We start from the raw sequence: 57,671 nt of genomic DNA on the forward strand, positions 1-57,671 counted from the left end.
AAGCGGCAGAAGTTTTACTGTATCTGTCTCTACCTGCATTGCATTTACCATGCGGGTATAAATCACATAAACTTCGTCCAGCTCTCCGCTCCGGAACTGTCCGATCATCTCACCGGTGATCGTTCTGGAACGGTACAGCGTCGGATTCTGTACGGTATACCGGAAACTCATATCCAGCTCCACATCTGTACGCTTTGCAAAATACTGCCGTCCCAGTTCACCTAATACAAATAACTTATGCTGTCCCGGTCCTTTTATTTTCTCTTCCACCATACGAAGTACATTATGGTTATAAGCTCCGGCAAGCCCTTTATCTGCGGTGACTACAATGTAGCCGATTTTCCTGTCTTCCGGTTTCTTCTCTTCTCTCTGATCAAAAAACTGGCTGTGCATATCCGGAACGTGTCTTAAGATTCGGGCAATCTCTGCCTGCATCCTATAGAAAAATGGTTCCGTATCTGACAGTTTTTTCTTTGCCTGTTTCATCTTGGAAGAAGAGATCAGATACATGGCATTGGTGATCTTTTTTGTCTCCTGAATGCTGCCCATTCGTTCTTTGATTTCTTTTGCATTCGACATATTTTCACCTGCTTATCTATTTTCTTTGAACTTTTTAGCTACCTCAATAATCTGTTCTGTCAGTTCGTCATCCAGTACTTTCTTCTCTTCGATTGCCTGTCCGATCTCCGGATGTTCTTGGTCAAAATATGCCAGCATATCCATCTGGAACTCTTTGACTTTCGCATCTTCCACATCCATCATCAGATGGTGCGTTGCCACACATAACGTAATTACCTGTTCATGCAGTTTTAACGGACGTCCCAGTGGCTGTTTCAGAAGCTCTGTCAGTGTACTTCCGTATTTCAGCTGTGCTTTTGTCGCATCATCCAGATCTGAACTGAACTGTGTAAAGGACTCCATTTCTCTTGCCTGCGCAAGATCGATACGGATACTTCCACTTGCCTTCTTCATCGCTTTTGTCTGCGCCGCACCACCTACACGGGATACGGAAAGTCCAACATTGACCGCCGGACGCATACCTGCATTAAAGAGCGCACTCTCCAGGAAAATCTGTCCGTCTGTAATAGAAATAACGTTGGTCGGAATATATGCAGATACATCTCCTGCCTGCGTCTCGATGATCGGCAGTGCCGTGATCGAGCCGCCACCGGCTTCCTCACTCAGTCTGCTGCTTCGCTCCAGAAGTCTGGAATGTAGATAGAAGACATCTCCCGGATAAGCCTCACGTCCCGGAGATCTTCCAAGAAGCAGTGAGATCGCACGGTACGCTACTGCATGTTTGGACAGATCATCATAAACGATCAATACGTCTTTTCCTTTATACATGAAATACTCTGCAAGTGCGGTTGCGGAATATGGAACGATATACTGCATCGGTGCACACTCACTTGCTGTCGAACAAAATACGGTCGTGTAATCCAGTGCATCGTGTTTCTTTAATGTATTTACAAGCTGTGCTACCGTTGATGCTTTCTGACCGATCGCTACGTAAATACAGATACAGTCTTTTCCTTTCTGGTTCAGGATCGCATCCATTGCAATCGAAGTCTTACCGGTCTGTCTGTCACCGATGATAAGTTCACGCTGTCCACGTCCGATTGGGAACATGGAGTCAATCGATAAGATTCCTGTTTCCAGCGGTACGCTTACCGATTTACGGTCTACGATTCCCGGCGCTTCCTGCTCGATCGGGCGGTACTCGGTTGCCTCGATCTCACCTTTTCCATCTATCGGCGCTCCCAGCGGATCTACAATACGTCCAATGTATGCTTCTCCTACCGGAATACCTGCCTTTTTACCGGTACGGACAACTTTTGTTCCCTGTTTTACTTCAGCATCATCACCGAACAGGATACAGCTGATTTCATTCTGTTTGATGTCCTGCACCATTCCTTTTAATCCATTTTCCAGAGTTACGATCTCGCCATACATTGCATGGTCAATTCCATAAATGGAGGCGATACCGTCGCCGACAGAGATGACTGTGCCGACTTCCTGGTCTTTGCATATTTCATCATAATTCTCAATCTCTTCTTTCAGGATCGAGATAATCTCATCTGAGCTTATTGTACTCACTATTTTCACCTCCGCATTAATGTCTGCTCTAAGCGGTTCAGACGTCCTGCCATGCTGTAATCATATTCCTTTCCATCAACAAGGAGTATGAAGCCGCCAAGCAGTTCCGGATCTTCTTTCATTTCCCAGCTCACGCCATCTGCCGCAAATGTTTTACATATAAATGTTTCCATCTTTTTCTTCTGTTCTTCGGACGGAAGCGTTACATATCGTAATTTTGCTGTCGCGATCTTTGCTCTTTTTTTCTCCAGCTCTTCGTATGCGCCGAAGATCTCCATGACGATATCTACTTTTCCGTTATCTACGACAACCTTCAGAAAATTCTTCATTTCTTCCGGAAATATCCGGTCGATGATATCATGTTTATTTTCTTTAGTAATAACCGGATGTTCCAGGATTTCCTTCAACTCTTTTGTCTGCTCCAGAATTTCTTCTGTCTCTTCAACTGCTGCCCCGGAAATCCCAAGTTCTGAAAGTACATGTGCATAACGGATTGCCGGCATGGAGTAGAATCCGGCATTTTCTTTTTTATTTGTCGTCATGGGCGTCACCTGCTTCTTTCAGAAATTGGTCATATGCCGCCTGATCTGCATCCGCCCCATATTGCTGTTTTACCATTTTTTTTGCAGCACTTACTGCAAGAGCGGCAACTTCTGACTGCATGTCTCTCAGTGTCTTTTCTTTCTCCAGATCAATCGTCTCTCTGGCATCCTTCATGAGTTTGCCTGCTGCCTGATCTGCCTCATCCAGAATACGGTCGTATTCTGCTTTTGCATCTTTCTTTGCCTGACCGATGATCCGGGTTGATTCTTCTTTTGCCCCGCCAAGAGCTGACTCATACTGACTTTTCAATGCGTAAGCTTCTTTCTTTGTATCTTCTGCATGCTGAAGTCCGTCTGCGATCATCGTTCTTCTCTGTTCCATAATGTTCATCAGTGGGCGAAATAAAAACTTACGCAGGATGAGGTAGAGAACCACGAGGTTGATCATGGTAAGAACCAGATTAAAATCTAATCTCAGCACTTCTTATTACCTGCCTTTCTTTCGTTCTTTTACACGCCTTATTTCAAGAAGAAGATAATCAGAAGTCCAATGATGAAACCATAAATAGCGGTTGCCTCTGCAAGTGCACAACCAAGAATCAGGTTCTTACTGATCTTGCCCTCTGCTTCCGGCTGTCTTGCTACTGCATCTACTGCTTTACCTGTTGCAATACCGATACCTACACCGGCTCCAACACCTGTTAATACTGCTACTGCTGCTCCAATTGCAATAATTGTTCCTGTCATAATCTTAAATCTCCTTTTCTTTATTCCATTTCTTCATTCATAAATAATCCTGTTAAAAATACAAACACATATGCCTGTAATAATCCGTCAAAGATATCAAAGTAAAAACTAAGCGGTATCGGAACAAAAAGTGGTACTACCTGTTCAACTAATTCCATAACTACAAATCCGCCAAGCATATTACCAAACAGTCGCATACATAATGACAGTGGACGGATAAATATTTCCAGTATCATGATCGGTGCTACAAGCGGTACCGGTTTGGCGAAATGTCCACACCAGTGCTTTACACCGTTTTTATGGATTCCACTGTATTCAATCAGCAGCATACTCATAATTGCAAGTCCCGCTGTGATGTTCAAATCTTTTGTCGGTGGTTTAAATCCAAAAAGTCCGATCAGATTCGCACATGCAAGATACAGTGCAACTGTCATTAACCAGGGTATGTAACGTTTGTTTTCTTCCCCTATGATGTCTTTGAAAAAGTTCTCGCCCCACTCGATCACAGATTCTAAAGCAAGCTGAACTTTTCCCGGATTCTCCACTTTGAGGTTTCGCACAAAAAGAATCGAAAGTAATGCCAGTACCATCATGATGATCCATGTTACGACAACGCCTTCGTCTACTGCGATCCCACCAAAGACCGGAATTGTAAATACTGTTTTGCAGTTCAATTCCTCTATGAGAGCCTTTGTTAAATCTTCCGTATGATCCCCTTCCTTCCTGAATTTTTTGATTATATTAGTTCTATTTTTCCCATTTGTCAATAAAAGCAGCCTCAATAAGAGACTGCTTTTAAATTCGATTTTTTTATTTATTTTTTTAGTGAACATTCGTCATTTTTCATGATTTTTTTATGATTCTGACAGAAAAATGTTAAGATTTTATTACAATTTAATTTTTGATAGGAATATCGTACAACTTTTTATCATTTATTCCAATTATTTTCGTTAATATGTCTATAAACTTTCCGTTTTGCAGATTTTGAAACTGAAAAGGGAAATCATCTGGAGGGATCATGGCATTGGAAAAAAAACCAGCCCTTTTCAGTTTCTCTGCTATCCAAAACAACGAAGAATACCTCTTAAATACATCCTTATCTCATATCTTTTAAGAATGCTCTATAAGCCTTGTAAGACTCATAAATATCAGCTTTGCTTGTCAGTTCCCAAGGTGCATGCATAGACATTACTGCCACACCGCTGTCAAGCACACGCATACCATAGTTTGCCATAATATATGCGATGGTTCCACCGCCGCCAAGATCGATACGTCCCATCTCTGCAGTCTGGAATCCGACTCCGTTTTCATCAAACACATGACGAACCTGTGCCAGATATTCTGCACCTGCGTCACTGGCATTGTTCTTTCCGCGGCTTCCGGTATACTTGTTCAATACAATTCCCTTTCCGAAATAAGCAGAATTTTTCTTTTCAAATGCATCTGCATACAATGGATCAAATGCTGCACTTACGTCAGATGACAGCATTGCAGAGTTACCAAGTGCACGTCTTACATGGAGTGCATTTCCTCCTGTCAGGGCAACCACCTCGGCAACTGTATCTTCAAAGAATCTGGAATGCATACCGGTAGCCCCCACACTTCCGATTTCTTCCTTATCTACTAAAATACAGCAGGTTGTCTTCTCCGGCTCCTCCGTCTCAAACATTGCAAAAAGAGACGGGAATGCGCAGACTCTGTCGTCCTGTCCGTATCCTAAGATCATGCTACGGTCCAGACCGCACTCTCTGGATTCTCCTGCCGGTACGACTTCCAGTTCGGCAGAGAGGAAATCCTCTTCATCCACACCGTATTCTTTTTTCAGATAATCAAGCACCATATTCTTAACGGACGCTTTGGCTTCTTTCTCTTCCCTGCTGTCCCCAAGTACCGGTTTAGAACCGATCAGCAGATCAAGACCTTCGCCTTCGATTACAACAGATGCTTTTTTCTCTAACTGTTCCTGTGAAATATGAATCAACAGATCAGAAATAACGAATACAGGATCTTCTTTCTTTTCCCCAATTGAAACTTCCTGTACTGTTCCGTCTTTCTTTGCAAATACACCATGCAGAGCCAGCGGAATTGTTACCCACTGGTATTTTTTGATACCGCCATAATAATGCGTATCCAGATATGCTAACTGAGAATCCTCATATAATGGATTCTGTTTTACATCCAGACGCGGAGAATCCACATGTGCACCCAGAATATTCATTCCCTTTTCTATCGGTTCTTTACCGATCTGGAATAAGACAATTGTTTTCCCCATACATTCTGCATACACTTTGTCTCCGGCTTTTAAAGATGTGCCATTTTCGATAAATGTTTTCAGGTTCTGATAGCCCTGTTCTTCTGCCAGTCTGCGAGTAAGTTTTACACATTCTCTCTCTGTCTTGGCAACGTCCAGACATTCTCTGTAACGGGCATTCACCGCTTCTAATTCTTTCAGTTCTGCCTCCGAATATCCTTCCCACATGTTTTTACGCTCCATGTTCGTTTGTCCTCCTTGAAGTATCAATCTTATAAGACTATTCTACTGTTTCGGGAGGATAAATACCAACGTCAAAAACTTATCTCATAATAAGGTAAGGTTATTTTAATTCTTCTCTCAATTTTTTCATAAATTCAAATGCTGTCTTTTTATTACAGTCCGCTTTATAATACATCTTTAACACACATTCTTTTTCATAGTCTTTTAAATCCCTGATCTCACCGTCATTCCGATAAAAATAATCTCTGTCTACAAAAGCAAAGCCATCATTAAATTCGACTTTCAGTTTCATCGTCTCCACATTACCAGTCTCTATGATCGGACAGGATCCCTTCAGATATTCTTCTGCTTCTTCCTGTAAGCTGACGCCGTACTGGTTTGCGCAATAGCAAAGATGATTTTTTAATTCATTCAGAGAAATCTCGCCATAAGGAATGGTCGTCTGCTTCCCAACGTATATACCTACCGACTGACGGCACAATTCTTTTTTCTCGATTGCCGGAATCCGCCTGAGCACTTCTGTCGGATATCCAACAAATACATCCAGATCCCTGCTCTCCAGCATCAAGGCTCCCATCGCGCAATCTACTTTCGTAAAAACAATCGGAAGATTTGGAAAATAAGTCTCATAGACATTCTCTACCATCATCCACATACGCTTATTGATTGCACTGTCCATTCCAACCAGAAGCATTCCTTTATTTTTAATATGCTCCACTTCCCGGAGCATCTGCTGTTCCAGAGACAGAATCTCTTTTGCGCGCTTGTACACAACTTTCCCAATCTCGGTCAGTATGATTTCTCCGTTTCCACGGTTTAAAAGCTTTCCCCCGATGCTCTTCTCCAGTGATGAAATATTCTGACTAATCGCAGTCTGCGATACATAATTAATCGTTCCCGCTTTTGTAAAGCTTTTATTTTCTACCACATCTATAAAATATTTATATTTCCATATACTGCTCATTTTTTGTCCCTCTCTTATATCAAATTTCAGATTATTATAATATTTATTCTTTAACCAGACCGGACAGCCGTTTGTCCAACATAAAAAGTATTAACCCCGCTGCCACTGCCGTCACGGTAATCCCCACGCAGACCTTTGTGAAAGGCAGTCCGCTTTCAAACAAACGTCCGTAAACTTTTCCATAGCATAATGATGCAAGGAAAATTGCCAGTCCCCACACCGCCATCATTGTTGACAGATACCTGCTCGGTGCATATTTACTGATAAATGCATGTCCGAGCGGCGCAAAAAACATTTCCCCCAGTGTCAGCGTAAATGTGAAAAATATCAGCCATACAGCAGATGGTTTTCCATTTCCCCGGACAATATCGAGAACTGCATAATACAGATATGCCAGCCCAAGAAGGAACAATGCGATCCCTGTCTTCCGGAACAGGCTCATATCTCCTTCCGGCCTTCTGGAAAGCCTGAGCCATACTCCTGCCATTACAGGTCCTAATATGACACAGAACAGCGAATTACTGGAATCAAACCAGCTCACCGGTATCTCATATCCTGCTATCGTCCAGTCCATATATTTTGTCCAGTAATAGTATGCCGGCAGATATGCGAGATCCCACAGCATCCAGAAAATAACAGAAAATCCGGACACAAGAAAGATTGCGCCAATCCGTTTCTTTTCGATTGCCGTAACCGGAAGTTTTTCCTTTTCCCAGTTCTTTTCTTCTGCTGTTTTCTCTGTCTTGAACGGTCGTTTCCCAACCTCACCGATCTTTCTCCATCCACTGATAAACCAGATCGTTCCAAGGAACATGGCACATGCTGCCACACGGAAACATGCTGAAAACCCAAAAACGCCGTTCACTGCAAATACATCTTTATATAAGATTCCAAGAGAAAATGTTCCCAGAAAACCGCCTACATTCATTAATGTATAGCGGATTGAATATGCCGCATCCATCCGGTCTTTGTCAACCACGATCCGCCCCAGCATCGCACTGACTTGAAACAGGCTCCGCCCGGCACACACGAAAAAGATCATGACATATACAAGCGTCACAGATCTTGCCATGGAGCCGCACCAGTATCCGATTCCGACCAGCACCATACCAATTGGTGTCGCATATCTCGCACCCAGCCAGCGGTCTGTTATCGCTCCGCCGACCAGAGGCCCGAAAAATGCAAAAGCAATAAACAATGATTGTAATGCCGCCCCCTGCGCCGCAGTCAGTCCCAGTCCACCCTGCGCTACAGATGCAGTTGTAAAAATCAGGATCAGAGATTTGCCCATATAATAAGAAATACATTCAAATATCTCTGTACAACCCGTCTGCCAGAAGCCTCTGCTGAAGCTTCTCTGTCCGTGTTTTTTTCCGTGCTTCATCTTTTATCTCCTTTCAACTGAAAGGCTGAATGGTTCTAAAGCTCACCTCTGCGACACATCTCCAGAAGTTCTTCCAAAGTGCTCTGATAATTCGCTTTGACATCTTTCGCAAGATCCAGTCCCTCTCCATGTTCCAGACAATCTGTTACAAGCCATGTCTTTATCCCCAATTGTCCTGCTGCCAGATCTTCTTTTACATCATTACCAACCATCAGACATTCTTTCGGATTTAAATGATTATCCCTTAATACTTCTTCAAAATACTTCACATTCGGCTTGCAGTAATGACTGTTCTCATAAGTTGTGACAGCTTCAAAATCCGACGCATCCAGCCCTGCCCATTTGATACGGTTCATAGTCGCACATTCCGGAAATACCGGATTCGTTGCCAGATAGATCTTTTTCCCCTGTTCTTTTAATGTATGGATGATCTCTGCTGCCATTCCGGTCGGATCTGTCGAAACAACTGCCTGATTAAATTCATTCTGGTAAAAATCGGTTACATCCGGCTCTACTACTGTTCTCTCCCATCCGGTTACTGCATCAAATGCTTCCCAGAATGCATCTTCATTTGTCTGGTGTCCGTCATTTGCCACCATTGCATAGAACCCTTTCCACACTGCAGAGATCAGGTCATTTGTACTTATGTCATATTTCTTCATCTTTTCTGCAAGAAGCGGCAGATAAAAAGTAACAAACTTCTCCTGATTCATCGGTAATAAAGTTCCATCCAGATCAAATAATATATTTTGCATGTAATTCTCCAGTTCTTTTCTATGTTCAAATTATGGTTTTCATTCTGTCTTATATTGTTATCTCTTCAATTCTTCTACCCGGCAGTTCACATCCGCATACAGCCGTTCCACATCTTCCGGAACATAAAATTCTCCTTTTTCATAGAGAATCTTTCCGGCGATCATCGTCATCACTACATTCTGCTTACTTCCGCTGTATACAATATTCTTTGTAAGATTATTGAGCGGCTGCATATTCGGCTGATGCAGGTCGATCATAATAAGATCTGCCTGCTTACCCGGCGCCAGGCTGTCACAGTCCGCAAGCCCTATCGCCCGTGCGCCCTGCACGGCTGCCATATATAACACTTCCTTTGCATCAACAACTGCCGCATCTTTCTCTTTAAGCTTTGCAAGCCCTGTCACAAGAAACATCTCCCGGAACATGTCCAGACAGTTGTTGCTTGCCGGTCCGTCCGTTCCGATCGCAACCGGGATTCCCATTTGAAGCATCTTCGTAAGTGGAGGTATCCCGCTTGCCAGCTTCATATTAGATGCTGGATTTGTCACAACGTATAATCCGCGTTCTTTAAAAATCTCCAGATCTTCTTCTGTCATGTGGATACAGTGAAAGCCACCGCCGCCATGTGCGAACATTCCAAGACTGTCCAGATACGCTGTCGGTGTCATTCCAGTTCTGTCAATACATTGTTCCGTTTCGGAACAACTTTCTGAATTATGCATATAAACAGGTGCTTTTAAATCCTTTGCAAGCGCTGCTATGTCCTCCAAAATCGGCTTTGATGTCGTATATTCTGCATGGAATCCAAGCTGATACGAGATCAGCGAATCAAACTGATTGTATGTTTTGTACCATTTTTCCATCTCGGGCACGGACTGTACGAAATCATTTACTGCACCACAGATAACCGTGCGGAATCCAAGATCCTTTGATGCCTGTGCCATCGTATCCGGTGTCAGATACATATCAAAATTCGCCGTAATCCCACTTGTCAGATATTCTAAAACTGCCAGTTTTGAAAACAAATATACATCTTCCGGTGTAAGCTTCGCCTCCATTGGGAATACCTGTTTGTTCAGCCAGTCCAGAAGTGGCAGATCATCCGCGTACGAACGCAAGAATGTCATACCCGAATGTGTATGTGCATTCTTAAATCCCGGAAGGATCAGATTGCCTTGGGCATCAATCTCTCGATCCCATTTATCATCAGCACCTGATGCAGACTGTTCTTTTCCGGTACTGCCACAGCCGGATGGTGCAATTTCCGAAGATCCGACATAAGCAATCTTATCTTCTATAATCTGAATTTCCCCTTCCACAATCTGAAAATGTCCTGCCTTTTCTTCTGTCATTGGTATAATCCTGGCATTATATATTCTTATTTTCATAGATTCTCCTGTATTTTCTTACTTTTCTTCTTTCTCCTGAGCTTCTGCCTCCTTCTGCTCCAGAAAATCTGAAATCCGGATAATCGATTCGGATACAAGACTTCTGAATAATGGTGCCACACGGTCTGCTGTCTCCTGAACTTCCGTATGACTGAGCGGTTCATCTGTCATGCCACATGCCATATTAGAGATACAGGAAATTCCGCAGATCTTCATACCCATATGGTTTGCTGCAATCGCTTCACATGCCGTACTCATTCCGATTGCATCTGCACCTAACAGCCGGTACATCCGGATCTCAGCCGGTGATTCATACTGTGGTCCGGTAAGCTGCAGATAAGTACCTTCGCGCAGAGTAAGCTGAAGATCACTTGCTGTATAGCGAATCAATTTGCATAGATCTTCATCATAGATTTCTGACATATCCGGAAATCTCGCTCCCAGTTCATCTATATTCGTTCCAATTAATGGTGACGGAACAAAACTTGCGATTTGATCCTGGATCAGCATAAAATCTCCCGGCTCATAATCGTAGTTTACACCGCCGGAAGCATTCGTAAGAAACAGCACTTCTGCCCCCATCAGACGCATCAGGCGGATTGGGAGTACTACATCTGTCATAGAATAGCCTTCATAGTAGTGAACCCGTCCCTGCATCGCTACGATCGGTACGTTCCCTACATATCCAAATACAAACTGACCTTTGTGTCCCTGAACTGTAGATACCGGGAAACCATCAATATCATGGTAAGAAATAATTTTCTCCACCTTCATCTTCTTCACATAGTCACCGAGTCCTGAACCAAGTACCAGCGCTACTTTTGGTTTGAACGGAAGTTCCCCCTTTACTGATTCATAACAATCCGTCAATTTCTCATAAGCTGAATTCATAATTAAGTCCCCTTCCTTATTTACATTTACCGCAGTTTTGCAAGTTCCAGAATCCTCTGGTTGCTACTGCCGCGAAATTTCAGCGTAATATCTTTTAATTCTTCTACAAATTCACCATCTACAAGCACATCGATATAAGACAGCATCTCATCTGTCACCTCTGTATACACTCTGCCTCCCTCTACAAGATCCACATCAAAGAGATAGCCGCTGTAGCACCAGATATCTTTCTTCGGATAGGTCTCCTTGATCTCTCTTAGAAGATTCACAAGCACAACCTGATTCTCCGGCTCAAAAGGCTCTCCACCCAGCAGGGAAAATCCCTGAATATATACCGGCTCCAGAAGTTTTAAAATCCGGTCTTTTACTTCATCGGTAAAAGGCTCTCCATAATTAAAATTCCAGGTTTCTTCATTAAAGCATCCCTTGCAGTGATGCCGGCAACCGGACACGAACAGGCTGACACGCACACCCGGTCCGTCTGCAATATCATATTCTTTTATCGTTCCATAGTTCATAGTTATACCTCACATTATTTCTATATAACATTGTAGTGTTTTTTTGCAATAGTGTAAAGTTGGTAAAACAAAGTTTTCATTTTGAAAGCGTGCTTTGAATAAAAGCTTTTGATAAACGGAGGCTGACTGATGCAGCCTCCGATTGTTGTAAGAGTAGCATATTTCTATCTGAAATGAAATCTCATTTTCTCTGATATATTTTCTCTACACTTCATCATAAGTGTCTAAGAAATTATGTTTCACACCGTCTTTCTTATATGCCACGATTGTATTTAAATTGACATTTTCAACGCTTTTGAAAATGTTGCCCTCGACGAACCGGTTCGTCTTTTTCAATTCGCTGATGAGATTCTTGATCTCGATCCGCTTGGACTGGTTCTCTTCATTGTTACATGTTGTACAAGTGTCTGTAAATTTACATGCACACTGAATAAAACGCAAATCGTTATAATCTCTCCATGCCTTGATGTCATCTTCACGCACAAGATAGAGTGGACGGATCAGCTCCATTCCCTCAAAATTTGTACTATGCAGTTTTGGCATCATCGTCTGGATCTGTCCGCTGTAAAGCATTCCCATCAGGATTGTCTCGATCACATCATCATAATGATGTCCCAGCGCGATCTTATTACATCCCATATCTTTTGCGAAATGATACAGATGTCCTCTGCGCATTCTCGCACAGAGATAGCACGGTGATTTCTCTACATTAAATACCGATTCAAAAATATCGGATTCAAAGATTGTGATCGGAATATTCAGTTTCTTCGCATTATCTTCAATAACCTTGCGATTCTCCGGGCTGTATCCCGGATCCATTACAAGAAACTTCACTTCAAAATCAAACTTGTTGTGTACTTTCAGTTCCTGAAAACATTTCGCCATCAGCATCGAATCTTTTCCACCGGAAATACAGACTGCAATCTTATCTCCCGGTTTTACCAGTTCATACGTGTTGATCGCTTTTGTAAATTTAGACCAGATTTTTTTCTTGAATTTCTTGCGAAGGCTCTGCTCTACTTCCTTTGCTTTCTCATTATTCTGATCCTTATCCATCTCTTCTTTCATAACGTCCATCAGCCAGGCCACATAACCGCCTTCCAGGCTCTCTGCGTTATATCCTTCTTCTTCCAGCTCTTCTGCGATCTCTACGCTGATTTTTCCTCTGCTACAGCAAATAACCTGCTTTTTCTCCGGATCCAGCTCTTTATTTTTTAATTTTTTTTCAATCTCTTCCGGCTTTACCGCAATTGCTCCAGGAATTGCTCCGTGGGAAATCTCTACCTCACTGCGGATATCCAGAAGCTCATAACTGTCTTTTGCTAATTTTTTTAATTCCGCTATTGAAATACTCATCTTTGTATCACCAATTCTGCTTTCTTATCGAATCTATTTCTGTGTTTCTCCTGCAGCCAGGTCTTTTACCACTTCACCGGCAATAATAAGTCCTGCCACCGAAGGTACAAATGCCACACTTCCCGGAATATCTCTTCTCTCCGTGCACTTATGCTTTGCTCCAGGCGGGCAGATACAGTTGTGTCTGCAGCTGGTCGCCATATCTTCTTTCGGTCTGGTTGGCTGCTCTTCTGAATATACCACTTTCAGCTTCTTTACGCCACGTTTTTTCAGTTCCCGGCGCATAACTTTTGCAAGCGGGCATACTTTCGTCTTATAAATGTCTGCCACGCGGAACATACTGGCATCCAGTTTATTTCCGGCCCCCATACTGCTGATGATCGGCACATTTTTCTCCTTTGCCGCCATCACAAGTGCGATCTTCGCCGTTACCGTATCTACAGCATCGACGATATAATCATACTCTTCAAATGCGAAATCATCTGCATTTTCCGGCAGGAAGAAGCAGTCATGGATCGTCACTTTTGCATTCGGATTGATCTCCAGGATACGGTCACGCATCACTTTTGTCTTATATTTTCCAACAGTCTTTCTTGTCGCAATGATCTGACGGTTCAGGTTCGTCAGACATACTTTATCATCATCGATCAGATCAAATGCACCTACGCCGCTTCGCACCAGTGCCTCGCAGACGTAACCGCCCACGCCACCGATTCCAAATACCGCAACTCTGGCATTCGCAAGCCTGTCCATTGCTTCTTTTCCAAGTAATAATTCGGTTCTCGAAAATTGTGTCAGCATCTTCTTATCTTCTCCTTCTGCCGTACGAAACGTGTCTCACAGATTTTATCGCAATAATAGAACACGCTTTGTAAGTTTGTTACGCAAAACCAGCGGCTGCATTCCATGTCTCTCATGCATGCACCCGCCGGTCACTTCATATTCCCAGTAATTCAATAGGTTATATTATATATGGAGTTGTTCTTTTTGTCAATCTTTCCTTCTTACAGGTGAAGTACGCGGTCTTTGATTTCCTGTGTTCTTCCCTGATTCCAGAACTGTGTTCCGATATATCCACAGGTTCTTCTTGCTACACATAACTTATCCTGATCTCTGTTACCGCAGTTCGGACACTCCCAGATCAGTTTACCGTTTCCGTCTTCCTTGATCTGGATCTCACCGGTATAGCCGCAACATTCACAGTAATCGCTCTTCGTATTTAACTCAGCATACATGATATTCTCGTAAATATACTGCATAACGGAGAGTACTGCCGGAATATTGTCCTGCATATCCGGTACTTCGATGTAGCTGATCGCTCCACCCGGAGACAGCTTCTGGAATTCGGATTCGAATTTCAGTTTCTTAAATGCATCGATCTTCTCTGTTACATGTACGTGATAGCTGTTCGTAATATAATTCTTATCGGTTACGCCTTTGATGATTCCAAAACGTTTCTGTAAACATTTTGCAAATTTGTAAGTTGTAGATTCCATCGGTGTCCCGTATACGGAATAGCTGATGTGCTCTGCTTCTTTCCATTCTTTGCACTTATCATTCAGTTTCTGCATAACTTCCAGTGCAAACGGGCTTGCTTCCGGATCTGTATGGGATTTGCCAAGCATACGCATGCACATCTCATAAAGGCCCGCATATCCGAGAGAGATTGTTGAATATCCATTATAAAGCAGTCTGTCGATCGTCTCACCCTTCTTCAGTCTTGCCAGTGCACCATACTGCCACAGGATCGGCGCTACATCGGAAATCGTTCCGAGAAGACGCTCATGTCTGCAGCGGAGTGCCCGGTGGCACAACTCCAGACGTTCATCCAGAATCTTCCAGAATTTATCCATATCTCCATTAGAAGAACATGCCACATCTACAAGATTGATCGTTACAACTCCCTGATTGAAACGTCCATAGAACTTATGGCTTCCGTCCGGATTTCTCTGCTCGTCCTCAACTGTCAAAAATGAACGGCAGCCCATACACGGGTAAACTTCTCCCTGCTTCAGCTCACGCATCATCTTAGCGGAAATATAATCCGGTACCATACGTTTTGCTGTACATTCTGCTGCCAGCTTGGTCAGTTCCCAGTACTTGGAACCTTCTGTAATATTATCTTCATCCAATACATAGATCAATTTCGGGAATGCCGGAGTGATCCATACACCTTTTTCATTCTTAACGCCCTGCATTCTCTGTCTCATCACTTCTTCAATGATCATAGCAAGGTCATCTCTTAACTGTCCGTCTTCTACTTCATCCAGATACATAAATACGGTTACAAACGGCGCCTGTCCATTACAGGTCATCAGTGTGATAAGCTGATACTGGATCGTCTGGATTCCGCTCTTTACTTCATCGCGGAGTCTGCGTTCTGTAATCTTGTCAATGATTTCCGGATCCATGCTCTCGCCACATTCTTGTCTCTCAGCGATAACATTCTTACGGAGTTTCTGTCTGCTGATATCTACAAACGGTGCCAGATGTGCCAGTGTAAAAGACTGTCCGCCATACTGGTTACTTGCCACCTGTGCCACGATCTGGGTCGTTACATTACATGCTGTAAAAAAGCTATGCGGCTTCTCGATCAGCGTCTCACTGATCACTGTACCATTCTGCAACATATCCTGTAAATTGATCAGATCACAGTTATGTTCTTTCTGTGCAAAATAATCAGAATCATGGAAGTGGATGATTCCTGCTTCGTGCGCCTGCACAATCTCTTCCGGAAGGAGCAGACGTCTGGATAAGTCTTTGCTGACTTCTCCTGCCATGTAATCTCTCTGTGTAGAATTGATCACAGGATTCTTGTTGGAATTCTCTTGATTTACTTCTTCATTCATGTGCTCGATCAGTGCGAGGATTCCATTATCTGTTGTATTTGATTTTCTGGTAAGCTCTCTCTTATAACGATAACGCACATACTTCTGTGCGACTTCATATCCACGCATCTCCATGATGCCGGTCTCTACCATATCCTGAATATCTTCTACATTCACGGCATGGCGATATTCGTTCACTTTCTGACCGATTGTATCTGCCACTGCAAGAATCTGATATTCATTCAACTGATGGATCCGTTCTACCTCTTTGTTTGCAGATTTGATCGCATTTATGATCTTATCAAGCTGGAACGGTACTTCCTCTCCGTTTCGTTTGATCACATGATTTTTCACTTGAATTCCCATAATCCCCTTGATTTCTCCTTTTTTAGCATTCTTTTTTTATAACAAAATATAGATATTTTTAACTTGTCATTACACAATATGTTGTGTCTTTTACTATCATACACCAATTCAGAGCGAAAAGAAAGAGAAAGTTTTACTTTTTTGCAATTCCCTTTCTCTCTTTCTCTCTAATTGAATTTTATCTTAATCCGGCAGATCTCACTCTTCGTACCCACTCTCATATCCGGTCCGAATACGCCAAGCCCGGAAGTCACGATATTATGCATCTTTCCCTTTTTCAGATAGCCATAGGAGTTCTCCCACATCATGTCCGTAACCAAGTTCCCCGGGAACATCTGGCCATCATGTGTATGTCCACACAGATCCAGATCCACTCCCGCATCTGCCAGTTCTTTTAATTCTCTCGGTTCATGATCCACTACAAGAATTGGTTTCTTCTGATCCATTTCCTTCACCAGTTCTTTCGGAAGCTTTCTCTTCCTGATCCCTCTTCCCGGACGTTCATAATCAGCTCTTCCGAACAGATAAAAAGCATTGTCGATCTCGACTGCTTCATCCCGAAGCAGATGAATATTTGATTTCTCCAAAAATGTATCCATCCGCGGATCGCTCATCTTCTTCCCTTTTCTCGGAAATGTAAATCCTGCCAGAATCTTCTCCTGTATATCATGGTTGCCGTAACATGCATAGACACCATACCTGCTCTTGATCGATCTTAATATCTTCTCCAGGCGCTCCGGATTATCCAATGCCTCATATTCATTGTCAAAAATATCTCCCGCGATCACTACAAGATCCGGTTTTGACGCATTGATCTTCTCCACCATCCGCTGCATATGGCTGCTGCCGATGCTGTATCCCAGATGGAAATCAGCCACAAGAACAAGATTCAGTTCCTTCCGATTCCCTGCTTTCTTTGATATCTTTACCTGATAATCTGTCGTTACGATATGACGTGCACCATAGATCCCGGCGGCACTGAATGCCAGAATCACTGCCAGACATATACTGCCCACGATAACATGTCCTTTTCTTGAAAAAAGTCTTTCCTTTTTCGGAAATGACACATGTTTCAGAATGAGTCTTATAAGATCTGCTACAAGAACTGTAAGCAAGATATATAATAACACACCCAGCCAGTAATTGCCAATCCCTTTCAGCACTCTTTGTAACATCGACGGCGGTACAAGGAATCCAAAAAGCAGGCTTAGCGCCAGAAAAACGTACACTGTGACGAGCAGTCCCCTGAGAAAAAAATTTTTTGTCACATCGTGACAGGCTGCAAGCCAGTGCAGCATGCGCCAGAGTATATATCCGCATAATAACAGATACAGCGGAGCCAGATATAATGCGATCATTGTTTTACTACCTTCCCTTCTTTTTCATATGTCCGGACGGCTGTCGTCCTCATTTTGCTGATTCCTTTCCCCTCATTCGGATGACGTACCGACCACATCTGATCTGCGCCAAACAATACTAACAACAGCACACATAACGCAATCAGACGTCGCATCGGAAGCCTGCGGATCAGATTGTCTAAAAATGGCGCCAGTACATATACCATTACAACGCCTCCGATTCCAAATGTCAAAAGCCCTTCTGCACAGATCCTTCCGTTAAGATTCAGAAAATATCCATGATAATCCCACCATCGCTTGCCATGCGTTATAATCTCTAGGAAATAAGATGTATAATATTCTATAAATCCACACAAGGCTACCGCTGCAATAAATTCTGCCACAGGTTTTCTGCGCAGACGGTTCAGCAACAATAAAATCAGTACACTGCCAGCCCCGTAAATCGGCAACCACGGACCGTGAAGAACCCCACGGTTAACAAAACATCCTTTGGTCAGAAAATGTAGACTCACTTCCCACACCCAGCCTGCAAATGACATAATAAAAAACATCATGATCACAGACCAGATAGAGTAATGACGCAAAAAGTTCATATTTTCCAGCAGATTATTTCTCTTCACTTCCGAAATCGGATACAGTCTGGTCGGATAAACAATTCCTTTGTATGCACGTATATCATGCACAACCCGGAATTTTCGGTTTGCCTCTTCCTCCAGCGCATCCATCTCTTTCTGATGCAGCACTGTGATTCCCAGTGTATTTGCAAGAAACTTCTGAACTCCAGTCAGACCTTCTATAACAACCGGCGGTTCTTCCTCCACTTCTCTAACGTCTTCATAAGCCGCATCCAGCACCATCTGTTCCGGATGCTCATACAGATATCTATCATTTAACTGTTCTGCCAGCGGAAGTTTCCTGTCGATTGCCTCCTCTCGCAGACTCACATAATATTCTGCCATTGTCGCAGCCATAAATGGATTGATATAGAAAATGTTGGCAATTCCCATTGTAAAAAATCCAAGAAATCTCCAGCCCCAGAACGACAATTCCATCACAAAACATTCCCACTTATGCCCGTCCATCATCTGCCTTGATAATGTGATCGCATCTGCCGCCTTAATTGATGGATTCTCTGCTGCAATATAAGGAACCAGATAATAAGAATAATATTTGACAACGCCCCCGATAACCGTAAGCCCCCACACAGTGTGCAATGCCTGTTTTAACAGAAGCGTGACTCCCGCATGCATCCATTTGCGCACCCGCATCAGGAACCACACTCTGTGTAGCGGAACGCGCTTATAACAGCGCCCTTCCAAAAGCATCCTTCGCATAACAATCTGATACACATCTACGATAAAGGTCTGCACGAAAAAGATCAGTGCCAGGCTGACAACGATCAGCAGCCAGGCAGCTATGTTATCCGAGCCGACCAGTGAGCGCACCGCAACTGCAAGTGTAACAATATATTCACCGGAAGCGGCTTTATTTACAATGCCGGAAAAGACACCGCTGCTTCGTCCAAGAACCGCATTTTCATTCTTTTTTGATTCTTCTTCATAGCGTTTCTTCTTTTCATCAATGCGCGCTCTCTGCTCCGCCTCTTTTCCTTCATTAAATTCTTCCAGATTATCATAGAACGCTCCGATCAGGTTATCCGTTGTCAGACGATTGACCGTGTTCTCTGCTTCCGCATAAGACACTGCTGCGTCCTTTCCCAGTTTCACGGAAGTGGTAAATTCTGTTCCGATCATGCCTGCAATAAGGCATAACATAACAAAAAGCCAGTAATGCGTCTTCAACACACATCTGGCTCTCTTCTTAAACTCTCTTCGTCTTTTGTGCATCCTTTTTCCTCATTTCTTTTGTTGGTAAAATTATAAATAGAATACACATCCTTGTAAAGAAAATAATTCTAAAGATATTCTTAGGGAAATCTTAGTTTTTACTGCTGTCACCCGGCTGCTCCGTTGCTTTTCCATAAAATGCAGCCAGTACCTGTTGGAACAACGTTCCGATCATAACCGGGAACATCACTTCTCCCGGGAAATATGCCGCCGCAATCACGGCTCCCACGCTGATATTACGCATTCCGTTTCCGTACATCATGGAAATAGATGTTTCGTGATCCTTCTTCCATAATTTTGCGACCAGAAGTCCGATTGCATAACCGCTTGCCGCCAGTACGAGAATTGTTACTGCTACAGCTACCCGCTGTCCGTTCATATGGCGAATATACGGTGCCACTTTGGATGAATTGGATATTACAACAAATATCAACGCCAGTTTGGAATAAGGTGCGAGCACTTTCGGCAAACATTCTTTTGCGCGATTATGGCTGATCTGATTCAGGCACATAGCAAAAATTGCCGGAAATGCCACCATGAAGATCAGCTCCTGCATCATCTGTACTGTATCCATATGTACTGTTTTTCCAAGAAGAATCCTTAATGTCAATGGAATTAAAAACGGCGACAACACCGTATCTGTCACCACCAGAGACAGCGATAACGGACTATTTCCGCTGTAGATTGTTATCCACATCAGTCCTGACACCGCTGTCGGCACTGAAAATTCCAACACCATCCCGGCAATCAGCCTTGCATTATCTGTGAAAAATAAATGTCCAAGTCCGCAGGCAAATACCGGCATTACAACATGAATAAGCCCGAGCATCACAAGAAGTATTGACGGGTTCTTAAATACCCCCGCCACATCTTTGAAGCTAGACTTCAAAGCACCATTAAATGTCATAAATGCAAAGACAAACGGAACATATGGGAGTCCATGTTTTGCAATATCCGGGAACCACACGCCCAAAAGAAGGCAGATTGGTGTCACCAGTGCCATCCATTTTTCTATAAAACGGTTAAATGCCGCCATGTTGTTCCCTCCTCGTCGCTATAAATCGAATGTGCCTTGGCACATTCGCGCGCCTGCGGTGGTCGCTTGCGACATCATCATTGTACGCCGCAGTGCGCATCCTGCCGGAGGCTTTTGTATAATAGGAAATGAAATTTCCTATTATACAAAAAATCGCCGTCCCTGCAGCTCTGTTGTCTGCAAAAACAGCGATCTTATAGTGCGCGATCAGGGGTTCGAACCCTGGACACCCTGATTAAGAGTCAGGTGCTCTGCCAACTGAGCTAATCGCGCATATCCTGCGTCATCAGTTTTCCGTGACGCAAGTAATATTATATGACATGTTTTTCTAAAAATCAAGTGTTTTTTAATATTTTTTTATTTTTCTTCCATATTTTTCCAGAAATCATTTTCATAATTTCCAAACAGCTCTTTTTCTATCCGACAAATCACACCGGCAGAACCTTCCACTGCCAACTTAATGTGACAGATTCCCACCACAGCTGCTTCCATATCCTGCCGTACAACTATAGCAAACTGCACAGGTATGAATCTTCCGCGGCTTCGGCGCATGATCCGCAAGCTCTCTGATATGTGCTTCCCCATCTGGTTTCATTCCAAGGACATGATAATATTCACAGTCATACAGACTGCCATCGTAATCAACATTGATCTGATCCCGGCACATAACCTTCGGCAGATTGTCTTCATTGAAGTTCTCACTCTGCAGTTTCAGATAAGATCCAAGTTTTCCCTGGTGCTTTAACTCCTGCCCGAATCTTCCGATCGGCACATTTCCAATTGCGATCAAATCCGTAAATACAATGCCATATTCCTTTTCCAGAATTTCTCTGTATGTCTTTTCCAGCATAAATTCATTCGGTGGCAGATACGGGCCATCTGTATTATACACAAGCGTCAGCCGCAGATCATCCTGTCTGCCATAGCCTCTTGCATTTAATTCCTGTAGAATCTTAATCGCCGGATCAAATACATGTGCGCCTCTCTGCTTTTCCACAACTTTCTTATTATAGTAAGGCAGAGAACAGACAATACGGACTTTATTTTCTGTATATACATCTATTAAGTGAGCATATGCTTCCTTCTGCAAAATAACAAGATTTGTGCGGACAATCACATCGCCAAGCTTCGATGCTGCCTCAATGAAATAAGTAAGATTCGGATTCATCTCCGGTGAACCGCCGGTAATATCCATCGTTCGAAACCCACCGGTCTTAAATGCCTGCAGGCACTGATCCATTGTCTCTTTGCTCATCATCTCCGTTTTATCCGGCCCACACTCCAGGAAGCAGTGTGCACAGGACAGATTACACCTGTAGCCGACATTTACCTGCATTGTCGTGAGCTGCTCTTTGGAATACAGCTCATCCACACCTTTGACACGATCCATTAATTCCGGAATGTCATACCGTCTGACTTCTTCTTTCAGTGTCCTTGCTGTAATCTTTGCATTTTTATCATACTGCGTCGGATTAACACTCTGATCCAGTTCTTTAAACAGGCCATAATGTGTCTCCCCTTCTCCTTCAACCGTAAAATAATTACAGAATCTGGAAGCCCTTAAAATCTTTGCAAGATTACCACTGATTCCAAGTGGTTTATTTTTCAGAAAACGGAATGTCTCATCAAAATCGCAATACCGTTTATTTTCCTCCATCGTTCCAAGATAGGTCGCACTATGTCCGTAATTTTCTTCCCGGTCCTCCAGGCCGCTACACTTAAATGCGCGTACTGTACAGGAATAAAACTGGATGTCTCCTGTCAATCTCGCAATCTCGAAATCATGCGGCTGGATCGGTGTCTTTTCCATCGTATAATAAGTGACAAAACCACATTTTTCCATCATTCTGCGGAAATCTTCCAGATACATGGAGCCACCCATACATTCTCCGCGCATGACCGGATCATTTTTTATTTCATCCGGAAGCCTGCGGTCGGCAAAAACATCGGAGAAATAAATCTCTCCGCCTTCTTTTAATACCCGGTATACTTCCCGGAAAATCTGCTCCTTGAACGGCGACAGATTAATTACGCAGTTAGATGTCACAACATCGATGGAATTATCTTCAATTCCGATGCTTTTCAGATCTTCGATATATCCCAGATGAAAACTTGTATTCGTCTTTTCGAATCCAAATGCCTCCATCTGCGCTGCTTCATTACGGATGGCAACTTCAATCTGGGACGGTGTCATATCTACGCCATAGACATGTCCCTCTTCCCCAACCAGTTTAGATAAAATATAGACATCTCTTCCCGTACCACATCCGAGATCCAGCACATGGCATCCTTTCATTCCCATCGGAATCGGAGAACCACAGCCATAAAAACGGTTTTTTATCTCATCCTTGATCAACGGCAAAATATCTTTTACATACTTCGGCGGCGCTGAACTGCAGCAGCACGCATTTGTTTTGAGGTCATCACTGCTTTGCAGGATGACTCCATAATATTCCTTTATTTGTTCGTGAATATCATTGCTCATAATTTGTGATCTCTTTCCCATTACTTTGTAACAGACTTTCGCTTAATGTCTTCCCTCGTCCATCATTCCGAAGCACTCACTGAAGAATACTTTAATCTTTACATTATATTTTTCAGCTACAGCATCAAATGCATCATCTACAATATCTAATAACAGATCAGATTCGCATACTGCACGCGCATTTACAACAAGACGCAATTTTTCTGTTTCTTCTTTCAGTTCCTGGTCATGGATGATGTCATAATCTACACCGATCAGACTGAATTTTCCATAATCATTCTCTTTTCCTACTGCAAATGTCTTCAGATGTGGAACATTTCTCTTATTTGCAATCAGTCCGTTACGAATCTCGTCAATGAGATCGTCAACTAATTCATTTCCGTCAAATGCTTTGCCGTCTTTTGCTGTGATAAATACATTTCTGTTGAACCATGACATACTCTTCTCAGCTGCAACGAATTCCGGTCCGCCGTATCCGATATCTGTAATGTTCACACGGCTCTCTGCAGTCAGTACATAGTCTGCTACCTGTTCCAGACCGATCTTTTCTTTTGCAGAGATAGGGAACACCGGAATATCCGGGCAAGCTTCTTTTAAGAATTTTACATAGCGGTCCACTTCCTCATCAGACATCAGATCGATCTTATTCAGAACGATACAGTCTGCTTCTTTTAACTGTGCATCCAGAAGGAATTTTAATTCTTCCGGAAGATGGATATCTGCCTGCTCCGGCATGATCATACGAAGTCTCTCCGGGTCTGTTACAACAAGAAACGGAGCCAGTGTAAACTCATCCTTGTGGTTCTTGTCCAGATTGCCATATACATGATCCAGTGCACCGATTCCGCATCCCGGAATATCAGACATAACCAGATCTTTCGGCTCTCTGTTCAGACGCTCGATTCTTTCGATCAATGTATCCGGAATATAGCAGATACAGTCGCCGCCGATCGGTGTGACTTCTACATTCTGACGATCAGAATACTCTGCATCGATAATATAATTTGCTCCCAGGTCATTTGCAATGATTGCTGCATGTTTGCCTGTGCTGTTAATGTACTCTGTAAGTGCTACCATCGTCGTTGTCTTTCCTGCTCCAAGGAAACCACTGACTACCATAAAACGTTTTTTGTCCATTGTTTTTTACCTCTTTTTACATTTTGTCGTTCTTTTTTTCTATATTTTTTATACAGTTTATCTCATATAACCATCATAGCTTTTTTTCAGATAAAAAACCACTCATATTTTTTAATAACTAACGACAGATATAGATTTTTTCTATTACTGATTATAGATTATCAGTTATATTTTGTGTCTTTAGTTTCCTCCCTTACACTGGTATCTTCTTATAAAATGTAGTATAATGTCTCCAAACTTTAACAGACTACTATGTGAAAGGATGATAATTATGAATACAGCCAAAGAAACGGTTTCCTGTAAGATCGAACATCATGCAATGATGTTTGCTTTTCTCGCCAAGCGCGCTATTGAAATCTGTGGCGAAGAAGGAAAACAGGCAATCTTAGACGGTATGACTGTCTATGGTAAAGAACGAGGTGCAAGAATGGCTGCACGAGCGATTGCTCACGGCGATCCGCTCAACACAATGACCAACCAGGCTTACGGCGAGTGGAAGCCTGACTATGACGGACAGATGCAATTTGGTACACTCCGTACCGAACCGACACTTCAGACTTATATTTCGAAATGTGCCTGGTGTGAAGCATGGAAAAAGCACGATATTACAGAATACGGTAAACTTTATTGTGTCAATGTTGATAATGCGGTTTATCAGGGATTCCGCTCTGATTTTGTCTGTACCCCAACTGCTACATCCATGAGCTGGGGCGGCGAACAATGCGAATTTGACTGGGGCTATCCACTGACGCCGGAAGATGTCGAAGCTCTCGCTGCCAAGAAGAAGGATCTCGGCACTTCCTGCATGAAAGATTTTAATTTTCACACCGCACATCTGAAAGATACAATTAGTAAGACACTGATCGAAAAGCTTGGCACAAACGGTCAGAAAGCAATTGATCTTGCCCTTGCTGATTACGTGGATACTTTCGGTCAGGAATATCTGGATGTATTAGAGGGTGCTTACCCGGAGGAAGTTTAAATATGACAGATTCTACGATCAATCATTTCAGTGAAGAAATTTGTTCCGAATCTTCCGCCAGCCGTAACATTGTAGCAGACTGGCTTAAAACACATCAGGCAGAATTAATTGATACGGCAAATTACATATTTGCCAATCCGGAACTTGCCTATCAAGAACAAAAATCTTCGGTGCGTTTAAGTACTTATTTACAGGAACAGGGATTTACTGTTTCAAGCGGAACTGCAAATATTGAGACTGCCTTTACCGCAACCTGGGGCACAGGAAAACCAATCCTTGGATTTCTCGCAGAATACGATGCACTTCCCGGTGTCGGACATGCCTGCGGTCATAACTTACTGGGCACTGCCGTAATCGGAGCCGCCTGCGCACTGAAAAATCATATGGAAACAGAACAGATTCCCGGCACGATCTGCGTCTACGGTTGTCCTGCTGAAGAGATCATGTCCGGCAAGATTGTTATGAACAAAGCCGGCGTCTTTGATGGCCTGGATGTTGCCGTAACATGGCATCCATTTGACCGGAACCGGATCAGCAACGATATCTGGATGTCCCAGGATGTGAAAAATTATACTTTCCACGGAGTCAGCGCACATGCCGCCAAATCTCCGCAGGAAGGGCGAAGCGCTCTGGATGCAGCCGAACTTATGAATATCGGTGTAAATTATCTGCGTGAACATGTGCCGGATGAAGTCCGTATGCATTATGCATATGTCGATAACGGAATCCCGTCAAATGTTGTTCCGGATCTTGCAAAGACGAATTATTTCATCCGTTCTTTCAAGCGTTCCCGCACAGAAGATGCCAGTGCACGTGTGGATAAATGTGCACGCGGTGCTGCCATGATGACAGATACAACCGTAGATATTGAACTGGTCACCAGCTGTAAAGAGATGAAAGTCAACCGTGTGCTTGCAGAGCTGTACTATGAGGCAATGACACATATCCCGACTCCGGAATATACCGAAGATGAACTGACATTTGCCGCCGAACTCAGTAAAGAAGCCGGGTTGGAAAATGACGGGATTTATTTCAAAGGACTGGAACCGCTGGAGCCGGAACCTGTTCCGATCTTCATCGGTACAGACGCTACGGAAGTCAGCCACACCGTTCCTCTCATCACCATCAGTGCTGCTACCATGTGCCGCGGTACGTCTCTGCATCACTGGGCTGCCGCAAAGCAGGCAGGCATGAGTATCGGACACAAAGGTATGCTTTACGCTGCACGCTGTATAGCAGAAGGGACAAAGCTGCTGTTAGAAACCCCGGACAAACTGACTGCTGCCTGGGAAGAATTTAAGAATACAGATGCCTGATTGTGAACGCGCAGCGCGCGACACAATCTGTCTGATAATAATTCATATTAAACATTTTGATTTAGGAGGTCGATTATTATGGTAACAAAGAAAATCGGAGTCATCGGATGCGGAAACATGGGAGGCGCGATCCTCTACGGCGCACTGGAAAGCGGTGTACTCGCAAAAGAGAATGTATACGTTTACGACATTAACCCTGCCATGATGGAAAAAGCAAACGGCTGGGGTGTCAATCTCGCGGCAGACGATGAAGATGTCTGCAAGAACAGCGACATTATTTTACTTGCCGTTAAACCTCAGAATGCCGCAGAAGCTTTAGAGCAGTGCAAAAAAGCACTGGACGGTAAAGCAATGATGTCTATCGTAGCCGGTGTAACAGTCGAAAGACTTCAGGCTATGATCGATGGTACACCTAGAATCCTGCGCCTTCTTCCAAATACTCCGGCGATGGTATTTGCAGGAGCATTTGCTCTTTGCTCTGACAATGATTTCAAAGAAGATGAAATGGAAATCGCCAAATCCATCTACAGCTCTATCGGTGTTGTTGAACTCCTTCCGGAGCATCTCATCGATGCAGCCTGCGCATTAAACGGTGGCGGTCCGGCTTATGTTGCAATGTTCATCGAAGCAATGGCAGACGGTGGCGTAAAACAGGGACTTCCTCGCGCTACTGCATACCGCCTTGCAGAGCAGACCTGCCTTGGAACTGCAAAGATGCTTCTTGAGATGGATATCCATCCGGGTGCTTTAAAAGATATGGTAACTTCCCCTGCCGGAACTACCATCGAAGGCTGCGAAGCACTGGAACGTGGCGGCATGCGCGCTTCGGTTATGGAATGTATCAAGGCTGCTGCTGAAAGATCCAGACAGTTATAATCCAGAATATTAAATTGTAGTATGATATTTTTCTTACATAATCTGAATTGATTGAAAAAGAGATTGGCATATCATTCAACTGATACGCCAATCTCTTTTCATTCATACTAGTTACAATTTTTATTTTATAGCTTAAATAATTTCCGGACTAAACCCACGGTGCAGTACCGTTAAATATTCAAACCTGTTTTCTCTCGAAATTCTTTCAAAGAGTCTGCTCTCGCGGCTGCTTTCAGCCAGCTCGTTAAAACCTGCAGGTCTTTTTCTGATTCAATCCGGGTTTGAAGTACTTCCGGAATATCGCCAAGTTCCTGCAAGATTTCCATCAGCGAATCAATCTTGCCCTTCCGTATTCCAGCGGCTTCGCCTTTCTGTATTCCAGCCGCTTCGCCATCTGCATATTCTTCCATGCGTATTAACCTTTCCCGCTTTTCCCACGTATAATCCAGATGTGTCATTTTCTTCACTTCATCCTTCCTGCTTCTGAAAAAATCTTCCAATATATGATTCGTTATACAATCATTTATCGCACTGTCCACAGCCTCTTCCAGATTCATTCCCTGCCTTTGATTCTCCCTTACCTTTTCCACAAAATATGTATATCCTTCCAGTACTGCTGATTTTCTTTTCAAAATCTGATTGTTTTCCGGATTGATATTATAAACTTTGCAGATGATCTCTATCTGCAGTTCTTCGGCTTTGTGGTAAAACGAATCCGACAGTCTCATTTCTTCGTATTCCGTTCTTTTTTGTGTCCCATTATAAAATACGATAAAATGCGGTGTCGGTATCTGTATTTGTCTTCTGCTGAATAGATCCTTGTCATTATCTTTCAGCCAGTCCTGCAATGTATTTACAAAATAGATTAAACTTCGAAGTGGCATATTGGGATTGTATGTGGATTGATGCTCATAAAAATTGATGTTCATATCAATAATGAATGAAGCATCATTCCGAATGGAGAGCGACACGCCCCGCTCCAACTGAACAATCTCCACTTCCTCCGGATTGGTATATTCCGAATCGTTTAATGCATTGTAAACTTCCAGCGCATTTTCTTTGCTTTCCATTAACATGGAAAATACATCACTTTTGTACTCTCTGTTTTTTCTCATGAAATACTCCCTTCTTTATTCTGAGTCCTTCACAAGAAATTGTGCGGTCTTCGTTAGTACCTTCAGGACTCCTGCTGTTATTAGTGAAATTTAAAAGCATGAATTCCTTTCAGATACTTTAGATATGAATAAGACACGCTTAAAAGCGCAAAAGAAAAAGATGCTTTTATAGGAGTTTAGCACTATCAAATCATCTTTTCAACTTATTTTTATTTCTTTTTTGTTCTATTTTTCAAAAACAACAACTCCACATTCATATGGATGGTCATAATATACCTGGTCTTCCTTGTCAGAGTGATATCGTAATATTTTCATAATAATCAAAAAATCTCCACCGCCGCCGAGAGTCATAAATTCCGCAAGATAAAGGCACACAAGATTGCCTGTCATGATTGCCACTACTCCCAACCCTGCTCCAAGAACCAGTGTTGGCATTGCCGCTCCCAATACATACTGCCATTTCTTAAGTGGTACCGAACAATGGCAGTACGGCGTCAGCATCTTCCAGATCACGCCAAAATTTATAGATTGAAAATGTTTTTCTGCAAATATTCCCCATGTAATTCCGTGAATCAATTCATGCACAACTGTCAACATCAGCGTAAACGGGAGCTGCCATATTAAAAGTTCCAGAGAAAGTGGGGATGCCCTGACAGCTAAAACAGCTACAATATACTTACACAACAGTATATCGTAGCTGTTTTCTTTCACTTAACTATTTTGTTATCTCTTTTAATCATTTTTTCAAGCCAAAATTTTGTTTGAGTACATCATATAGTTTTGAATTTTCGTTTAAAATAATATATGTTATATCTGTTTGATTTAAGTGAATTTCACCTTCATTATTTACAGTAAATGTTATATAGTCATTATCCGAAGAAACTGTCATTGTATAGAGTGGCTTTTTTATTTCCATCCCTAATTCTCTGCGTTTACGCTTCATCTTTGTTTTTTTAATTTCATCAATAAGATTCTTATATATTACCGTCTGCAAATCTGTGTCATGTACAATTGGATTCTCATCACTCTCCATTTTTTCGACAGATATAATTTTCCATTTTGTTGATGAACCTAAATTTTTGTCTATTTGTCTTACCAATGTCGTATGTCCATTCAAAACTATAATTATTGCTATAATTCCAACTACAACAACAGTACTTATGCACATTAAAATTCTTTTTTTCATTATTTTCCCTCAACAAGAGACAACTCCTTTTAGAGCTATTTTTTTCTCCACTTTTCTGTCAGAAGCTCTGAAGATATTGTCCACATTTCTTTTGTATTATGATTTGCCAATATATTACATCTTTCCAAGTTCCTTGACTTTTTATCATAATAAGTTGTTTTAACGGTTGCTTTACTTTTTAATTTTTTAGTATATGTCGACTTTTTAAAACCAACTCCAACTGGATGAAATTCATAAAACACATCTGCTACACCTTTTTCATCAGAAAGTACTACTTTTTTCTTTTTCTTTGCATTGTCCTGATAATAAAAAATATTTCTTGTCGTATATTTTGCCTGAAAAACATAGGATGAATATGATTTTTTATCATATTTAACGCCACCATCTCCAACCATTATTTCGACAATACTAAATGGAATCGAATAATTTCCCATTGCATAGCTCACAGCTAATTTCACGCCGCCTTCCATCCATTCATTTAAATACTTGCCAACAGCTTTACCTCTTTTTTCAATTCTAATATTCTTAGCTTTTGATACAGTATAGTAATATGTTCTTCTACCATATGTTCCATATTTTGATGCAGCTGAAACCGGTAAAGAAGTAAAACTAAAACTAAACACGAACGCTAACATAAGTGTAATGATAAAATATTTTTTATACTTTTTCATTCCCCTGTGCCTCCCTTTTTTAGTTTTAGTCTCCCCCCCACGCAAAAATTGTCAAGTCTTTTTCTTATATTTCATTATTATATAATCCTCTACGACTTCATCCGCTTAATCACCTTCAATCTGGTAAACTCTTCCCTTTCTTTTTCCTCCAGCGCATTGCTGATCGTGTATACCAGATTGCTGTACATCGGAATCGTAATATTCTTAAGCGCATTGGCACGTTTCTGTGTCTTTTTAATATTCGTTGCCAGACGATACGCCGCATTCTCCACCATCGACAATTTGATGGTCAGATCTTTCACTTCCCGGAATGCTTCTCGCGCAATATCGATCGACTCTCTCGTTGTACTGAACGAATACGTCAGATCATTCTGCTTTGCATCGTATTTGACATGCGGGATCTCTGTTCCCATAATACTCCGCGTCTGGATGCGGATAGAATCTTCGATCGGCACGGTAAATGCCAGTTCCCGCACTTTGCTGATTCCATGCTCGATATTCGCACGCTGCAGGCATGCATATGCTTTTGTAAATGTCTGGTCAATCTCTTCCTGAATATCCTTTGCCTCATCAATCAGTGACATCAGCTCTTTGAGCAGAATATTCCGCTTCTTATCCATCAGATCATAGCCCTGATGCGCCAGTGCCAGCGAGTTTTTGGCAAGCATTAAGTTTCCTTTTGTAGGAAATTCTCTCGGATCCATACTCTGCCTCCTTTTCTGCTTTCATTCTGGTCTCTGTCATAGAAATAAAATTATTTCTTATGATTCACTTTCTTCCTCATCCGTCTCTTCTTTTTTCTTATAATATTTATCAACCAGTTTCGTATCGATTCGGTCTAATTCCTCTTTTGGAAGTAAACCTAAAAGTTCCCAGCCGAGATCCAGCGTATTCAGAATCGTACGGTTTTCTTTTGGGCCCTGACCGATATATCGTTTTTCAAATTCTTCTCCGAATTTCAGATACTGCTTGTCGATCGGTGACAGCTCATCTTCTCCGATAACGGAGGCAAGATTTCTCGCTTCCCCCACCTTTGCATAAGCTGAAAATAACTGATTTGCCAGATCCTGATGATCTTCTCTTGTGTAGCCTGCTCCAATCCCGTCTTTCATCAGACGGGACAGTGACGGCAGGATACTGATTGGCGGATAAATTGCCTGCCCGTGTAAATTCCGGTCCAGAACAACCTGCCCTTCTGTAATATATCCGGTCAGATCCGGAATCGGATGTGTAATATCATCATTCGGCATCGTCAGGATCGGAAGCTGTGTCACAGAACCAGTCGAATCTTCTACAATTCCGGCACGCTCATAAATCGTTGCCAGCTCACTGTACAGATAGCCCGGATATCCTTTTCTTGACGGGATTTCTCCTCTGGAAGAAGATACTTCACGCATCGCCTCCGCAAAGGATGTCATATCTGTCAGAATAACAAGGATGTGCATATTACACTCAAAAGCAAGATATTCTGCCACTGTCAGTGCCACTTTCGGCGTGATCAGACGTTCAACAACCGGATCATTTGCAAGATTCAGGAACATACATACATGATCGGATACACCGCTCTCTTCGAATGTTCTGCGGAAAAATTCTGCCACGTCGTGTTTGACACCCATAGCGCCAAATACAACCGCAAACTCCTCGTCCGAACCTTCGCCGAGTGATGCCTGCTTCACGATCTGCGCCGCAAGCTGGTCATGCGGAAGTCCGTTTCCTGAGAAAATCGGGAGCTTCTGCCCACGGATCAGTGTTGTCAGTCCGTCAATTGCTGAAATGCCGGTACGGATATAGTTTCTCGGATACTCTCTCTTTACCGGATTTAACGGAAGCCCATTGATGTCCCGCCTGTCTGCTGCCGTGATCGGTCCAAGTCCATCAATCGGTTCGCCGATTCCGTTAAATGTACGCCCCAGCATCTCCGGGGACACATCAACTTCCATCGGACGTCCGGTCAGCTTGGTATGCGTATTGTCCAACGACATATTTTCCGTACCTTCAAATACCTGGATGATTGCCTTGTCTTCATCAAGTTCCACGATTCTTCCCATTTTATGGATCTTATGATCTACTACAAATTCTACAATTTCATCATAAAATGCATCCTGTACCCCTTCCAGCACAACAAGAGGTCCGTTTATGCTGCTCAGTCCTAAATATTCAATTGCCACAACTTACTCCCCCTTTATGCATTCTTCTCTACGACACGATCGTAGAACTCGTCAATATCCCGTTTATACAGATCCAAAAGCTGCAGGTTATCGTTCGGCACATCATATTTAATAGCGATTACCTTTTCGTAAATCCCTTCGGCTTTCAGCACAGACATCGGCATACCCATCGCAACCAGCTTCCGGCTTTTCTTATATAAATATAAAATAACATCCATCATCTTAAACTGTTTCTCCAGCGAAACGCATGTATCATCTTTGTGGAATGCATTCTGCTGCAAGAATCCAAGACGGATCACTCTTGCAATTTCCAAAATCAGTTTCTGATCATCCGGAAGTACATCGCCACCAATCAGTTTTACAATCTCCATCAGACTGCTCTCCTGATTCAGAATTGCCATCAGACGATTCCGGTAATCTACAAACTTCGGCGATACGTGATCCGAATACCATCCACTTAAATCGTTCAGATATTCACTGTAGCTGGACAGCCAGTGGATTGCCGGGAAATGTCTCGCATACGCCAGCGATTTATCCAGTCCCCAGAAGCAACGCACGAAACGCTTTGTATTCTGTGTGACCGGTTCAGAGAAATCTCCACCCTGTGGCGATACTGCACCGATGATCGATACTGATCCGGTTGCTCCATTTAATGTCTGCATCATACCTGCACGCTCATAGAATGCGGACAGTCTGGATGCAAGATAAGCCGGAAATCCCTCTTCTGCCGGCATCTCTTCCAGTCGTCCGGACAGTTCACGCAGTGCCTCTGCCCATCGTGAAGTAGAATCTGCCATAATCGCCACATCATACCCCATATCACGATAATACTCTGCCAGGGTGAGTCCGGTATAAATAGATGCTTCACGGGCAGCTACCGGCATGTTAGAAGTATTTGCGATCAGCGCTGTCCTGTCCATCAGAGGATTGCCGGATTTCGGATCGACCAGCTCGGAAAATTCTTCCAGAACCTGTGTCATCTCATTTCCACGCTCTCCACATCCGATATAAATAATAATATCTGCATCGGACCATTTTGCGATCTGATGCTGTGTCATCGTCTTTCCGGTTCCGAATCCTCCAGGAATTGCGGCGGTTCCGCCCTTTGCAATCGGGAACATGGTATCCAGGATTCTCTGTCCGGTTACAAGCGGTACGCTTGCCGGATACCGTTCCGATACCGGCCGCGGTACACGGATCGGCCATCTCTGTGTCATTGACAGTTCTTTTAATGTCCCATCCGCAAGCTCCAGTGTTATCAGCGTATCCTTGATCGTATACTGTCCATCCGGTACAACCGAAATTACTTTTCCTTCTACATCCGGTGGCACCATGCATTTATGCACGATTGCACGCGTTTCCGGAACTTCTGCAATAATCATTCCTCCGTGCACCAGATCACCGATACCCACTGTTATATGTGTATCCCATAATTTTTCTTTATCCAGTTCGTCCACGCTGACACCACGTGTGATAAATGCACCTCCTGATTCTGCGATTCTCTCAAGCGGTCGTTCGATTCCATCAAATATGTTATTTAGTATTCCCGGAGCCAGTGTCACAGAGACAGCAGCGCCCGATGCCGTAACTTCTTCTCCCGGACGCAGTCCCGATGTCTCCTCGTATACCTGGATCGTTGTCAGATCTTTATCCAGAGAAATCACCTCACCGACAAGGCGTTCCTTTCCGACATAGACCATCTCCGACATTTTAAATCCATTCTTCCCTTTCAGATAGATAACGGGACCATTAATGCCATATATCTTTCCAGTCTTTTCGCTAGTCAATTCCCGCACCTCCCTTGAATGAGAATTTCTGGGATTCATTTTCCAGCGCTCCCTTAAACGCATAGTCAACTAATATATTTCTTTCATGAATTACCGCGCGCACCCCGCCAATAAAATCTTCTTTACTGATCGTAAGTTTCATGCCGGTATGCTCTTCCAAATAATCTTTCCATCTTGCATCCGACGGATTAAGATATATCGTCATCTCTTTTCCATCTGCAAATCTGGCAGCCTTTTCTATATAAGTAACAAGAAGTGCCTGATACTGTGGTGTCTGCATATAATCATTCAGTTTTTCTTCCACTTCCTGAAACAGTTCTTTTTTTAATTCAAATTGCGTCGCGCTGATCTCTCTTTTCAATTCGAGCTGCGCCTTTGACATTGCCATATTGAGCTGCTGCTTTGCACTTACCTGCTCTGCTTTGATCCGCGTCTCTACCTGACGTTTCACCTCTTCTTCATGCTGCTTTGCAAGCTGCCGGAGCGCATCCTCATGCTGTTTGATGATTGCATTTCCTTCGCCACGGGCTTCTTCCATCGCCTTCGTGCGAAGATGCTTTATTTTCTCCTCTAATGTCAAGCATGCCACCTTCTTCCTATCTATAACTTCAGTCCGATTGCCTCATTTACATACGAAGTGATAAAATCTTTTTTTCGTCCGGTTCCGTGTCTGTCAGGAATTTCAATCAGAAGCGGCATCGTCCTTTCCAGTTTAATCTCATTGATCAGATCCGGAAATTCCCTTCCAAATTTTTCTGTCAGCAGGATAATTCCAACGGTCTTATCATGCATCGCTTCTTCAATGGCACTGCGCAGCTCTTCCCGCGTGTGCACCATCACGCCGTCTACACCGGCAAGCCTCATTCCTGTCAGAGTATCGATATTATCACTGATCAGATACATTTTCATCTTACAATTTACCAAGGATCATGAAGGAGATGATCAGTCCATACAGACAAACACCTTCTGCAAGTCCTACGAAGATCAGTGATTTTCCAAGTGCGCTGGAATCTTCACTGATGGCACCCAGTGCTGCGCTTGCCGCACTGGCTACGGCAATACCTCCACCGACACAGGATAAACCGGTTGCAAGTGCGGCGGCAAGATATCCGAATCCGGTTGCATTAGAAGCGGTCTGCGTTGCAGCTTCTGCTGCATGTACAGTGTCTCCGCCAAATAACATAATTCCCGCAATCACAAATGCTCCAAAGAAGAAAAACACATTTGCTCCGATTGCTTTTTTATAGCGTTTTTTCGACTGCTCGCCAAGCAGATAATACCCAAATGGTATGATGATACTCAGAATCAAAGTTGCGATCAGCAGTAATTTTACAGTCAGTGTCATAATAATATCCTCCTATTTTCCAGATCTTAATGTTCTTTTTTATGTTGATCAAATGGTTTAAACTCTCTTCCGGTTCCTTTATAAAAACGGCTGAACATTTCATAATATTCCAGCCTGAGTACCTGGATTCCTACAATCAGTCCCTCTAACAGGCACACGATCACATTGCCGAGAATCACGCCAAAGATATTCACGCTTCCGCTCTCCGCTCCAGACAACATCAGTACAACTTCCATGATCGCCGCATGGCTGACTGCAAATGCACCGATTCGCACATAAGACAATGTATTGGAAAAATAACTCAGCATCGTTTCAAATAATTCAAAAAATCCCTGCACAAGAAACATCACTTTTCCCTCTTCGAGTTTCTTGTGATTATGCTCCACAAGATTCGTCAGAGGTTCTTTAAATACAAACAGGATGACCGGTATGCCAAGACAGATTGCCAGTAAAATATTACTCGGCGTCTTATGTCCTGTCATATACAGAACGATTGTCAGAATGATACATCCGTAAAATATAAATCCCGCCAGCCCGTTATTGGAAAATAACAGATTGCCTCTATCATGTGCTTTTATCGCATTGATCATCTGGAACAGGATCACCAGCAGGTTCAGTCCCATGCCAAAGGCAACCGCCACAATAAATACCGTATTCAGCTGCCCGATAAATGGCAGATTTGTCATAGCTTCTACCGGTTTCAACCATAGTGCCGGTATCACATCTTCAAAACCAAATACACTTCCAAACATAAATCCAAATGCCATTGAGAAAATACCTGCAACCGATATAATTCCCGCGAGATTTATCTTCTTCGTCAAATACAGGATTCCACCAATTGCAAACAGGCAGAAGCCCTGTCCCACATCTCCGAACATCGCGCCGAAAATAAATGTATAAGTAAGTGCCACGAACATTGTCGGATCCATCTCATCATTCGCCGGAAGCCCATACATCTGTACAAACATCTCAAACGGTTTGAAAAGCTTCGGATTCTTAAGTTTTGTCGGCGGTTCACCGAAGAACTTCTCTCTGTCTTCTTCCACTACAACAAATATCTTATCATCCTTTTTCGTCTCTTCCAGGAATTTAGCGACATCTTCTTCGCCCATCCATCCGCACAGGATGTAATACTCTTCCTTGTTGTCGCCTTCCTCAATTCGCGCTGCCATCTTACGCACATCAAAGATATTGCACAATTCTTCCAGACGCTTCTGCGCTCCTAACAGTTCTGCCGCATGCTTTTCAACCAGCACACGGATACTTTGCTTAATCTTCTTGATCTTCTTTTTCGTTTTACCAATCTCTTTCTGTAATTCCTCACATGCCTGTGTCGGCGTTCCAATAAAATCTGGTGACAGGCTGATCCGCTCAAAATGAAGTGAATTAAATACAGAGTCTATTTTGCTCGCTTCTGGATTGGATGTAAAATAACATCCATAGACATAATTCTCATCCCTTGCTCCCTCTATAAATACTGCATTCAGATCATCAAATAAATATTTTTCAAGCCGATTAAAATAATCTACCAAAATCCGTCCAAACCGCACCTTCATATAGCGGTAACGCATAACTTTGTACAGATCCAGATCCAGCGGTTGAAACGGTGTCAATACATCCAGTCTTTCCCGTAAACTTTCTACTTTCTTTTTTAATAATTCTTTCTGTTCCTGCAGTTCCAGAAAATCATGATTCACTTCCCGGATCATTGCAAGCATCTCCTCCTGCGATGTCACTGCTTTCGGACAGATCTTGTCATCCTTGATCATTGCCGTAAACTGCTCCGCCTTCGCGAGCGGTTCCCGGTAAGGATTCAAATCTACAAATGGCTGCAGATTGTCCGTTGTCTTAAGCTCAGCCACTGCATTTTCCAACTGCATCTCATACTTAGAAAGATACTGGTCGCAGACACGGTCAATGTCTGTCTTCGGCCCGCTTATGCTTAAGAATTTCATCTTGACGATCATCGAATCACCCCTTTCATATATGCTAAAGTCTCTGTTGTTGTTAATCCGTAGCGAATACACTCAAACGCTGTCGTCAACTTTTTAATTTCTTCTTCTTTTAAAAACAGATATGTGCTGATCGATGCGATCGAATACGGCTCTCGCCTTCGGTCTGACAGGTACAACTGACGCAGGCAGTCCTGATAGATCTGCTCCATCGTCTTCTGTTCCTTCCCGATCTCATATTTCTTCGCATAATATGTTTCGTCCAGCCGATTTTGAAATTCCTCCACACTCGGTGTGTCTACCAGCATCTTAAAATCTTCCAGATTCAGCCGGTAATGGATTGGAATCGTAAGTGCATAAATATCCGGCGGCAGTAAATGATAATATTTCTTCGCACGGTATATCCACTGGATATTCAAAAGGTCAATCTTTGTTCCGCAGTCTCGCGTATAGATCTCCAGCTCTTTCTTCTTAAGCAGTCTGCGCTGTTTTCTCCAAAGTGTCGTAAAATAATAGAGATCCAGTGCAAGATCATAGTCAAACAACGTCGCTGCACCTGAATCTTTTATCTTAATGAGCGGTTCATAATACTCCGTACCCTGTAAATTATCTACCAGCTCGTCAATATTTCTGGACGTAATCATCTTGTCAATCGAGATCTGTGAATACCGGTCAAAAAAGTCTTTCTTGTATTCCAGATCAAATGGTTTTTCATAATGATTAAATACGATACGAAGACAGTAATTGATCAAATCCACTTCATACCGTTTCCAGTAAACTTTCAAAAACTTCTTCTGTTCCATTCCCGCAAACCGGAACAGTCTGGACCAGTCTGCATACAAAGACTGATACAGCACTTTCTCAACATTCCTTCGATGATAAAGTTTTACCTCCAGCCGGTTCATATACTCTGCATATGCCGGCTTTTCTTTCAGATACTCAATTACTTCCGGAACTGTCTTTTTGGATGCGACTTCCTCAAGCTCCTCTTCCGACAGAAGTTTCGCCTGCATCCCGTGGACTTTCGTGACAATTCCGCTGTAAGCCATAACATTTCCCATGTTCTATACCTCTGTGATATGTTCTAATATCTCTCTGGCATACGCCTCATGATTTTCTTCATATTCTTTTCGCAGTTCTTCCAGAAGCTTCCGGTTCTTCTCCCTCTGCTCCTCCATAACTGCATCCATTTTTTCTTTTGCCTGCGCACGAATTCTGGAAAGCTCTTCCTGTGTAGCCTGCTCTGTTTCCCGATCAAACACGTCTCGTTCATTTTGTATCTGATGTTCAATCTCCGCCTTCTGTTTTTCAGCATATTCAACAATATCTTCTGCTGTTTTTTCAATTTCACTCAACTGCTCTACTACAGAATCCATAATCCGCCTCCATTCTTTTTCCATATTTTTATGTATATGTTATATAATACTCTTATTTCCAGAAAAATCCATAGCAAATTTGACATTTTAAAGGACAAAAGTTAAACTGGAAAAGCACATGCAATATACATGAAAAAATGTATTTAATAAGGATAATATCAGAAAGGAACATTCTATGCGATTAAGAAATATACCCCGTGCGGAGAGCGTACTTGCCAATTCAGAAATGGTAATCAAAGATGAGCGACACTTCCGTGGCAAATGGAACAGCGAAATTTTTCACAATAATCATCCACTTCATATTGAAGTCGGTATGGGAAAAGGTCAGTTTATTCTGACATTGGCAGAGCAGAACCCAGATATCAACTATATCGGCATCGAGCGTTATTCCAGCGTCCTTCTACGTGCTGTCGAGAAGCTGGAGGTAACATCCGATTCTTCATCCGAAGAAACAATCACACTCCATCTTCCGAATCTACGCTTTATCTGTATGGATGCCACAGATCTTCCGGAAGTTTTTGCTGAAAATGAAGTATCCCGGATCTATCTGAATTTCTCCGATCCATGGCCGAAAGCCCGCCATGCAAGAAGACGTCTGACATCTGCAGAATTTTTTGCCCGCTATGACAAGATCCTCATTCCGGATGGCACTGTCGAATTTAAAACAGACAACCGAGATCTCTTTGATTTCTCCACCGAACAGTTGGAAACATCCGACATCTGGAAAATGACCGCATGTACCTATGACCTGCATCATGATCCTGCCATGAACGAAGGCAATGTCATGACAGAATACGAGGAGAAATTCTCTTCCATGAAACATCCGATCAACAAACTGATTGCGGCAAGGAAATAAGCATATGCCTCTTGCACGTTCATCATACGCATTTTTTACTTTGTATCATATAATAAAGTAACAATAGTCTGTGCAGAGGTACACATTCATGAAACCGATACGAAGACGACGGCACTCCTGTTTTTGTTTTACCAACATTTGCAACAGGCGCTGTCACAGACCATTCTCATGTCTTTTACATTCTTTCTGCGAAGTATGCCGGTACCTGAATACAGACACGGACTGCCATACGAAGAAAAGAGGCTGATTTATGAAGCATGTCACTACAGCAAATTTTCCTGCTGTTATACACAATTCCGGCGTGCCGGTCGTTGTGATGTTTTACGCATCCTGGTGCACAAAATGTGCAATGATGAAACCAATTGCAGAAGAAATATCCGGCAAATACCATGCGCAGTATTTATTTATAGAAGTAGACATTGACGAATCACCACTCTTAGCCAAAACTTATACGGATGATCTCGTCCCGACATTTGTCTGCTTTAAAAACGGTACAGTTCTCGCCTCTTTCGGCGGACTGATTTCCTCTTCTATATTAGAAGAACGCCTAAAGAAAATCTTCAGAAAGAGTTAAGACGGATTTTCTTTGCAAACCAAAACGATTATGATACTATAATGATGCCAGCTCCCATATAATAATGGAAAAGATTGCAAAATCAATACATTTCTGCAGTCTTCTGGCATCATTTTTATTTAAACTCATTAAAAATACATCTGGTAATACCAGTCATAAAGGAGGTACGGCAACAGCCATTATTATGAAAAAATTTAAAAAAATCATTCCACTTGCTCTGGCAGTTACACTTACATGTGCAAGTCTTCCGATGATCGCCAACGCAGACAGTTCCAAAGTTGTTACGATCGGGACAAACCTGTCAGACGACCAGAAGAAGTCTATGTATGAATATTTCGGAACAAGCAAGGACAGTGTAGAAACGATCGAAGTTACCAATCAGGATGAACGTAAATATATGGAAGGAATTGCATCTGAAGCGCAGATTGGTCACAAGACCTACAGCTGTTCTTATGTAGAACCAACTACAAGCGGCGGTATCCAGGTGAAGGTCGCAAACCTTACATTTGTAACCAGTTCCATGATTGCCAGCACTCTGACAACTTCCGGCGTAGAAAACTGCAACGTTGTTGCGGCATCTCCGATCGAAGTATCCGGAACTGGTGCTTTAACCGGAATCATGATGGCTTATGAGACTGCAAGCGGTGAGAAATTGGACGAAGGGCAGAAAGAAGCCGCTACAGAAGAGCTTGTAACTACCGGTGAACTTGCTGACGATATCGGACAGGACAAGGCAACAGATCTGATGAACGATGTCAAAGAAGATGTCATTGCAAATGATATCAGCGACGAAGATAAGATTGCAGATACAGTCGATGAAAAAGCGAAAGATCTGGACGTTAATCTCACCGACGAGCAGAAAGATAAGATCGTATCCCTGATGGAGAAGATTTCCCAGTATGATTACGATGTCAAATCTCTTCAGCAGACGCTGAACAACCTGGAAGGCAAGAGCGAAGGTTTCTTCACAAAACTAGTCAATAACATCAAAGGATTTTTCGGCGGAAATGACAGCAATTCCGGTGGAATCATCAGCCAGACCAAAGATGATATTCTCGGAAGTGATGTTGTCAGCAACAGCACACTGGACGATATCAAAGACAAAGTTCAGAATGCAGATACTGAAGGCTGGTGGGATAAAGTCGTGAACTTTTTCAAAGGACTGACCGGAAGTGATTCAGATTCCTCAGACAGCAATTCTTCGGACGACAGTTCCTCCAACTAAAGTCACTGTACTTTCGATATTTTACAGACGGAGGATACAGGTATGAAAATACTGAATTTCGGGTCATTAAATATTGATCACGTATATAAAGTACCGCACTTTGTGAAGAAAGGGGAAACCCTTTCTTCCGAAGATTTAAAACAATATCCGGGTGGAAAAGGACTGAACCAGTCTATCGCCCTTGCAAAAGCCGGCATGTCAGTCTGGCATGCCGGAGTCATCGGAGCTGATGGACAATTTCTCTCTGACATTTTAACTGCTGCCGGAGTACATACAGAACTTCTGCATACCGACACAAAAACGCCAACCGGGCATGCAATCATCCAGAATGATGTGCAGGGAGACAATTGTATTCTTCTCTATGGCGGAACAAACCAGCAAATCACAACAATATATGCAGATGAAGTTCTCTCTCATTTTGGCTCAGGAGATTACCTGGTTCTCCAGAATGAGATCAATCAGCTCTCTTATATCATTATCAATGCGAAAGCCAGAGGCATGAAGATCATCTTGAATCCATCTCCAATGGATGCGAAGATTTTTGAACTTCCGCTGCATCTCATTGATCTGTTTTTTGTAAATGAGATTGAAGCTGCCGGGCTGATTAAGAGCAAACTGTCGGATGCTGATATTTCCGACAACGAAAAGCTTGCTTCCAGACTGCAGGAGCTTTTCCCTGAGAACGATTTTGTACTGACACTCGGCGAAGAAGGTTCTATGTATCTCTCTTCCGACACACAGATTTATCAGCCAGCCTTTAAAATAAAAGCTGTAGACACAACCGCTGCCGGAGATACATTTACCGGGTTCTTTTTATCCGGACTGTTACACGGCAAAAATATTCCTGCTTCGCTGGAACTGGCGTCAAAAGCATCTGCCATTACCTGCTCCAGAGCGGGGGCGGCTGTCTCTATCCCGACGATGGAGGAAGTGAAATAGCTAAGCGGTGACTCTATTCGAGTTTCTTTTACTTTTCAGAACCATCCCCGCTCATTCGCAAAATCGCGCGTCCCTCGCGCTTTTCCGCTGCTTTGCAGCTCTTTTGCTCATGTCCGGGGCGGTGACTCTATTCGAGTTTCTTTTTCTATTCAGAACCCTACCCGCTCATTCGCAAAACCGCGCGTCCTCGCGCTTTTTCGCTGCTTTGCAGCTCTTTTGCTCATGTTCGGGGCGGTGACTCTATTCGAGTCACCTGTATAAAAAGAAGAACCGGATACTCACATGTAAACATGTGTATCCGGTTCTTCTTTTTATACTTGGTTCTGAATAGTTACTCTTAAAATTCAAAAACTGCTACGCCGTATGGTGGAAGTGAATATGCGAATGAATATGGTCTTCCGTCGCATTCCTGCTTCTGTGCTTTGTATACCTGCGGGCGTTTCTCACCCGTTCCACCGTATTTCTCTTCATCGCTGTTCAGCAGCAACTTATACTGTTTTCTCTTCGGAACACCGACACGATAATCTGCTCTTTCCATCGGTGTGAAGTTACATACGAACAACAGATTCTTCTTGCCATCTTTGGAATGACGCATGAAGCTGAAAATACTTCTGTATGCGTCATCAGCATTGATCCACTCAAAGCCACCAAATTCATGATCTGCCTCATACATCGCTTTTTTATTCTTATACAAATGCAGAAGATCACGTACCCAGTTCTGGATCGCCTGATGTTCCGGCTCTGCAAGAAGATACCAGTCCAGCTCTCTCTCCTCACTCCACTCACGGAGCTGTGCAAATTCCTGTCCCATAAACAACAGTTTCTTACCGACATGTCCCATCATAAATGCATATCCGACTTTCAGATTCGCATATTTATCAAATCCAAGTCCCGGCATCTTATTCAACATTGAACACTTCAGATGTACAACTTCATCATGCGACAGAACCAGAATATAGTTCTCACTATATGCATAACTCATTGCAAATGTCATCAGATTATGATTATCTTTTCTGAAATACGGATCCAATTTCATATATTCTGTAAAATCATGCATCCAGCCCATGTTCCATTTCAAGCTGAATCCCAGTCCGTCATCTTCCACATCCCCGGTTACCTTCGGCCATGCAGTAGATTCCTCAGCAATCATCATTGCACCTGGATTACGGCCAAGCACAACCGAATTAAGATGCTTAAAGAAATCAATCGCTTCAAGATTCTTATTCTCTCCGTACTTATTCGGCACCCACTCTCCTGCATTCTTTCCATAATCCAGATATAACATGGACGCAACCGCATCTACGCGAAGACCGTCTATATGGAAGTATTCCACCCAGAACAACGCATTGGCAATCAGGAAGTTCCGCACTTCATTCTTTCCATAATCGAAAATCTTCGTTCCCCAGTCCGGATGTTCTCCCATCCTCGGATCTGCATATTCAAACGTTGGGGTTCCATCAAAATCAGCAAGTCCGTGTGCATCTTTCGGAAAATGTGCCGGCACCCAGTCAAGAATGATACCGATATTATGCTGATGCAGATGGTTGACCATCCATGCAAAATCCTGCGGGGTTCCATATCTGGAAGTTGGTGCATAATACCCTGTCACCTGATATCCCCATGAACCGTCAAACGGATGCTCCGCAATACCAATCAGCTCCACATGCGTATAACCCATGTCTTTTACATATTTGACTATCTCTTTACCGAAATCCCGGTATGTATAAAATCCATCGTCCTCACGCCCCGGATGTTTCTTCCACGAACCGATATGCGCTTCATACACAGACACTGGTTCTTTCTTATGATCCCAGTCTTCCCTGCGCTTCATCCACTGCGTATCCGACCATTTCAGCTCACTGATATCATGCACTCTCGATGCAGTTCCCGGTCGTAACTCTGCATAGTTTGCAAATGGATCTGCCTTGAAAATGTAATCTCCCGTATAAGTCTCAATACAATACTTATACATCATATCTTCCTGTACCTTTGGTATAAAGCACGTATAAATTCCCAACGGCTCTTCCCGCTTCATCGGATTCGCCTGTGTATCCCATTCGTTAAATTCACCGACAACGGATACCGACTTCGCATGTGGTGCCCACACAGCAAAATACACACCCTGGCGGTGTCCATCCTTTACTCGGTGCGATCCCAGCTTCTTATATATCTCGTAATGGTTCCCCTGTCCAAAAAGATACTGATCCAGCTCCCCGATCTCATATGTTTTTTTCTTTCTTTCAGCCATAATTCCACCTTCCCATACTCTTATGGTAATATATTTATTATACGTTAGAACAAGGTAAAAAGAAAGAGTTTTGACAAACATTATCTGTCAAAACTCTTTTTTCTCATTTATAGTTTGAATTTATTTTTATTATCAAACTAAATTCTGAAATCCTCTTCTTTAAGGATGATCCGGTCTGCGTGATCCGTTCCTTTTCCAAAAACTCTTCTTGCAAGATGTTTTACATTTGCTTTCTGTGAATGAGCAATTGCTTCATCCATAATCTCTTTAACCTCGGCAACTGTTACGGCATGATCCTCTCTCTGCATTACATCGATTCGGCTGTATAATGCAAGGATTCCCATTTCATCCAGTTTATATCCATTTTCCTTCGCATATGTCTGACCGAATGTTACCAGCTCATCATTGATAAATACCGGCAGCTCCAGTTTTGAAGTAAACTTGCGTTTGAAATCCGGATTAGCTGTCATAATACGTTCCAGTGGTTTTCTCTGATCTTCCAGTACAAACAGCATCTCTCCTGTCTTTCTTTCCATCAGATAGCTTAACTCTTCTACTGTTCTGGAATTTAACTTACCGGCTTTTTCGATAATGATCGCTCCACCACGGAGTTTCTGGATAATATTGGATAACTCTTTCTTATTCAGTGACTCTCCTGTTACAATTGCAACTTTACCCTGTTTCAGGTTACGCTGTTTCTGGATTGCTTTTACAATATCAACAGCAAGAACTGTCTTACCAGATCCTTTTCTTCCGATAACCATAAGGTTTCCTGTCTTGGAAGTTCCTTCTCTCTGTGCACGGCGGTCATTATCCAGAACTTCTACAATCTGCTCACTCATACCTCTGACTGGTACAAAGTAAGAGAATAACTTCTTCTGTTCTTCTGTAAGTCCGGCTTTCAGACCAATCTCACTTGTTGCATTTAAGTCATAACGACCGGTTACTACAAATCCTGTATCAAACGGAACTCCGCCACCTTTAGACTTCTTGATACGTTTCTGTATCTCTGCCTCTGAAGGCTCCTCGATCTCAAGCGCTTCACCGAGATCTGTATCATCATCTTTGTCATCATTGAAGAAATCATCCAGATCAAAGTCTTCTTCTTCAGCTTCTTCATAAGAAACCTCTTCCGGCTCATCTTCTGCAGATACTTCTTCCGGCTCTGCAAAATCTTCCTCTGCGAAATCTCCTTCTACAAAATCTTCTTCCTCCGCGGATGCTTCTTCAAAATCTTCTTCATCAAAATCGGCTTCATCAAAGTCTTCCTCTGTGAAATCTCCTTCATCAAAATCAGCCTCATCAAAATCTTCGCCGTCTTCTGCGAAATCCTCTTCATCAAAGCCTTCCTCTGTGAAATCTCCTTCGTCAAAATCAACCTCATCAAAATCTTCGCCGTCTTCTGCGAAATCCTCTTCGTCAAAGTCTTCCTCGCCGAAATCTCCTTCGTCAAAATCAGCCTCATCGAAGTCTTCTACATATTCTTCTTCATTGTAGTCATCCTCAATAAAATCATCACCGTCGAAGTCATCTTCTGCTCCACCAAATACTGCATCTTCCAGATCTTCTTCATCATCCAGATCTTCATCCAGTACAATTTTTGAAGTCTTAGGTGTTGCTGCTCTGCTTTCAAGCTGCTCTACCAAATCTAAAATATCGTCTGGCAGACGCTGTGTATTTTTCTTTTCTTCTGTAACTTTCTCGTCCGGCTTACCCATTGTCTGCTGTTTTGCAAGTCGTTCTGCTGCCTTTTTGGCTGCTTCCTGGATAGCGGCTTCTTTTTCAGCTTCTTTTCTGGCTCTTTCTTCTTCAGCCTTTCTTCTTGCTTCTTCCTCGGCACGCTTTCTTGCTGCTTCTTCTTCAGCCTTTCTTCTCGCTTCTTCCTCGGCTTTGCGCTTTCTCTCAGCTTCCTCTTCCGCTTTTCTTCTCGCTTCTTCCTCGGCACGCTTTCTTGCTGCTTCTTTTTCTGCCGCTATACGCTTGCGCTCTGCCTCAGCCTCAGCAGCCTTTCGCTCCAGTTCAAGTCGTTCTGCTTCGCGGCGTTTTCTTGCTTCTTCTCTTTCTTTTGCAAGACGCGCTTCATCTTTGGCTTTCTGCTCTTTGATTGCTTCTGCATTTGCTTTCTGCTTTTCTTCCCACTCCTGCAGGATCTCTTCAATCTTCATCTGTCCGCCAAGCAGAAGTTCTTCTTCCTTCTCAGCCATTGCCTTTTCTTCTATATTGATCTCCTGTACCGGATCACTTGCAGGTTCCATTGTCTCCAGCGTAACATCTTCTTCTGCAACTTCTTCCGGCTCTGCTTCATAAGCTTCCTCTGCAACTTCTTCCGGCTCTGCTTCATAAGCTTCCTCTGCAACTTCTTCCGGCTCCGCTTCGTAAACGTCCTCTGCCGCTTCTTCCGGTTCTGCTTCATAAGTTTCCTCTGCAATTCCCTCCGGCTCTGCTTCGTAAACCTCCTGCTCCACTGCTTCTTCGGTAACTTCTTCCGGTTCTGTTTCGTAAGTTTCCTCTACGACTTCTTCCGGTTCTGCTTCATAAGCTTTCTCTTCTTCGACTGCCTCTTCTGCCGCACTCTCTTCCGGCATATCCTCTTCTTCGCTCTCAGCATCCTCTTCGTCAAATGCCGGTTCCGGTCTTACTCCGCCAGGTCTGCTATCATACTTCTCCTGCTGAAGCGGAGTCAGCGGTTTGTATTTCATCTTTAATTCCATCGCCTGATATACATATTTGCCTTCACTGAACCACAAGATCAGATCATCACATTCTTCCAGACACTTCGCTGTCATTCCTGCCTCGTGATACAATAATGCCAGTTCATATGCCCATTTCTCAACATATTCAGATTTCTTGAAATCTTCCAGTGCACGAATCTGTTCTTCCAGATCAGCTCCCTGTGTTTTCAGAATCTTATATTTCAAAATATACTGATTCGGATCACGCGGTGCCACTTTAACAAATTCTTCATAACAGTCAGAAGCTTCCTGTGTATCCTCCAATTTCAATGCCAGAAGACCTAACCGGTATATAACTTTACGGCTTCCAGGTGCACGGTCATATGCTAGGAACAGCACATCCCTGCTCTTCTGATACTCTCCGTTACATTCGTAAATCTCACTGACGGTATTCAACATGGATGCATTTTTTACTCTACGCCAGTCAATCGTATCTGCGATCTCCATAGCTTTTTTATACTGCTTCTGCTCCACGTATTCGAGCATCTGCTCGGTCTTAACCCGATATTCATATTTATCCAAATTTCTCACCTCAAAATTTAATTATATTTCTACTATTTTACTATATTTAAAGATGATATAAGTTTAGCATATGGTATTAGCATTGTCAAAATATACGCTCTATTTGTTAAAAAAATATTACAAAAATGTAACATTAAAATAGCCATTACAGTCGTTCCTGATTGCAATGGCTATCTTATATTGAATTTTATCATATTTATTATTATATTAAATCGGAGGAAATATTATTACCAATTCCCGTAACCTTTTCCTTTCTATTTTTAAGGATGAGTAAGGGGTATGTATAAAATGTTTCTTTACACATTTTATAACTTCACATAAGTTTTACTCGTTTTTCTTCTACCTGTGGTATTTATTTCCAATATGTCTGTGCAGATGTAACTCTTTATTCTATCTTCCGGTTTCTTGACATCTCCGATTTCTTTTTTTCTTCCATTCTAATCTTACCGGATTCTAACTTCTATGGTAAAGGCTTATTTTTCGGGAATCATTCTCTGCCATACCACTAACATATTGAATTGATGAATCGATTAAACTGTCCAACGGAATAAGCCTCCTTTACATGAATTTCCAAATCTTCAAATCTCTCAAATGTTATTTCGAAAATCCTTTCTCGTCAGATCTTCTTTTATTTGATTTTTAGATTTCGTATCTCTTTTGGATTGACTTTATAATAGCACCGCGCTTCTATTTTGTCAACACTATTTTTATATTTTTATTATATTATTTTATTTCATCATTGTTATTTTATTATTATCTGTCAATTCTGACTTTTTATTCATGTTATTCTGATACATAGCATAACATTTTCAAGCCATAACAAACAGACTCAAAATCATCATCTCTGTACTCCTCTCCTATATAATTTGCAGCTTTTTCTGCCGTAACTTCCACGCTCACTGCCTCATCCTCTGCGCGCTCCGTCTGCGTGACATGCCGTTTTTTCAGTGTGAATAACCAGGCAATTTTATTGAAAGTGACCGATATCTATATCAAAATAAAAAATGCAATCCACGCTGTGTCAAAGCTTCCAGAATCGGGACGTTTCATTAAACTGAATATGTATTTAAATGATGACAAATTCGATGTGCTTGTCAGGAAGTGATTTTATGACATCTTTCGACTCCTAATTGTTAACCTTTATATTTTTATAGTTGACATTCCTCATATCTACAATTATAATGACTTTGTTAAACAAATGATTATTGTACGAACAAACTCACATCACAGAAAGGACTTTTTACATGGAGACATCAACTACTAAATCAGCTTTTACTACAAAACGTATGGTAGAGATTGCTTTGATCACTGCCGTTATCTGTATTCTGGCACCATTTGCTATTCCAATTCCAGTCAGTCCGGTGCCGATTTCACTGACAAATCTGGTTATATATATCGCTGTTTTTATTCTTTCCTGGAATGATGCACTTTTCAGCTATATCATTTATCTGCTTCTCGGAATTGCAGGTCTGCCTGTATTTTCCGGTTTTACCGGTGGACTTGAAAAACTTGCCGGACCGACTGGCGGATATCTGATTGGATTCATTTTCATGACGATAATCGCAGGAATCGGTACTAACAAATTTGGCGGCAAAAAGCTTCCGGCTGTTCTTGGCATGGTACTCGGTCTTGCTGTTGCTTACATTTTCGGAACTGCATGGCTTGCTTACCAGATGCATATTTCTTTCATGGCAGGATTATCTGTCGGCGTGCTTCCGTATCTTGCCGGAGATGCTGTTAAGATCATTATCGCTATGATTGTAGGACCGATCTTAAGAAGCCGTCTGTCTGCAATAAAATAAATCGATTTAGCCAAATCTTAGCCCTATAGAGCCCCAACAGAATTTGCAATTGGCACTTTCATCCGGAGCCCAAACAGAGAAAACCTCCGACATATCGGTTCCTTTTTCACCTCATGTAAATCAGGAATCCTTTGCCGAAGGTTTTCTTTATTTTTATATCTGCTATTTACATATTATAAGATTAAACTTCTATTTTTTTGTTGCAACAGTATGCAGCACCCAGTCAACAATTATATTTACAGCGTAAATTCCGTTTACAACAGACAGTCATCAACTTTCTTATATGTCTTCAGGCTATACGCTTTCAGTACATTTCCATGGATTACATATAGACGGTCTTTAATATATATACCTCTTGTCGATAACGCATCACTTCCATAAATCTTTTCTTTCATGTTACACTGAAATCCCTTTTCTTCTGTATAGCTGAATAAATAATACATTTGTCTGTTTTCTCCTCCTGCCGGGAAGCCGATTATATTTTTTTCCACATCAATAAGCGCCGCTTTATAATCCCATTCCACATCTGTACTATAAACATCTTTCAGTGTATACTTATGTTCCTCTTTCACATTTTTTTTATCGGAAATATCAAACATGGACAGCTTCACACCATCTGTTACATCATCTTTCTTATCTACATCCATTCCGATGCCAAGAAGCTTATCTTCTCCATAGAAATGCAGGTAATTGGAAAATCCCGGTATTTTTAAGCGCCCAAGGATCTTCGGATTCTTCGGATTAGATAAGTCTACCGAAAACAGCGGATCCGTTTCTTTATAAGTAACAAAATATCCTGTATCTCCTAAAAATCTTGCAGAATACACGCGCTCGTCTTTCGCAAGGTTTGTAATCTTTCCGGTCAGCTTTAATTTCTGATCCAGGACATAGACCGCATTTGTCTTACCTCTCGTCACAACCATGCGGAGATATCCATCGTATTCATCAATCGAAAATGAATCATTCAGATATCCTTTGAATGTCTTCTGCGCAACAACCGCCAGTTTTCCTTTTTTGTAAGATAGTTTACGGAGTAATGTCTTCTCCTGCTTTCCGTTGCCAGTCCATTCTTCTTCATAATAGTAAATATTTTTGTTGCTTACATATGCGTCTCCGCCTTCTGAAAAAATAGCTTTGCTGTCTGCGATCTTATCCGGCTGTTTCAGATTAATTGACGAAACAATTTCATACATGCATCCTTTTGTTCCTTCTGGTAAATAAATATCTTTCGCCTTCATCAGATTGCCATCCACATATGGAATATAAGTGGACGGGTGCTTTTTCTTCCATTTTTCCGCTACCCAGTAATTCGAGAAAATATACAGATACCCGTCAGAAATTCTTGAAAGCTCATACTCACCGTTCTGTGATACTTCGCCCGCTTTCTTTGGATGCTTTTTATCCTGTACATCATAAGTTACTACTCTGGTTCCTTCTGTTTGTTTACTTATTAAAGAACTCCTGGTAACATCTTCCACATCTTCATAATCGTCATCCGATGAATTACTGCATATCATTACCACTTTTTTATTTTTTTCTGTCAGGTAAAATTCCTCGATAGTTTCATCCTTCGGTGCCTTAATCTCACTGATTATTTTCATACTTGTTTTCGTGTCTACGATAGAAACATAGTCTCCGCCATCCTCTAACACATAGAGATAACGACCATCCGTCTTTGCCACGTCTGCTTCATCTACACCTTCCTGACGCACATTCGTATTTGAATAATCTCCTGTCGCGTCTGCGCATGACTGTTGTTCTTTTGTGCTTCCTTTGGCGGTTTCCTCTTTCTCACTCGCTTCTATATATTTACGGATTTCTTTGTAACTTTTTGCATAATATTTCTGGTTTTCCTGATTCCCCTTATTTACCGGACATTTCTCAACAGACTTTGCCACTACACCATCCGAAGAATCAGCGCTGTTTATCACAGCAGAATCCGATTTTACCATTCTCGTCCGATTCTGGTATACTGTGATTCCTGCCACCAATACAATACAGGCTGCTGCCGCACCCGCGAGCTTCCACTGTCTGCGTCTTTTTCTCCTGCGTTCTTCCCACGCACACTGTTCCAGTTTTTTCTTCATATTTTCCGGTTTCAGGCTATCCGGAACTACTACATTTTCGCTGCCCACTTCTATCTTATACAAAAGATCCTGTTCTCTTTTCTCCATATTGCACGCTCCTTTTCCCTACGCTAATATATATTCCATCTTTTCAAGTCCGCGGCTTCTCTTAGACCGTACCGTATTGGCATTCAGCTTCAGCATTTCGCCGATTTCTTTGCTGTTATATCCACCAAATACAGACAGCGCAATGATTGTCTGCTCTTCCTCAGACAAATGCAAAAATGCACGTTGCACATCTACGGATATTCCATAATCCGGATGTCCGGTTCTAAAATTATTTCTCTCCGACTCTGACGACTCCATATCCTTCTCCATACGAAACTTTCTGCTTCTATTTTGCAGTTTCTTCTTACATGTGTTCGCCAGTATTGTAAACATCCAGCTTTTAAAAGCCTTTTCATCCCGGAGTTTCCGGATGTTCTCATACCCGGAAAGTACCGCATCACTCACCGCATCCTCTGCATCCTGTTCATTTTTCATCATACACAATGCAAATCGATACAAATCTTTATAAATCTCTTCATACATCCGCGCGAACGTATCCACATCACATTTCATAAATGACCTCCCTGTTAGATACTGTTTCCATCATCGATGAATTATTTTCCACATACATTAGAGGAAAACATGTGGAAAAGTGTTGCATAAAAGTTGGAAAAAAGGTTAACGCTGAAAAGGGGACGGGGATTTTCTAGAAAATCCCCGTCCCCTTTTCAGCGTTTTTTATTCTATCCACATACTTATCCACGATAGTAGTTGATAAGACATCCTTTCAAGATAATTTCTCTCTCCGCATCTGTCATATCTCCAAGCTTCAAGCGAATCTCCTTAAGCTCATCACCGACTACATATGCCGCTACATCTGCTGCTTTCTCTTCGATCACTTTGCGGATCTCCGGCACATAGATGTAATCGCCATTCTTGAAACTTAAGTTCTTGTCATCCTCTTCTGTGAGGAATGGAAGCATACCCCAGTTGATAAGGTTGGAGCGATAACGTTTGGTTGCATATTCATTTGCAATGTTCGCCCAGCCACCAAGTACTTTCTGGCAGGATGCTGCCTGTTCTCTCGCAGAACCGTCTCCCGGTTTTACAGCGAAGATTGTACTTCCGATTCCGAGGTTGCCTTTTCCGACTTCCGGATATTTTGTATGTATCACATCCATAACTGGTTTTAATTCTTCTAATTCATCCAACGGACATTTTCCTGCTTCAATTGCTTTCTCCGCTTTCTGCACTTCTTTGGCTCTTCCAACGTAAGCCGGATCTTTTCTGGACAGTGCAAATTCTGCAAGTCCTAAAGGATTCGAACGATAAGAAGAAGTCTCTCCGGATGGGATCAGCTCATCTGTTGTCGTTACCGGATCGTGGATCTCGGATACTACTTTCAAGAGCAGATTCTCCGGAAGTGCTGCCATTGCCGGCCAGTCTTTGATATTCGGTCCAAACTGGATCTCTACCGACGGATCCGCTACGCCCTTACTGTCAAATACACGGTTTGCATAAATCTTCTCATCGAAATGATAGGTCTGTCCTTTGTATTCGACATCCATATCTGTTGCAGGTGTCAGGAAGCCTTTGTTTGCCGCTGTTGCTGCAATTGATCTTGCGTCCATAAGTGCAACGGATGCAATCTGTCCGTTCTGTAACTTGGAACCTTCACGGTTCGGGAAGTTTCTTGTTGAGTGACGGATAGAAAATGCATTGTTTGCCGGAGTGTCTCCTGCACCAAAGCAAGGTCCGCAGAATGCTGTCTTCACAATCGTTCCTGCCTCCATCAAATCTGCCACTACGCCATTCTTCACAAGTTCCATATAAATCGGTGTACTTGCCGGATATACACTGAATGTAAATGCATCTGCCCCTATGTAGTGACCTTTGATAATGTCTGCTGCCGCACAGATATTTTCAAAACCACCACCGGCACATCCTGCGATCAGTCCCTGATCTACATATAATTTACCATTTACAACCTTATCCTGCAGAGAATAATCTACTGCCCCGTCCAGGCTTACCAGTGCTTTCTGCTCTACATCATGCAAAATATCTTTTAAGTTTGCATTCACTTCATCGATTGTGTAGACATTCGATGGATGGAACGGCATCGCGATCATTGGTTTGATCTCGCTTAAGTTCACATATACCATACCATCATAGTAAGTAACTGCTCCCGGATTCAATTCTTTATACTCTCCCACTCTTCCGTGGATCTCATAAAATTCTTTGATCTTTTCATCTGTTTTCCAGATAGATGACAGACATGTCGTCTCGGTTGTCATAACATCAATGCCAATTCGGAAGTCTGCACTTAACTTTTCTACACCCGGTCCGACAAATTCCATCACTTTATTGTTTACATAGCCATTTTTAAATGTCGCTCCAATGATTGCCAGTGCCACATCCTGTGGTCCGACACCTTTCATCGGCTCTCCATCCAGATAGATTCCTACTACCTGCGGCATCTTAATATCATAAGTTTTATTCAGAAGCTGTTTTACAAGCTCCGGTCCGCCTTCACCCATTGCCATCGTTCCAAGTGCTCCGTAACGGGTATGGCTGTCCGAGCCAAGGATCATCTTACCGCCGCCTGCAAGCATTTCTCTTGCAAACTGGTGGATAACAGCCTGATGAGGCGGTACATAAACTCCGCCGTATTTCTTTGCACAAGTCAGTCCAAACATGTGGTCATCTTCATTGATTGTTCCGCCTACTGCACACAGTGAGTTATGGCAGTTTGTAAGTACATAAGGAATTGGAAAACGCTCCAGTCCTGAAGCTCTCGCTGTCTGGATAATTCCTACAAATGTAATATCATGAGAAGTCAGTTTGTCAAATTTAATCTGCAGCTGCTCCATATTGCCGGAAGTATTATGGTCTGCCAAAATATGATAAGCCATTGTCTGCTTTGCTGCTTCTTTCTGATCCGGTGTCTGTCCGGTCTTCGCTCCGACTTCTGCAGCCGATTCTACAATCTCTGTTCCGTTTAACAGATATGCGCCTCCATCGTATAATTTAATCATGTTCTGTCTGTCCTCCTAATCTTTCCTGTACTTCATATGGGCTGTTCTCTCTGACACAACCGCCCCTTTTGTTACACGCTCTTCCATTTTAGCATAGTAAAGTATAAGTGTCTAACTATTCACTGAAAAAGTACAATCCAACACAATCTGACCTTAATTAGTGATCGTCTTTTCTGTATCTTTATCAAATACATGGATTTTATCCACATCCAGAGCAAATTTTACAATATCTCCGGTTCTTGCGGCTGTCTTCGGTGCTACTCTCGCCGTCATATTTGTTCCTTCATATTCAAAACACAGGAAAACTTCCGCCCCCACCATTTCATATACCCGGATTTTCGCTTTCAGAGCTGTACCCTGTGAACTTTCAACAAATTCCGATTCGTCATGCAGATCTTCCGGACGGATTCCAAGAACAACCGTCTTTCCATCGTATCCACCGGCTTTTAATTTCTCTGCCTTTGTTTCCGGCAGGTGAAGTTTCATTTCTCCGATCGTCAGATACACATCGTCGTCTTCCACCTGGCACACCGCATCCAGAAAATTCATCTGCGGCGATCCGATAAATCCGGCAACGAACATATTACCTGGTTCTTCGTATAATTTCTGCGGTGTGTCTACCTGCTGGATCACGCCGGCATTCATAACAACAATTCGTGTTCCCAGAGTCATCGCTTCTGTCTGATCGTGTGTAACATAAATAATCGTTGTTTCCAGACGCTGATGCAATTTAGAAATTTCAATCCGCATCTGCCCACGCAATTTTGCATCCAGATTGGATAATGGTTCATCCATCAAAAACACTTTCGGGTTGCACACGATTGCTCTTCCCATCGCTACACGCTGTCTCTGTCCTCCTGATAATGCCTTTGGTTTCCGATCAAGGAGTTGGTCCAAATCCAGGATTTTTGCAGCTTCTTTCACCATCTTATCTATCTGGTCTTTCGGTACCTTCCGAAGTTTCAGTCCAAATGCCATATTTTCATAAACTGTCATGTGCGGATATAACGCATAATTCTGAAATACCATAGCAATATCCCTGTCCTTCGGCTCTACATCATTAACAACCGTATCTCCAATTTTCAATTCTCCGGAAGTAATCTCCTCCAAACCTGCGATCATACGAAGTGTCGTGGACTTTCCGCATCCTGATGGCCCGACAAAAATCAGAAATTCTTTATCCTTTATTTCCAGATTAAAATCTTTTACCGCCTCAAATCCATTTGGATAAGTTTTGCAAATGTGCTTCAATGATACTCCTGCCATCTTTCTCCCTCCTGTACAATCTGCACGCTACAGCAGTGCCTGGTAAATGTCTCTTTTGCTCACGCCACGGTCTTTTGCCACCTTTTTCATGGCGTCCTTTTTATCTATTCCCATTTTCAGGTAATGTTCCATATGATCTTCGATGCTCATCTCTTCCCATTTTGCAGTCTCCTGCTCACGGATCTCCTGTCGGCTCTTTCCTTCCAGCACGATCACACACTCGCCCTTTGGTGCATTTTCTTCATAATAAGCAAGTGCATCTGCAAGCGTCGTCTTGAATACCGTCTCATGCTTCTTCGTCAATTCTCTGCAAATGCTGACATTCCTGTTCCCCAGTGTCTCATTTAACAATTTCAGTGTTCGCACAAGCCGGTGCGGTGCTTCGTATAAGATCATTGTTCTCGTCTCATTTTTTAACTCTTCCAATATGTCCTGACGTTCTTTTTTATCGGTGGGGAAAAATGCTTCAAATGCAAATCTTCTCGTTCCCAGTCCGGAAATGATAAGCGCGGTGATACATGCAGCCGCTCCCGGAAGTGCCGTCACGGTCACACCCGCTTCGTGACACATTTTCACAAGCTCCTCGCCCGGATCTGAGATACCCGGTGTGCCTGCATCCGTGATAAGTGCAATATCTTCGCCTTCCAGTAATCGTCTTACAAGATAATGTCCCTTATCGATCTTATTATATTCATGATAACTTGTCATCGGTGTCTTTATTTCAAAATGATTTAGAAGCTTGATACTGTTTCTCGTATCCTCCGCCGCGATCAAATCTACTTCGCCCAGCATCCGCACTGCACGAAATGTCATATCTTCCAGGTTGCCGATCGGCGTTGCACATAAATATAAGGTTCCTGCCATCTTCTGTCTCCTTTTTTAATTATAAATTTTTAAATTGAATCCATACAATCCCTGACTGGCAATTCCAGTAAACTTCTCTATCATTCGCCCGGCAGAATCACTTATAAATGACCTGTCGCCTATTCACCTGCGTACAGTTTCAAAAGTTCTTGTGTATAACTGCCATCTTTTTCATATACGATCAACGGTGCCTCCACTGTCATTCTCGGATTACCACCTTTTCTTCCCTCGATCAGAACCATATTTGGTTCTTTGTCCACATAAGGATATACCAGCCGCATTCTCTTCGGCTCCAGACCATAGTTACACATCTTCGTCATGATCTCCGGCAGTCTGAACGGACGATGCACCATATAAAAACGGCCTTTTACTTTCAGCACTTTCGCACTCTGCGCCAGAACATCATCCAGTGTACACAGTGCTTCATGTCTTGCAATGTACAGTGCTTCTTTTTCATTTTTCAGACCATGCTCTCCGATCATATACGGCGGATTTGTCGTAATAACATCAAAAGAGGCTGGTCCGA

At 42.6% G+C, this 57,671-nt stretch carries 51 protein-coding genes and 1 tRNA gene (2 of these 52 only partly in view); 8 read left to right on the top strand and 44 right to left on the bottom strand.

Annotated elements, in window-relative coordinates:
- From atpG to DWY31_RS06195, 23 genes are all read right to left on the bottom strand, one after another.
- Positions 1-579, bottom strand: partial view of an ATP synthase F1 subunit gamma gene (gene atpG / locus DWY31_RS06090; protein ID WP_117537529.1) — the 5' portion only. 321 nt of this gene lie to the left of the window's left edge; the window shows 579 of its 900 coding nt (coding positions 1-579); its start codon is at positions 577-579; its stop codon lies beyond the left edge, outside the window.
- A 12-nt stretch (positions 580-591) separates the two neighbouring features.
- On the bottom strand, positions 592-2,097 hold the full coding sequence (atpA, locus tag DWY31_RS06095; RefSeq protein WP_021860094.1) for a F0F1 ATP synthase subunit alpha: 1,506 nt from the start codon (positions 2,095-2,097) through the stop codon (positions 592-594).
- A 5-nt stretch (positions 2,098-2,102) separates the two neighbouring features.
- Positions 2,103-2,639 carry an ATP synthase F1 subunit delta gene (gene atpH, locus DWY31_RS06100; protein ID WP_021860093.1) on the bottom strand — a complete coding sequence of 179 codons (537 nt, stop codon included), beginning with the start codon at positions 2,637-2,639 and terminating at the stop codon, positions 2,103-2,105.
- Entirely contained in the window at positions 2,626-3,120 is a 495-nt protein-coding gene (gene atpF, locus DWY31_RS06105; protein WP_021860092.1) for a F0F1 ATP synthase subunit B, read from the bottom strand. Before atpF ends, atpH begins: the two co-directional genes overlap by 14 nt.
- A 38-nt stretch (positions 3,121-3,158) precedes the next feature.
- Positions 3,159-3,386 carry an ATP synthase F0 subunit C gene (gene atpE / locus DWY31_RS06110; RefSeq protein ID WP_021860091.1) on the bottom strand — a complete coding sequence of 76 codons (228 nt, stop codon included), beginning with the start codon at positions 3,384-3,386 and terminating at the stop codon, positions 3,159-3,161.
- Positions 3,387-3,406: 20 nt separating this feature from the next.
- The gene (locus tag DWY31_RS06115; RefSeq protein ID WP_117537526.1) at positions 3,407-4,069 is read right to left on the bottom strand and encodes a F0F1 ATP synthase subunit A; all 663 of its coding nucleotides are present in this window, start codon (positions 4,067-4,069) and stop codon (positions 3,407-3,409) included.
- Positions 4,070-4,482: 413 nt separating this feature from the next.
- Entirely contained in the window at positions 4,483-5,880 is a 1,398-nt protein-coding gene (locus tag DWY31_RS06120) for an aminopeptidase (RefSeq protein WP_118519806.1), read from the bottom strand.
- Positions 5,881-5,980: 100 nt separating this feature from the next.
- Positions 5,981-6,844, bottom strand: coding sequence for a LysR family transcriptional regulator (locus DWY31_RS06125; RefSeq protein ID WP_118519807.1), 864 nt, complete (start codon positions 6,842-6,844; stop codon positions 5,981-5,983).
- A 43-nt stretch (positions 6,845-6,887) separates the two neighbouring features.
- Positions 6,888-8,228: a peptide MFS transporter gene (locus DWY31_RS06130; protein ID WP_243060443.1), complete on the bottom strand. Its 1,341-nt coding sequence runs from the start codon at positions 8,226-8,228 to the stop codon at positions 6,888-6,890.
- 35 nt (positions 8,229-8,263) lie between these two features.
- On the bottom strand, positions 8,264-8,983 hold the full coding sequence (locus DWY31_RS06135; protein ID WP_118519808.1) for an HAD family hydrolase: 720 nt from the start codon (positions 8,981-8,983) through the stop codon (positions 8,264-8,266).
- Between the two features lie 57 nt (positions 8,984-9,040).
- The gene (locus DWY31_RS06140) at positions 9,041-10,372 is read right to left on the bottom strand and encodes an amidohydrolase family protein (protein ID WP_199671930.1); all 1,332 of its coding nucleotides are present in this window, start codon (positions 10,370-10,372) and stop codon (positions 9,041-9,043) included.
- Positions 10,373-10,390: 18 nt separating this feature from the next.
- Positions 10,391-11,266, bottom strand: a complete 876-nt coding sequence (locus DWY31_RS06145; RefSeq protein ID WP_118519809.1) for a purine-nucleoside phosphorylase — start codon at positions 11,264-11,266, stop codon at positions 10,391-10,393.
- A 23-nt stretch (positions 11,267-11,289) separates the two neighbouring features.
- On the bottom strand, positions 11,290-11,781 hold the full coding sequence (nrdG, locus tag DWY31_RS06150; RefSeq protein ID WP_118519810.1) for an anaerobic ribonucleoside-triphosphate reductase activating protein: 492 nt from the start codon (positions 11,779-11,781) through the stop codon (positions 11,290-11,292).
- Between the two features lie 204 nt (positions 11,782-11,985).
- Entirely contained in the window at positions 11,986-13,137 is a 1,152-nt protein-coding gene (locus tag DWY31_RS06155) for an ATP-binding protein (RefSeq protein ID WP_118519811.1), read from the bottom strand.
- Positions 13,138-13,170: 33 nt separating this feature from the next.
- Entirely contained in the window at positions 13,171-13,938 is a 768-nt protein-coding gene (locus tag DWY31_RS06160) for a tRNA threonylcarbamoyladenosine dehydratase (RefSeq protein WP_117537506.1), read from the bottom strand.
- A gap of 203 nt (positions 13,939-14,141) precedes the next feature.
- On the bottom strand, positions 14,142-16,331 hold the full coding sequence (gene nrdD / locus DWY31_RS06165) for an anaerobic ribonucleoside-triphosphate reductase (protein WP_021860080.1): 2,190 nt from the start codon (positions 16,329-16,331) through the stop codon (positions 14,142-14,144).
- A 167-nt stretch (positions 16,332-16,498) separates the two neighbouring features.
- Positions 16,499-17,689, bottom strand: coding sequence for a metallophosphoesterase (locus tag DWY31_RS06170; protein ID WP_117537504.1), 1,191 nt, complete (start codon positions 17,687-17,689; stop codon positions 16,499-16,501).
- Positions 17,686-19,536, bottom strand: coding sequence for a DUF975 family protein (locus tag DWY31_RS06175; protein WP_118519812.1), 1,851 nt, complete (start codon positions 19,534-19,536; stop codon positions 17,686-17,688). The genes DWY31_RS06170 and DWY31_RS06175 overlap by 4 nt, the downstream gene beginning before the upstream one ends.
- A gap of 91 nt (positions 19,537-19,627) precedes the next feature.
- Positions 19,628-20,572, bottom strand: coding sequence for a bile acid:sodium symporter family protein (locus DWY31_RS06180; protein WP_117537500.1), 945 nt, complete (start codon positions 20,570-20,572; stop codon positions 19,628-19,630).
- A 200-nt stretch (positions 20,573-20,772) separates the two neighbouring features.
- A tRNA-Lys gene (locus DWY31_RS06185) sits at positions 20,773-20,845 on the bottom strand.
- A gap of 84 nt (positions 20,846-20,929) precedes the next feature.
- Complete coding sequence (locus DWY31_RS14260) at positions 20,930-21,064, bottom strand: hypothetical protein (protein WP_279209149.1); 135 nt, start codon at positions 21,062-21,064, stop codon at positions 20,930-20,932.
- Complete coding sequence (gene arsS, locus DWY31_RS06190; RefSeq protein WP_021860400.1) at positions 21,030-23,057, bottom strand: arsenosugar biosynthesis radical SAM (seleno)protein ArsS; 2,028 nt, start codon at positions 23,055-23,057, stop codon at positions 21,030-21,032. Before arsS ends, DWY31_RS14260 begins: the two co-directional genes overlap by 35 nt.
- Before the next feature lie 42 nt (positions 23,058-23,099).
- The gene (locus DWY31_RS06195) at positions 23,100-24,194 is read right to left on the bottom strand and encodes a GTP-binding protein (RefSeq protein ID WP_021860401.1); all 1,095 of its coding nucleotides are present in this window, start codon (positions 24,192-24,194) and stop codon (positions 23,100-23,102) included.
- A gap of 271 nt (positions 24,195-24,465) precedes the next feature.
- Between DWY31_RS06195 and DWY31_RS06200 the strand changes: the two genes are divergently transcribed.
- From DWY31_RS06200 to proC, 3 genes are all read left to right on the top strand, one after another.
- A complete protein-coding gene (locus DWY31_RS06200; protein WP_117537498.1) occupies positions 24,466-25,176 on the top strand; it encodes an L-2-amino-thiazoline-4-carboxylic acid hydrolase in 711 nt (236 codons plus the stop codon).
- Positions 25,177-25,178: 2 nt separating this feature from the next.
- Positions 25,179-26,492: an amidohydrolase gene (locus tag DWY31_RS06205; RefSeq protein WP_117537496.1), complete on the top strand. Its 1,314-nt coding sequence runs from the start codon at positions 25,179-25,181 to the stop codon at positions 26,490-26,492.
- A 78-nt stretch (positions 26,493-26,570) separates the two neighbouring features.
- Complete coding sequence (gene proC, locus DWY31_RS06210; RefSeq protein ID WP_117537494.1) at positions 26,571-27,368, top strand: pyrroline-5-carboxylate reductase; 798 nt, start codon at positions 26,571-26,573, stop codon at positions 27,366-27,368.
- A gap of 170 nt (positions 27,369-27,538) precedes the next feature.
- Here proC and DWY31_RS06215 read toward each other — a convergent pair whose 3' ends face one another.
- The 13 genes from DWY31_RS06215 to DWY31_RS06275 all read right to left on the bottom strand — a co-directional run bounded on the left by DWY31_RS06215 (position 27,539) and on the right by DWY31_RS06275 (position 38,968).
- Positions 27,539-28,483, bottom strand: coding sequence for a hypothetical protein (locus tag DWY31_RS06215; RefSeq protein WP_021860405.1), 945 nt, complete (start codon positions 28,481-28,483; stop codon positions 27,539-27,541).
- Between the two features lie 225 nt (positions 28,484-28,708).
- Entirely contained in the window at positions 28,709-29,194 is a 486-nt protein-coding gene (locus DWY31_RS06220; RefSeq protein WP_021860406.1) for a DUF3267 domain-containing protein, read from the bottom strand.
- 25 nt (positions 29,195-29,219) lie between these two features.
- Positions 29,220-29,669 carry a hypothetical protein gene (locus DWY31_RS06225; protein ID WP_021860407.1) on the bottom strand — a complete coding sequence of 150 codons (450 nt, stop codon included), beginning with the start codon at positions 29,667-29,669 and terminating at the stop codon, positions 29,220-29,222.
- Between the two features lie 35 nt (positions 29,670-29,704).
- Positions 29,705-30,340 (bottom strand): hypothetical protein, encoded by a 636-nt coding sequence (locus DWY31_RS06230; protein ID WP_021860408.1) that lies wholly within the window; start codon positions 30,338-30,340, stop codon positions 29,705-29,707.
- Positions 30,341-30,429: 89 nt separating this feature from the next.
- The gene (locus tag DWY31_RS06235; RefSeq protein WP_021860409.1) at positions 30,430-31,044 is read right to left on the bottom strand and encodes a V-type ATP synthase subunit D; all 615 of its coding nucleotides are present in this window, start codon (positions 31,042-31,044) and stop codon (positions 30,430-30,432) included.
- 57 nt (positions 31,045-31,101) lie between these two features.
- Positions 31,102-32,508 (bottom strand): V-type ATP synthase subunit B, encoded by a 1,407-nt coding sequence (locus DWY31_RS06240; protein ID WP_021860410.1) that lies wholly within the window; start codon positions 32,506-32,508, stop codon positions 31,102-31,104.
- Positions 32,509-32,522: 14 nt separating this feature from the next.
- Positions 32,523-34,334 carry a V-type ATP synthase subunit A gene (locus DWY31_RS06245; protein ID WP_021860411.1) on the bottom strand — a complete coding sequence of 604 codons (1,812 nt, stop codon included), beginning with the start codon at positions 34,332-34,334 and terminating at the stop codon, positions 32,523-32,525.
- A complete protein-coding gene (locus DWY31_RS06250) occupies positions 34,288-34,875 on the bottom strand; it encodes a V-type ATP synthase subunit E (RefSeq protein WP_118288126.1) in 588 nt (195 codons plus the stop codon). The genes DWY31_RS06245 and DWY31_RS06250 overlap by 47 nt, the downstream gene beginning before the upstream one ends.
- A gap of 20 nt (positions 34,876-34,895) precedes the next feature.
- The gene (locus DWY31_RS06255; protein WP_117537487.1) at positions 34,896-35,204 is read right to left on the bottom strand and encodes a V-type ATP synthase subunit F; all 309 of its coding nucleotides are present in this window, start codon (positions 35,202-35,204) and stop codon (positions 34,896-34,898) included.
- Between the two features lies 1 nt (position 35,205).
- Positions 35,206-35,640: an ATP synthase subunit C gene (locus DWY31_RS06260; protein ID WP_021860414.1), complete on the bottom strand. Its 435-nt coding sequence runs from the start codon at positions 35,638-35,640 to the stop codon at positions 35,206-35,208.
- Positions 35,641-35,666: 26 nt separating this feature from the next.
- On the bottom strand, positions 35,667-37,607 hold the full coding sequence (locus DWY31_RS06265) for a V-type ATP synthase subunit I (protein WP_021860415.1): 1,941 nt from the start codon (positions 37,605-37,607) through the stop codon (positions 35,667-35,669).
- Positions 37,604-38,653 (bottom strand): V0D/AC39 family V-type ATPase subunit, encoded by a 1,050-nt coding sequence (locus DWY31_RS06270; RefSeq protein ID WP_021860416.1) that lies wholly within the window; start codon positions 38,651-38,653, stop codon positions 37,604-37,606. Before DWY31_RS06270 ends, DWY31_RS06265 begins: the two co-directional genes overlap by 4 nt.
- Positions 38,654-38,656: 3 nt before the next feature.
- Positions 38,657-38,968, bottom strand: coding sequence for a hypothetical protein (locus DWY31_RS06275; protein WP_118519813.1), 312 nt, complete (start codon positions 38,966-38,968; stop codon positions 38,657-38,659).
- Between the two features lie 175 nt (positions 38,969-39,143).
- Between DWY31_RS06275 and trmB the strand changes: the two genes are divergently transcribed.
- From trmB to DWY31_RS06295, 4 genes are all read left to right on the top strand, one after another.
- On the top strand, positions 39,144-39,824 hold the full coding sequence (gene trmB, locus DWY31_RS06280) for a tRNA (guanosine(46)-N7)-methyltransferase TrmB (RefSeq protein WP_021860418.1): 681 nt from the start codon (positions 39,144-39,146) through the stop codon (positions 39,822-39,824).
- A 250-nt stretch (positions 39,825-40,074) separates the two neighbouring features.
- Positions 40,075-40,398: a thioredoxin family protein gene (locus DWY31_RS06285; protein WP_118519814.1), complete on the top strand. Its 324-nt coding sequence runs from the start codon at positions 40,075-40,077 to the stop codon at positions 40,396-40,398.
- A 184-nt stretch (positions 40,399-40,582) separates the two neighbouring features.
- A complete protein-coding gene (locus DWY31_RS06290) occupies positions 40,583-41,623 on the top strand; it encodes a DUF1002 domain-containing protein (protein ID WP_118519841.1) in 1,041 nt (346 codons plus the stop codon).
- Positions 41,624-41,665: 42 nt separating this feature from the next.
- Positions 41,666-42,562, top strand: coding sequence for a ribokinase (locus tag DWY31_RS06295; protein ID WP_021860421.1), 897 nt, complete (start codon positions 41,666-41,668; stop codon positions 42,560-42,562).
- Between the two features lie 337 nt (positions 42,563-42,899).
- Here the strand turns inward: DWY31_RS06295 and glgB are convergent, their stop codons facing one another.
- Together glgB and DWY31_RS06305 are read right to left on the bottom strand one after the other, a co-directional pair.
- The gene (gene glgB, locus DWY31_RS06300) at positions 42,900-44,810 is read right to left on the bottom strand and encodes a 1,4-alpha-glucan branching protein GlgB (RefSeq protein ID WP_118519815.1); all 1,911 of its coding nucleotides are present in this window, start codon (positions 44,808-44,810) and stop codon (positions 42,900-42,902) included.
- A 137-nt stretch (positions 44,811-44,947) separates the two neighbouring features.
- Positions 44,948-48,028, bottom strand: a complete 3,081-nt coding sequence (locus tag DWY31_RS06305; protein WP_118519842.1) for a hypothetical protein — start codon at positions 48,026-48,028, stop codon at positions 44,948-44,950.
- A 1,280-nt stretch (positions 48,029-49,308) separates the two neighbouring features.
- Between DWY31_RS06305 and DWY31_RS06310 the strand changes: the two genes are divergently transcribed.
- The gene (locus DWY31_RS06310; RefSeq protein ID WP_021860424.1) at positions 49,309-49,866 is read left to right on the top strand and encodes a biotin transporter BioY; all 558 of its coding nucleotides are present in this window, start codon (positions 49,309-49,311) and stop codon (positions 49,864-49,866) included.
- Between the two features lie 254 nt (positions 49,867-50,120).
- On the opposite strand, the gene DWY31_RS06315 is transcribed toward DWY31_RS06310, so the two are convergent.
- The 6 genes from DWY31_RS06315 to DWY31_RS06340 form a co-directional block, all read right to left on the bottom strand.
- Positions 50,121-52,040, bottom strand: a complete 1,920-nt coding sequence (locus DWY31_RS06315; protein ID WP_118519816.1) for a beta-propeller domain-containing protein — start codon at positions 52,038-52,040, stop codon at positions 50,121-50,123.
- Between the two features lie 18 nt (positions 52,041-52,058).
- Entirely contained in the window at positions 52,059-52,553 is a 495-nt protein-coding gene (locus DWY31_RS06320) for an RNA polymerase sigma factor (RefSeq protein WP_118519817.1), read from the bottom strand.
- Between the two features lie 182 nt (positions 52,554-52,735).
- On the bottom strand, positions 52,736-55,015 hold the full coding sequence (locus DWY31_RS06325) for a hydratase (protein ID WP_118519818.1): 2,280 nt from the start codon (positions 55,013-55,015) through the stop codon (positions 52,736-52,738).
- 153 nt (positions 55,016-55,168) lie between these two features.
- Positions 55,169-56,281, bottom strand: coding sequence for an ABC transporter ATP-binding protein (locus DWY31_RS06330; protein ID WP_118519819.1), 1,113 nt, complete (start codon positions 56,279-56,281; stop codon positions 55,169-55,171).
- 27 nt (positions 56,282-56,308) lie between these two features.
- Positions 56,309-57,145 (bottom strand): 16S rRNA (cytidine(1402)-2'-O)-methyltransferase, encoded by an 837-nt coding sequence (gene rsmI, locus DWY31_RS06335; protein WP_118519820.1) that lies wholly within the window; start codon positions 57,143-57,145, stop codon positions 56,309-56,311.
- 119 nt (positions 57,146-57,264) lie between these two features.
- A protein-coding gene (locus DWY31_RS06340) for a tRNA1(Val) (adenine(37)-N6)-methyltransferase (protein ID WP_021860430.1) crosses the window boundary here: on the bottom strand, positions 57,265-57,671 show its 3' portion. Its footprint extends 334 nt past the window's final position; only the last 407 of its 741 coding nucleotides appear in the window; the start codon falls outside the window, past its right edge; the stop codon is at positions 57,265-57,267.

The sequence above is a fragment of the Dorea sp. AF24-7LB genome, from assembly GCF_003478575.1.
Taxonomy (GTDB): Bacteria; Bacillota; Clostridia; order Lachnospirales; family Lachnospiraceae; genus Dorea_D; species Dorea_D hominis.

Excerpts from the sequence above, each read along its gene's own strand:
- DWY31_RS06120 (WP_118519806.1), bottom strand. The coding sequence starts at position 5,880 with ATGGAGCGTAAAAACATGTGGGAAGGATATTCGGAGGCAGAACTGAAA.
- DWY31_RS06195 (WP_021860401.1), bottom strand. The coding sequence starts at position 24,194 with ATGGACAAAAAACGTTTTATGGTAGTCAGTGGTTTCCTTGGAGCAGGA.
- DWY31_RS06275 (WP_118519813.1), bottom strand. The coding sequence starts at position 38,968 with ATGGATTCTGTAGTAGAGCAGTTGAGTGAAATTGAAAAAACAGCAGAA.
- DWY31_RS06200 (WP_117537498.1), top strand. The coding sequence starts at position 24,466 with ATGAATACAGCCAAAGAAACGGTTTCCTGTAAGATCGAACATCATGCA.
- DWY31_RS06215 (WP_021860405.1), bottom strand. The coding sequence starts at position 28,483 with ATGAGAAAAAACAGAGAGTACAAAAGTGATGTATTTTCCATGTTAATG.
- nrdG (WP_118519810.1), bottom strand. The coding sequence starts at position 11,781 with ATGAACTATGGAACGATAAAAGAATATGATATTGCAGACGGACCGGGT.
- atpH (WP_021860093.1), bottom strand. The coding sequence starts at position 2,639 with ATGACGACAAATAAAAAAGAAAATGCCGGATTCTACTCCATGCCGGCA.
- rsmI (WP_118519820.1), bottom strand. The coding sequence starts at position 57,145 with ATGGCAGGAACCTTATATTTATGTGCAACGCCGATCGGCAACCTGGAA.
- atpE (WP_021860091.1), bottom strand. The coding sequence starts at position 3,386 with ATGACAGGAACAATTATTGCAATTGGAGCAGCAGTAGCAGTATTAACA.
- DWY31_RS06155 (WP_118519811.1), bottom strand. The coding sequence starts at position 13,137 with ATGAGTATTTCAATAGCGGAATTAAAAAAATTAGCAAAAGACAGTTAT.
- DWY31_RS06295 (WP_021860421.1), top strand. The coding sequence starts at position 41,666 with ATGAAAATACTGAATTTCGGGTCATTAAATATTGATCACGTATATAAA.
- trmB (WP_021860418.1), top strand. The coding sequence starts at position 39,144 with ATGCGATTAAGAAATATACCCCGTGCGGAGAGCGTACTTGCCAATTCA.
- DWY31_RS06305 (WP_118519842.1), bottom strand. The coding sequence starts at position 48,028 with ATGCTCGAATACGTGGAGCAGAAGCAGTATAAAAAAGCTATGGAGATC.
- glgB (WP_118519815.1), bottom strand. The coding sequence starts at position 44,810 with ATGGCTGAAAGAAAGAAAAAAACATATGAGATCGGGGAGCTGGATCAG.
- DWY31_RS06325 (WP_118519818.1), bottom strand. The coding sequence starts at position 55,015 with ATGATTAAATTATACGATGGAGGCGCATATCTGTTAAACGGAACAGAG.
- DWY31_RS06310 (WP_021860424.1), top strand. The coding sequence starts at position 49,309 with ATGGAGACATCAACTACTAAATCAGCTTTTACTACAAAACGTATGGTA.
- DWY31_RS06175 (WP_118519812.1), bottom strand. The coding sequence starts at position 19,536 with ATGCACAAAAGACGAAGAGAGTTTAAGAAGAGAGCCAGATGTGTGTTG.
- DWY31_RS06330 (WP_118519819.1), bottom strand. The coding sequence starts at position 56,281 with ATGGCAGGAGTATCATTGAAGCACATTTGCAAAACTTATCCAAATGGA.
- DWY31_RS06260 (WP_021860414.1), bottom strand. The coding sequence starts at position 35,640 with ATGACACTGACTGTAAAATTACTGCTGATCGCAACTTTGATTCTGAGT.
- DWY31_RS06290 (WP_118519841.1), top strand. The coding sequence starts at position 40,583 with ATGAAAAAATTTAAAAAAATCATTCCACTTGCTCTGGCAGTTACACTT.
- DWY31_RS06205 (WP_117537496.1), top strand. The coding sequence starts at position 25,179 with ATGACAGATTCTACGATCAATCATTTCAGTGAAGAAATTTGTTCCGAA.
- DWY31_RS06285 (WP_118519814.1), top strand. The coding sequence starts at position 40,075 with ATGAAGCATGTCACTACAGCAAATTTTCCTGCTGTTATACACAATTCC.
- DWY31_RS06315 (WP_118519816.1), bottom strand. The coding sequence starts at position 52,040 with ATGGAGAAAAGAGAACAGGATCTTTTGTATAAGATAGAAGTGGGCAGC.
- nrdD (WP_021860080.1), bottom strand. The coding sequence starts at position 16,331 with ATGGGAATTCAAGTGAAAAATCATGTGATCAAACGAAACGGAGAGGAA.
- DWY31_RS06135 (WP_118519808.1), bottom strand. The coding sequence starts at position 8,983 with ATGCAAAATATATTATTTGATCTGGATGGAACTTTATTACCGATGAAT.
- DWY31_RS06180 (WP_117537500.1), bottom strand. The coding sequence starts at position 20,572 with ATGGCGGCATTTAACCGTTTTATAGAAAAATGGATGGCACTGGTGACA.
- DWY31_RS06140 (WP_199671930.1), bottom strand. The coding sequence starts at position 10,372 with ATGAAAATAAGAATATATAATGCCAGGATTATACCAATGACAGAAGAA.
- DWY31_RS06170 (WP_117537504.1), bottom strand. The coding sequence starts at position 17,689 with ATGATCGCATTATATCTGGCTCCGCTGTATCTGTTATTATGCGGATAT.
- DWY31_RS06265 (WP_021860415.1), bottom strand. The coding sequence starts at position 37,607 with ATGATCGTCAAGATGAAATTCTTAAGCATAAGCGGGCCGAAGACAGAC.
- arsS (WP_021860400.1), bottom strand. The coding sequence starts at position 23,057 with ATGAGCAATGATATTCACGAACAAATAAAGGAATATTATGGAGTCATC.
- DWY31_RS06255 (WP_117537487.1), bottom strand. The coding sequence starts at position 35,204 with ATGAAAATGTATCTGATCAGTGATAATATCGATACTCTGACAGGAATG.
- DWY31_RS06320 (WP_118519817.1), bottom strand. The coding sequence starts at position 52,553 with ATGAAATGTGATGTGGATACGTTCGCGCGGATGTATGAAGAGATTTAT.
- DWY31_RS06125 (WP_118519807.1), bottom strand. The coding sequence starts at position 6,844 with ATGAGCAGTATATGGAAATATAAATATTTTATAGATGTGGTAGAAAAT.
- DWY31_RS06225 (WP_021860407.1), bottom strand. The coding sequence starts at position 29,669 with ATGAAAAAAAGAATTTTAATGTGCATAAGTACTGTTGTTGTAGTTGGA.
- DWY31_RS06270 (WP_021860416.1), bottom strand. The coding sequence starts at position 38,653 with ATGGGAAATGTTATGGCTTACAGCGGAATTGTCACGAAAGTCCACGGG.
- proC (WP_117537494.1), top strand. The coding sequence starts at position 26,571 with ATGGTAACAAAGAAAATCGGAGTCATCGGATGCGGAAACATGGGAGGC.
- DWY31_RS06160 (WP_117537506.1), bottom strand. The coding sequence starts at position 13,938 with ATGCTGACACAATTTTCGAGAACCGAATTATTACTTGGAAAAGAAGCA.
- DWY31_RS06230 (WP_021860408.1), bottom strand. The coding sequence starts at position 30,340 with ATGAAAAAGTATAAAAAATATTTTATCATTACACTTATGTTAGCGTTC.
- DWY31_RS06245 (WP_021860411.1), bottom strand. The coding sequence starts at position 34,334 with ATGAATCCCAGAAATTCTCATTCAAGGGAGGTGCGGGAATTGACTAGC.
- DWY31_RS14260 (WP_279209149.1), bottom strand. The coding sequence starts at position 21,064 with ATGGAAGCAGCTGTGGTGGGAATCTGTCACATTAAGTTGGCAGTGGAA.
- DWY31_RS06130 (WP_243060443.1), bottom strand. The coding sequence starts at position 8,228 with ATGAAGCACGGAAAAAAACACGGACAGAGAAGCTTCAGCAGAGGCTTC.
- DWY31_RS06235 (WP_021860409.1), bottom strand. The coding sequence starts at position 31,044 with ATGGATCCGAGAGAATTTCCTACAAAAGGAAACTTAATGCTTGCCAAA.